A 54089-nucleotide genomic window follows, 5' to 3' on the forward strand; every position below is an offset into this window, starting at 1 on the left:
TCGCGCCCCTCTTTACCTTGGCCGAGGGGACGAACCAGCCTGAAAGACTGGCACGCAAGGAGTTATTCAGAGGTTCCCTAGCCAATATGCACTTCCCCCTCGGGGTAGCGCACCACCGGCTGGTGAGGACGGGTAAGCAGAAACGCCAGGGTCAGCGGCCCCACCCTGCCGAGAAACATGGTGAGCATGATAATGAGCTGCCCCGGCGTCGACAGCTCTGTAGTGATACCGCGAGACAACCCCACTGTGCCAAACGCCGACACCACCTCGAAAAGCAGGTTTTCCAGTCCAAGACGGCCGTCCGTGAAGGTTAACGCCATGAGCGCGACAAACACCAGCACACTGGCAATCAGTGCCACGGCTAACGCCTTGTAGACCAACTGGGCAGAAATCTGGCGCCCGAACAGACTAGGCAAAGGACGCCCACGCAGGAAAGCCCGGGTCGCCAGCACCAACACCATAAAGGTGGTCACCTTGATACCGCTGCCAGTGGAATTGGTTCCTGCACCGATAAACATCAACAACAGATACAACACCGTCACCGGCAAGGTCAGGCTTGCCACATCCACCACATTGAAGCCCGCGGTACGCGGTGTCACTGCCTGAAACCAGGCCACCGGCAAGCGTTCATACCAGGGCAGCCCGGCCAATGTCGCCGGGTTATTCCATTCCGCCAGCAGAAAAAACACCAGACTGAACAACAACAGCCCGCCAGTACCGACAAGCATCATCTTGCTGTGCAGGGTAAGCTGAGACCAGCGACGCTGCTTGCCGAGATCGGCCAGCACCGTAAAACCCAGCCCTCCCACGATGACCAACAGGGTAATGATCGCCACCACCCCCCAGTGGCCCCCCCACCCGGTCAAGCTGTCCGCACTCAGGGCAAAACCTGCGTTGTTGAATGACGACACTGCATAGAACAGGCTGTGAAACGCTCCTTGCCCCCACCCCAGTGCGGGCACCCAGATCAGCATCAACAACCCGGCCCCCAGCGCCTGGACAACCACCACCATGACCACAATACGGCGGATCAACCATCCCAGATCACTGAATCGGGTGTAATTCATGCTGTCTCGGATCAGCTGCTGTTCGCCCAGCCCGAGCCGGTGACCAATAGCCAGCAAGGTTGCTGCTGCAAACGTCATGATGCCAATCCCCCCAGCCTCAATCAGCAGCAACAGAATCCACTGGCCAGTCAAAGTGAAGTGACTGCCGGTGTCCACGACCGACAGGCCGGTAACCGTTACCGCAGAAGTGGCCGTAAACAACGCCTGTAACCAGTCAATGGGGACATGGGTAGAGACCGGCATCTTGAGCAACAAGGTACCGATAACAATCAGCCCCAGGAAACTGCCCAGCAAGGCAAGAGGGGGCGAGAGGCGAGCCTTGATCACCGACGGCGGACGTACCGGAAAACGGCGGCGCAGCCAGGTTCTCATTTTTCGCGGGCAAACCGCAGCAGGTCTTGCAACGTGCCGAGCAACACCATCTGGTCCCGGGCCTGCAGGGTGACCTCGTCAAAAGGAGGCTGCCAGACGTCGACACCACGCTTGACCAGCACCAGCCGCAAATTAAAAGAGGCCAACGGCAACGCGCTCACCGGCTGATCCGCAAAGCGCTCATCCACTTTGACTTCCACTACCAGCCAGTCATTACCCAGTGGTATGTAGTCGAGCATTTCCGGATGCACAATGGACTGCGCCACCCGCACCCCCATCTCATGCTCAGGATGAATAATCCGGTCAGCACCCAACCGGGACAAGATGCGATGGTGCGGCTCACTGATGGCCTTCACCCAGACCTGTTTTGCCTCGGCACTCTTCAGGGCCAGCGTGGAAAGAATGCTGCATTCCAGATTTTCACCAATGGCAACCACCACCGCGTCGTAATGGACCAGATCCAGATCCTTGACGACCTTGTCACTGGTGCCATCAGCAATCAGCGTCTGGGCAAGCTGGTCGGCATAATAGTCCACGCGTTCAGGATCGATATCCAAGCCAAGTACATCATGGCCAAGGCGTGTGAGTTCCAGCGCGATAGTAGACCCAAAGCTGCCCAGACCAATCACGGCATATTGACGTTTCACCTGCACTCCTTGTCAGCATTTGCAGTGTATTTCTCCGATACTGCCATGCAACCCTGCCTCGTGCTAACGGTTCGTCTTGCAGAAAAACCGGGGCAGCCCTCAGGACACTGAGCCTACCAGGAAAACCGGTTTTCACCGTGCTCTCTGAGTCCTATCTGATGAAACAGGAGCTTACCGCTCGCTGCCGTGGAGCAAACTGCGCCGGGCTGCCAGCAGCGAAAGCGATAAATTTTACTTCCAGGCTGCTGATGGCGGGGCCAGGTAGCGGTATGCTTGGCAACGGCATTTTCCTGTTGACGCCACGTCATGGAGCGACCTTAACTGTCATGAATAACCTGCTGAAATCTTTTACTGCAGTCTCCTTTCTGCTGCTTTCCCCTCTCGTCTTTGCCAACACCCAAAGCACCGAGATTGAGCTCAGCGAAGAAGACTTCCAACTCTGCCTTGGCGAACTGCGTGCCGAGGCCAACCAGCAGGACATTCCCGCCCAGACCATCAGCCAGTATCTCAAGGACATCCAGCTCAACCCCAAAGTCATTGAGCTTGATCGCAGCCAACCGGAATTCACCAGCAGCTTTGCCGATTACTACACCCGGCGAGTCAGTGACACACGCATTGAAACCGGGCGCAAGAAGTACCAGGCACTGCAGCCGCTGCTGCAACGGCTGACACGCGAGTACGGTATCCCCGGCCACTATCTGGTGGCGTTCTGGGGGCTGGAAACCAACTACGGCGGCTATCTGGGTTACATTCCCACTCTGGATGCCCTCGCCACCCTCGCCTGCGAAGGACGGCGGGGAGAGTACTTCAAGGGAGAGCTGTTCAATGCACTGCGTATCCTGCAAGCCGGCGATGTGGAACGGGACATCATGAAGGGGTCCTGGGCCGGCGCCATGGGACAGACCCAGTTCATGCCCGCGATCTTTCTCCAGTACGCCCTTGATGACGACGGCGATGGCCGCCGCAATCTGTGGGAAAGTGAGCGCGATGCGCTAGCCTCCGCCGCCAACTTCCTGCGCGGGCTCGGCTGGCAGCGCGAAGAGCGCTGGGGGCGCGAGGTCTCCCTGCCTGAGGAGTTCGACTTCCAGCTCACCGGCTTTGCCAACCAGCGGCCGCTGAGCGAATGGGCGCGTCTGGGTATCACCTTGCCGGGCGGCGCCGCCTTGCCAGTAGCCGACCTTGAGGCTGCGGTCATCGTGCCCTCGGGGCACAACGGCCCTGCCTTTCTCGCCTACGGAAACTTTCGCGTGATCATGGGCTGGAATCGTTCCGAATCCTACGCGATTGCGGTGGGCCGACTGGCCGACCGTATCGCCGGTGGCGGCGCCCTGCACCAGGCACCCGTGCCAGCACCACGCCTGAACCGTGAGCAGGTCAGCAAGCTACAGGAAACCCTCAATCAATTGGGACATGACGCGGGCGACGTGGACGGTCTGCTTGGTCCAGGGACACGCAAGGCGCTGGCCCGCTACCAGCAGGCCAACGGCATGGTTGCCGACGGCTTTCCGGATCAGGATGTGCTCACTCACCTTGGCATCCTGCCCTGAGAGGCCACGAAAACACACAAGGCAACCCCAGCGGACAAGGTCTCTCCTGCCCGGCATGATGATCGCGGGCCAAGGCGTGCTGAGGGCTGCCTTTCCGAGGTTTCATCTGTCACAGACGCATGGCATCCTTTGAATCACATTCGATCCGGAGTCTGCCATGCGCCTCACCCCCGCCCCGCTTCTCACCACCCTGCTGGCCAGTCTGGCCGTGACAGCCTGCGCCGACACGGCCGCCACTCTGGAAGCACAACGCGACGACAGCGTCACCGCCACCGAAATCAGCAATGGCCTCCATCATCCGTGGTCGCTTGGCTTTGTCTCCGATAGCGAGTGGCTCATTACCGAGCGGCGCGGCACATTACGTCGGGTGCTGTCCGGCACCTTGCAGGACGCCCACGTAGAAGGCGTGCCTGAGGTGGTCGCCGTGGGCCAGGGCGGACTGTTCGATGTGCTCCCGCACCCGGACTTTTCCGATAACCAGCGCCTGTACCTGAGCTATGCCAAACCCTGCGGCGATGGCGGTGGCACCACCGCCGTGGGTTACGGCATCTATGAAGCGGGCACCCTGAAAGAGTTTCAGGATATCTATGTGGCAGAAAAGTCCTGCACCAATACGGCCAAGCATTTTGGCGGCCGCATCCTGTTTGATAACGATGGCTACCTGTTTTTAACCATCGGTGATCGTGGTGAGCGCGAGCGTGCACAAGATACCCATGACCCCGCCGGCAGTCTTCTGCGCCTGCACGACGACGGCCGGATTCCTGCCGACAACCCGCTGGCAGGCCAAGACGGCAAGGCCACGGAAATCTGGAGTTGGGGGCACCGCAATCCACAAGGGCTAGCGCTCCACCCCTCCAGCGGCCAACCCTGGCTAAACGAGCACGGTCCCCGTGGCGGTGATGAGATCAACGCACCGGAACCCGGCGTCAATTACGGCTGGCCCGTGATCACCTACGGACGCGAATATTACGGCCCCGGCATCGGCGACACCGAAAAGAAAGGCATGGCCCAGCCACTATTGCACTGGACCCCATCCATTGCGCCGGCAGGGATGGCCTTTATCACCAGTGACCGCTACCCGGACTGGAAAGGCCACACCGCCAGCGGCGCACTCAAACTCACCCACCTGAACAAGGTCGCTTTCGACGGCAAAAAACCGCTCAACGAAATCCGCCTGCTGCAAGAACGTAACGAGCGGATCCGCGATGTGAGACAAGGACCTGACGGTTACCTTTACCTGCTCACCGACAGCAACAACGGCAAGCTGTTACGGCTGGAGCCGGCGGAATAGAAAATCAGAAGCGAGTTTCAATCTTGTAGCTTGTAGCTTGTAGCTTGTAGCTTGTAGCTTGTAGCTTGTAGCTTGTAGCTTGTAGCTTGTAGCTTGTAAGAGCGAACCCCACTCAAGCCAAAAGCCCAAGCCTTTACTTTTCCGCTTTGGATCTACGTAACCCGAAGCTTGTTACTCGCCCATTCAAAAGCCAACCGACGTCACCAGCTGGAAACTGTTCTCGCTGGTGATGGTATCGTCATCGGTGTAGGCGTATTCAACGGCAAAACGCAGCGGCGAGCGGTGGAACAGCAAGAGCTCGAAGTCCAGCCCCACAATGGCCTGATTCAACTCAATGTCAGCGAAACCAAAATCCAGATCGTAATGACGATAGCGCAGATGCAATGCCTCACGCCGCAATGACAACGGCACCTTGAACGAATACCAGGGCAGATTGATCACCTTGGACACACCCGCCTCAGCCGCCGTCACCTGCTCTGCGTAGTAGGTATCATCCAGGGCCGGAATCACGATACGAGAAGGATCATTGGCGATATAGTCCTGGGTCTCCGCCAACTCCACCCCCCGGCGGTCCACAAAGCTCAGAGAGGCATCACTGCGGGAAAACTGCCCACGGGCGCCAAGATAAAACTCGGCAGGCAGATCTGTCATCACACTCAGGGTACCGCCATAGCTGGTGTCATCCCGATCATCAACCTGGTAGGCCGTCAGCCCGACATGCTTGTTAGGCAGGTAGCTGTTACCAAACCGGGTGGTTCGACTCAGGCTCCATTGCGCCGCCAGCGGCTCTCGCTCACTGAGGTGATAATCCTGATACCAGGTGCCCGCCAGCTCACTGTACCAGTAGCCGGACTGCAAGAACGGCAGCCGCAGCTCTGCACTCAGCCCGTGATCTCGGGCTTCATCCGGAGGCGTTTCGCGATCCAGCTGATCATCCAGCACCCAGTATTGCTTGACGCCGCCGATCAGGAAAAACTGATTGTTGCTATACCCTGCCCCCGCCAGGGTTGTCAGATCACTATCTCGGTAACTGAACAGGCTCAACTCATTCTGCTCCAGTGGATCGGCAAAGCGGATCCGCACGTTATAGAGCGTATGCAAATCTTCTTCGTTCTGTGGCGTCGCCTCATCGTCCTCTTCCGCATACAGCGCCAGTGACAAGTCTGTGCCGCTGTATCGCATGGCGGTGAGAGAATGATAACGATGATCCAGCGCCACCGGGTGCGACTCACTGTCCACCGTCAGATTCTCTGTTTCACCTTCCGGCGTATCCCAGCGCAACGCCCGGACAAAAGGGGAGCCGGCCTGAGGATTCAGGGTTTTCAGATAATAGCCATACTGTTCCGCTTCAATCGCCACCGCCAGCACCCGGTCATCATCCAGCAAGCGAGCGGCAACGATATCGTCTTCGGGCAGAACCCGACTGACATCTCCTTCTCCTTCCACCCGATATAACGCAGAGCCGTACTCACTGTTGGCGACAAAAAGAACACGCCCCTGACTGTCCACATCGGCCACAACACCGTAATAACCCTGATAGCGATATAACGGCGTGCGGTTTCGATACAGGGTCCGCTCTGCCCCATCCTGTACAAAGTAATAAAGATCATCACCCTGTACGTCGACGCTGGAATTCACCTGACCATAGAAATCCTCACCCACATACAACTGTGGCTGATCATAGGAACTGGCCACATCGAAATACACCGGCACTTCAGCAGAGGTATAGCCCTGAATCACCCGCCCCCGACTATCGTCTTTCAGGAATACGCCCTCACTGTACAACCCCTGAGTGATACGCCAGGGCGAACTATAAGCACTGGCCATAGACCAGGTTTCACCCTCGTGTCGAAACAGCTCCCCCGCCCGATAGGTGGAACGGTTTTTTTCCAGCGTGCCGGTGTTGCGGTTCAGCACCACATGAAATGGCGCTCTCACATCCTGTGGGCTGGCCAGGAAAAAAATGTCATCGGCATCGCTGTTTAGCGCAGTGAAATGTTTTGAGGTAATCAGGGGCTCGCCCTCTGACATTACCGCCATACTGGCTTGCCGGGTCTCATGCTCTACCCAGTCTGAAAAGGTATTGTCAAAGTTGTTACCAATGGCGGCCCGCAAGGGGGCATTCGTCACAAACGGCAGATACCAGTAGCGCGAACGCATCTTGAAGTAACGGTTGGTAGCATCCATCCCGTAATGATCGGCAAGAAAATACTGATAGTGACTTCCCAGCGCATAGCTGTTTTCACCGTAGGGGAAATACAGGGTCTGGTTATAGGCTCGCTCCGGCGTCAACAACCCGGCCTTTGCCTTGGCATGTACCAGCGCATCAAAACGGCCGCTATAAAGCCGCCCACCGTTGCCATGACGGGACTCATTCAGCACCGCATTACCCTCCAGCATGAAGGACGACTCGAATGCGTTGGGCACAATGGCAGGAATAAACGGCATCATGAAAGTGCCGTTACCCAATACCGTATGCAAGGTGCTGGAAACCCGGTTGTCCTTGGCATTGATCTGGTAGTTGTGCGCCGTCTCGTGAAACAGCAGGGTGTCGAGCCAGGAGGTTGAGGCGAAATAGTCGATAGCCTCCGCCCCACCCACATAGTTTATCTGCCGGTTATGGGGAAACTGGGTAGAGAAGCCGTTGGCAATCTGGTTGTTGTCAGAGATCAGTCCGACATATAACGGCGAGTCCATCTGGTAACCGAAGGTGGCCTCGTAGTCCGGTTGCAAATCCTGCTCTACCCCGGCGGCATGCTCGGCGAAGGATTGGTTCTTTTCGGTGAAGATCAGCTCGGTGTTACGCACCGTCGTCTTGTAATAACTCTCATCATGAGGGACCACCGTCGGGTTACGCTGTACCAATGTCTCCCCGTGAACGATCATGGCAGAAAAGAGCAGAACGCCGCCCAAATACATTCTTTTTGTCATTTTCTCTCCCCGCCCAAACGGCTCTTACAGTCGCTCACATAACCTGCGGTTTTCTTAACCAATCCCCGGCCACCTACCAACAGAGTTGCATTATCCGGATGGTTACCCTGAAACCGGTTCACTCTTTATGCCTGTTCATTCCATAACAAGACGAGGCAACTTATGAACGCCCTTCACCCGCCCCGCCGGTTTCTCGCGACTGGAACCCTGGCCCTGGCCTTAATGCTCACTGCCTGCGGTGGCAGCGGCAGCAGCAATAATACCCCGACGGACACAACAACGGGGACCGCACCCGCGCCATCGCCAGCGGCAAATAACAGCGATGCAAACAGCCCTGATCCACAGGATATCAACCTTCAGTGGCCGCAGCCCTATGAACGCGAGGCAGAGTATCCGGCGACAGTTAATCTCCCCCAGCAACTGATTACCCTGCGCGATGGCATCCGCCTGTCGGCCACGGTCACGTTGCCGGCCGATGCCAGCGGCAACGCTATCGACGGCAGCTTCCCGGTCATCGCCACCTTTACCGGTTACAACCAGTTTTTGACTGCCGGGGTTTTCGCTGACAACGATCTGGTACGCAGGGGCTATGCCTATATCACCGTAGATCTACGTGGCACCGGCGCCTCTGAGGGCAGCTGGCAGGCGTTTGGCCAGACCGACCATGACGACATCGCTGAGCTGATCCAGTACATCAAGCAACAGCCCTGGAGTAACGGCAAAATCGGCATGAACGGTGCGTCCTACATGGGCATCACCGGGTTGCTGGCCGGGGCCCAGGAAGACCCCGCCGTGCAAGCTATCTTTGCCATCGTCCCCATGGGGGATGCCTACCGGGATATCGTGTTCAGTGGCGGCCAGGTCAACGCGGGGTTCATCCCCCTGTGGGTCACACTGGTGACCGGTCTCGGCATCATTCCCACCCCCGCTGGGCTGGACAACGACGAACCCGGCTACTTCCTCTCTACCCTGCTGCAACACCTGCAAGGCGCCCTGACCGAGTTTCAGGTGCCCGTTGTGGCCGGTGCACTGATCGGCGACGAAAACAAATACGACACCGAATTCTGGCGCATCCGTTCACCTCTGGAGAAACTCGACCGGATTACCGCCCCCACCTTTGTGGTCGGAGGCCTCAACGATATTTTCCAGCGTGGCGAGCCGCTGATTTATGAAGGTCTTAAAGATCACACCGATGCCAAACTGCTGATCGGCCCCTGGGAGCACCTGCAGGGTTCCTCCGCGGAGGGCCTGCCTGCCGATGGCGTGCCCGGCATTGGCAGTATCCGGCTTGCCTGGTTCGACCATTACCTGAAAGGCATCGACACCGGCGCCAACCAGTTTCCGCCGGTCACCCAGTATTACACCGGGGCCGAACGCTATGTTACCGCGGAAGACTGGCCACACCCGCAGGCACGCGCCGAAACCTTCTACCTGCATGGTCAGTTTGCGGCTCCTCTCATTGGCCACCTTGACCAGCAAGCCCCCACCGGCGACAACCGCACCAGCCTGCTGCAGACCCCGCTCAATGGCCTTTGCTCCGCCAGTGCCAGCCAATGGACCGCAGGCGTACTCGGCATGATTCTTCCGCCCTGTGCCAGTCAGGATAACGTCGTCAATCTGCTCGAAGCGGTCTACACCAGTGAGCCGCTGGAAGAAGACATGGCCATCAACGGTCCGATTACCGGTCAGATCTGGGCTTCCACAACCGCCCTGGATAGCAATGTCACGGTACGCGTCAGTGTCGTAGGCGAGAACGGCATTGCCCGCCCGCTGACCCACGGTATCCAGATGGCCTCCATGAGTGCCTTCGAGGCCAGCCGCTCTCGCTTCATGAATGGAAAATTGATTCAGCCCTGGCACCCATTCAGCGCAGAATCCCGCAAAACCCTGACGCCGCTGACACCGTTCCGGGCCGATGTTGAAGTATTCCCCACCAGTGCGGTAATCCAGGCCGGGGAAAAGCTGCGCATCAGCGTCGGCAGCAGTGACCTTCCCCATGGCCTGAGCCCGCTACCAGATCTTCTCGCCAGCGTGCTCGGCGCCATGACGATTTACAGCACTCCGGCCATGCCATCGCGGGTGAATATCCCGCTGGTACCGATCAGCGCCCTGTAACCCTCCTTCCTGGCCGGATACCCCGGCCGCCTCCTCCTGCGTGCCGGTGCGGCCTTCGAAACGGCCAGCACCGGCACCGGACGGACTGTTTGCCGTCCATCACGGCCTTTATTTTGCCTTATCCAGTGATAAAGCCTTCTCCCGTCGCCCAGCATCGCTACAATGAACCCCGTTCAAAATGCTGCCCCATTTGGAGATCTCATGACCCTTGGTAAAGGCCAGATGCTTCGCCTTTCTCTTGCTCTCGCTCTGGGCGGGTTTGGCATTGGCAGCGGCGAGTTTGTGATCATGGGGCTGATGAACCGCGTGGCCACCGACCTGCAGGTGGCCGTGCCCGATGTGGGCTATGCCATCAGCAGTTATGCGCTGGGCGTAGTCGTGGGCGCTCCGCTGATTTCCGCTTTTGCCGCGCGCGTTCCCCGTCGCGCCCTGCTTATCTCGCTGATGCTGGTATTTGCGGCAGGCAACATGGCCAGCGCGCTGGCCTCGGATTTCTGGACGTTTGTCTTTTTGCGATTTCTTGCCGGCCTGCCCCACGGCGCCTACTTCGGCGTAGCCGCCCTCGTCGCGGCGGCGGCCGTCCCTTATCACATGCGAGCCCGGGCGGTCGCCCGCGTCATGAGCGGATTGACGATCGCGATTGTGGTTGGGGCTCCCCTGGCCACCTGGGCCGGCAACCTTTTCGGATGGGAAGTGGCCTTCCTGGGCGTGGGAATCATTGCGCTGCTGACCGCCCTGCTGGTGTGGCTGTGGGTGCCCTGGCAGGCCCCGGACCCCAACGCCAGCCCGGCCAGAGAACTCTCCGCCCTGGTCAAGCAACGGGTGCTCTTCACACTGGGGGTAGCCAGTATCGGCTTCGGCGGCATGTTTGCCGTGTTCAGCTATGTCATGCCCACCCTCACCGAGCAGGCAGGCATGGCAGAACGCTGGGGGCCGCTGGTTCTGATGATCTTCGGCATTGGTACCATCGTGGGTAACTTTGCCGGCGCGCGCGCCGCCGACGGCAACCTGTTGCGCGCCATTGTGCTGATCCTGATCTGGTGTGCGCTGGTACAAGCGGGCTTCTTCATGGCGGCCGACTATGTGGTGGCCGGGGTCGTCTTTGTCGGTCTGGTCGGCACCAGCATGGCGCTTGGGCCGGCCCTGCAAACCCGATTGATGGATGTGGCCGAAGACGCACAGACCATGGCGGCGTCCATGAATCATGCTGCCTTTAACATGGCCAACGCACTGGGGGCTTGGCTGGCTGGCATCACGATCAAGAGTGGCGCCGAATGGTCCACCACCGGCCTGGTAGGAGCAGCGCTGGCCATTGGCGGGTTACTGATTTTCCTTGCGGGCCGGGCGCTGGAACAGCATGAAACAGCAGGCAGCCCAATACCCACTGGAGAAAACCGGTTTGTGGAGTAACAGCCCACCAGCAGGCAGACCAAAAAAAGGGCCGCACGAGGAGTGCGGCCCAACGACCTGTCGCCAAGTCCATTGGCAACAGGTTATCGGCATCTCAACACAGTGGTGCCATTGACACACACTCTTGAGAAGTCAGCGATGGGTCGTTAATGAAAATGCCGCACAGGCAACAGACAGGTCTTCATGATGGCGCTCTCCCAATTCCTTTTGTTGTTTGGCCTGCCGGTGTGTCCCGGCTAGGCCTGATCACTTTTATTGTCAGCGATTACCCGGTGTAGCATGCCGCCAGACAGCCTGCACACCCAGGAGGCGGCGTCCCTGCCTCCTCGTAAAATTTGTAAAACAGCATGCTCCTCGCAGCGCCCTGAAACTGTGCACCAGTCCACACTGGCACGCACAAAATGCAGTTTTTTGTAACCGCCTGCCGCAGCTAACGCACACCAGCCGACAGCGGCACCGGTTGCACAAATTTGCCGGTGACAGGAAAACGAATTTCCACCAACAAACCTCCATGCTCATGGTTCGCCAGACGAATCTCGCCGTGATGCATATCCACGATCCGTTTCACGATCGCCAGGCCCAGACCGCTGCCACTCAAGGTCCGGGCTTTTTCACCACGAGAGAAAGGCTGCAGCAGCAGGGGAATATCTTCCTCCCGGACCCCTTTGCCGTGATCCCGCACTGACAACACCACCACGTTATCATTGACTACCGTGCGAATATCCACCGGCGAGGCGCCGTACTTGAGCGCATTGCCGATCAGGTTGGCCAACATCCGTTTTACCGTCAGACGTTTCAGCATCAGCCTCGGCAGGTCGGCCAGTGCAAAACGGATTTGCTCGGCAGGGTATTTCCCCGCCACCTCGTGGATCAATGCATTGAGATTTTCAAAATCCGGCTGCTCGTCTGCACCATCACGAATGAAGGAAATAAACTGATCGAGGATGGCATCCATGTCTTCGATGTCTTCGATGATGCCTTTGGCCAGCTCTTCGTCCTGCATGAATTCCGCCGACAGGCGAAGACGGGTCAGCGGGGTGCGCAGATCATGTGACACCCCGGCGAGCAACAGGGCACGATCACGCTGGGCCTGTTGCAGATCGCTGGTCATCCGGTTGAACGCCGTATTCACCGTCTGGATTTCTTCCGGACCGATGCTGGTGTCCAGCACCGGCACCGCTTCTCCCCGACCTACTTTCAGCGCAACCCGGGCAAGACGCCGTAGCGGCAGGTTGAGCCCCCGCGCAATCAGCAAACCACCAATGATCGCCAGCAGCGGGACGGTCACCCCCCAGCCCAGTAACAGATAGCGGTCATAGTCACGGAAGAATTCCATCGGCACCCGTAGCCAGCGCCCTTCAAACGAGGGGGCACTGACCCACAATACCGGCTGGCGACTGTCTTCCAACCTGACGGTGACCGTTTCGTTGAGACGCTCTTCCAGCTCTTCGCGAAAGCGACTGACCACTGGCTGCGACAGCAGCATGGTTCCCTCATGCAGGTTCTGCGGTTGTGCCACTTCGATGCTGGTGGCATTGGCCAGGCGCCCTGCCAGACGATTGTCATCCTGCCCCTCGGCGCTGAATGCCAGCTCTGCCTGGAGCACCGTGAGCCGGGCATACTCACGGATTCCGGGCAGGTAGGCATTGCGGGCAAAGAACCACAACGTAAGCGCCTGACTGATACCGATCACCAGACCCACCACGATGGCAGAACGGACGAAGGCAGTGCGGGGGTAGAATTTCATAACGGCTCGCTGGCACGCAAAAAAGAAAAAACAGGAAAGGCCATCCTACGCTTTTCGCGTGAAAGCGTGCAGGCGTGTTGCGTGCAAGCGCCTTTTAATCCGGCACAAACACATAGCCCACACCCCACACCGTCTGGATATAACGGGGCTTGGAAGGATCGTCTTCCAACAGGCGACGCAAACGGGATACCTGGACGTCAATGGAGCGCTCCATGGCTGACCATTCGCGACCACGAGCCAGACTCATGAGCTTGTCACGGGTCAGTGGTTCGCGGGGATTTTGTACCAGCGCCTTGAGCACTGCGAATTCGCCGGTGGTCAGCCCCTGCGGATCCCCTTCCCGGGCCAGGGTACGGTTAGCCAGATCCAGCTCCCAGGGGCCGAAGGTCACTCGCCCCTCTTCCTTGCTCGGCGCCCCCGGCACTTCGCGGATATGCCGACGCAGTACCGCGCGGATACGGGCATCCAGTTCACGGGGATTGAATGGCTTGGGCAGATAATCATCCGCTCCCGCATCAAGCCCTTCGATGCGCTCGGCATCGTCACCCTTGGCGGTGAGCATGATGATCGGCATGGCGTTCTCCGCCTCCCGAAGGCGTCGACAAATCGACAGGCCGTCTTCGCCCGGCAACATCAAATCCAGTACCATCAGTGAATAGATTTCACGGGACAGGGCGCGATCCATTTGTTCGGCATCGCCCACCGCCTTGACGGCATAACCGGCTTCTTCAAGGAACCGTTGCAGCAGGCTGCGCAGGCGCGCATCGTCATCTACAACGAGGATCTTGTCTTGTTGGTCGCTCACTGGTCCTCCCGATAGCCCGTCCAACACTGGCGCAGGCAATGAAATCAGCTATTTTCAGGAAATTCAGGGTCTGATTTACGCATTATGCAGTGAACGTGCAAGAAAATGGCCTGACCAGATTGTATAAAAACATTGCCGTGGCGGGATGATGGATCATGGGCAAGCCGCGCAACACGCTCTAGGCGCCCCTTGAGAAAGTCGCTACAGTACGCCACCTGAGAATCATTATCGATAAGGGATTCACCTTGCGAGAGCGCCTCAAACAGATTCCACCGGTTGCCCGTGTCGTCCTGGGCACCGTCTTTGTCATTGTTTTGCTGTCGGTCTTCAAGCCCGCCGCAGAAACCCGCGATGTCACTGAACACCACGACCGGGTACGTTTTGTGTTGGCAGAACCTGCCTCCCGTTCACCCCAGATCCAGTTATTCGGCCGCGTCCAGTCCCCTCGCGCCGCCAGCCTGACCGCCGTGGTAACTGCCAATGTAGCCGACATCCCGGTGCGCTCGGGCAACCGGGTCAGCGAGGGCGACCTGCTGATCCAGCTGGACGACACCGAAACCGCCCTCGCCCGTGACCGTGCCAAAGCCAGCCGCGACGAGGCCAAGGCCCAATTGCAGACCACCCGATTACGCTTCGATAGCGACAAGGAAAACCTGGCGCTGGAACAAAAGCTGGCGCAACTGGCTGCCAACAATCTGGAGCGACTGGAATCGCTGCGCGGCAAGAAACTGGTCTCCCAAACCCAGCTGGACGAAGCAGAAGAAGCCAAGGCCCGCGCGGACCTGTCTCTTGCCCAGCGTCAGCTCAGCGTCAGCGATTACCGCAATGAACTGGTCCGAATGGAAGCCCGCCTTGCCAGTGCCGAGGCTCAACTCAAGCAAGCGGAAATTGATCTGGCTCGCACCCGTGTGATGGCGCCCTTTGATGGCACCATTACCAATGTGGCCGTGGCCCCCGGCGAGCGGGTGCGCCCCGGTGAACCCCTGATCAGCCTGTTTGCCGATACCGAACTGGAAGTGCGCGCGCAGATTCCCGAGCGCCACCTTCCCGCCGTTCGCGACGGGTTGCTGCAGGGCGCATTGACCGCCAGCACCACACTGGAAGGCCGCACCCTGTCACTCAACCTGAAACGCCTCGCCGGTGACGCCGCTGACGCCCGGGGCGGCATCGATGGCTTGTTTGAATTTGCCGGTGGCGTCCCGTCTGCGGCACTGGGCAGACCCATTACCATTACTCTCACCTTGCCAGCCAGAGAGAATTTGCTGGCCCTGCCCGCGACGGCGCTCTATGGGCTGAACCGGCTTTACCTCATCGACAACGACAATCGTCTACAACGCACCCCGGCCAGCATTGTCGGTGAAGCCATGGACGGTGAGACATCCTTGTTGCTACTCAAGGCGCCCGAACTCCAGGGGGGAGAGCGCGTGTTGGTGACCCAGCTTCCCCAGGCCATTGTGGGGCTGCCTGTGGACCCGCAGCCGGCTCCCGGCAGCAATGCGGACAAACCCACCCAGGCTCCTGCAGCCAGTGACGCAGCAGGAGAGGCACCGTGAGCGAATCTCGCGGTCTGATCGCCAGCTTCACCGAACACAAGGTTGCCGCCAACCTGTTAATGATCCTGATGCTGCTGCTCGGCGGGCTGGGATTGATGCGGCTGAATACCCAGCTGTTCCCGAACTTCGAATTCGATTTCATCTCGGTATCCATTCCCTGGCGAGGGGCCAGCCCGGAGGATATTCAACGCTCCATCACCATCCCGGTTGAGCAGGCCATTCGCACCCTGCCCAACACCAAGAAATTGATCGCCCGCTCCCAGCAAGGCATGTCACTGCTGTTCATCGAGCTGGAGGATGGCACCGACCTTGGACTGGCACTGGATGATGTGCGCCAGCGCATCGACTCAGTACGCAACCTGCCGCAGGATGCCGAGCGGCCGGTGATCCAGAAAATCACCAACTATTCGCTGGTCACCTCGATTCTCGTTTCCACTCAAAACGGCACTCTGGAAGAACTGCGTCCCCTGGTGCGCAAGATGGAAGACGAGCTGCTGGCGCTGGGGATCGGCAAGGTCGAATTCATTGGCCTTCCCGAAGAAGAAATGGCGATCCAGATCCCTGCCGGCACCCTCCACGATCTGCGCATGACGCTGGGCGAGATCAGCAACAAGGTTCGCAATTTCAGTCAGGATACGCCCGCTGGCACCGTTGGCCGGGACGATGCGGCCAAACAGCTACGAGCACTGGGCCAGCGGCGCGACGAAAAAACCTTTGCCGAGCTGCCCCTGCTCACCACAGCCGACGGTCAGCAGCTATCACTGGGGGACGTGGCCATTATCGAGCGCCGCCCCCGGGATGATCAGGCCACCCTGACCTATCAGGGTAGCCCGGCTATTGAACTGCAGGTCATGCGCGGCGAAGACGGCGACATGCTGGGCCTGGCAGAAAAGGTGCACGCGTGGGGCGATCAGTACCAGCACACCCTCCCGGAGGGGGTGAAAATGACGTTCTATTTCGAGGCTTGGAAGCTGGTGGAAGAACGGATTTCCACCCTTCTCTGGAACGGCATTTCGGGTCTGCTACTGGTGGTTGCGACCCTCTACTTTTTCCTTAATGCCCGGGTTGCCTGGTGGGTGATGCTGGGCATTCCCGTTTCGTTCATGGCAACACTGGGTCTGGTCTGGCTGTTTGGCGGCACCATCAACATGATCAGTCTGTTCGGTCTGATCCTGGCCCTGGGGATTATTGTCGACGATGCCATTGTGGTCGGCGAAGACACCCTCACGCACTTACAGCAAGGCGAATCCGCCACCCGTGCCGCCCTGGGCGGTGCCCGGCGCATGTTCTGGCCCGTGGTGGCCTCCAGCACCACCACCATCGCCGCCTTCCTGCCTCTGGGAATGATGAGTGGCGCCATGGGCAAGATTGCCTTTGACGTACCCTTCGTGATGATCTGCGTGATTCTGGCCTCGTTGCTGGAATGTTTTCTGGTCCTGCCCGGTCACTTGCACCACAGTTTCCGAGGCGTGCAGATCAAGGCCAGCGGCATGCGCAAGCGCATCGACGACGGCTTCGACCAGTTACGTGAGGAGCGCTTCCGCCCGCTGGTGGAATGGGCCATCCGCCACCGCCATCTGGTGACGGTGTCAGCAGTGTGTGCCTTTGTGCTTGCGCTGGCCATGGTCTCCACCGGCTGGCTCAAGTTCACCTTCTTCCCCAATGTGGACGGTGATCAACTGCGAGCCGTGGTGGAGTTCTCCTCTGGCACCGATCGCAGACAGGTAGACCAGTTTCTCAAGCAACTGGAAGACAAGCTCAACGAAGCCAACGAAGAACTGGGCGGAAACCTGGTGCAAACCGTCATCAGCCACCATGGCGCCGCCGCCGGCTTCCCCAACCCCGGTGGCAGGCAGGACAAATTCGGCGACGAATACGGCACCCTGGTCGTGGAAGTGTATGTCGGCGCCGATCGAGACATCAGCAACGAGACCCTGATCAAGACCTGGCGTGACAAGCTCACCCTGCCGCCGGGCCTGGACCAGCTCAGCATCGCCCAACCAGAAGCCGGCCCCCCGGGCAAGCCCATCGAAGTCAAACTGACCGGCTCCGATGCTCCCACACTCAAGGAAGCCTCACTGCAACTGCAGGAACGGCTTCTGCAGTTTTCCGGGGTCAGCAACGTGGACGACGACCTGCCCTACGGCAAGGAGCAGCTGACCTTCCAACTCACCCCTCAAGGGCGCGCACTGGGGCTGACACTCAATGATGTGGCCGGCCAGCTGCGGGCCGCCTTTGATGGCAGCCTGGCGCAGCTCTATAACGAAGAGGACGACGAGATCGAGGTGCGGGTCATGCTGCCCGACAGCGAACGCCGTCACTTCAGCGCCATTGAACGACTGCCCATCATCACCCCCCAGGGCGAAGCGATCCCACTTCGCGACGTGGTGCACTTCGAGGCCCGCCAGGGGGTAGACCTGTTGCGCCGGGTCAATGGCGAACTGGCGGTGACCATCTACGCCGACCTGGACCCGGAACAGGGCAACGCCAACGAAATCATTGCCACCCTGAACAACGGCATCCTGCCTGAGCTGCAGGCAAAATACGGTATTGGCATCGGCTACGAAGGCAAGCTGCAGGAACAGGCCGACAACCTGCGGGATCTGGCTACCGGCGCCCTGCTTGGCCTGGCCATTATCTACATCGTGCTGGCTTGGGTATTCAGCTCCTATTCCTGGCCGCTGGCAATCATGACCGCCATTTTCTTCGGGCTCACCGGAGCCGTGATTGGCCACCTGTTCGCTGCCCCCTTTGGTATCCATTTCTCCATGTTCTCGGCCATGGGTCTGTTCGGGCTATCGGGCATTATCGTCAACGACTCCATCGTACTGGTGAGTTTTTACCAGCAACTGGTGGCCGAAGGCATGGAGCGTTTTCAGGCTATTGTGGAGGCCTGCGTGCGGCGTCTTCGGGCGGTGCTGCTGACCTCCATCACTACCGTAGCCGGTCTGACCCCGATGCTGTTCGAGACCTCCCTGCAGGCCCAGTTCCTCAAACCCATGGCCATCAGCATCGTGTTCGGGCTGTTTTTCGGCACCGCCCTGATCTTGCTGGTGGTTCCGGCCATGCTGATGATCATCGAAGAACAGCGAGACCACTTCCGCGGCATGGGCCAGCGACTGGCTCCGGCTAACTGGGGGCAACTGGCCCGGCAGGTGTGGCGTTTCGACCCTGTCCACTACCGCCAGCAACCCGGTCCGGAAGGTCTGGGCGGGCACCTGTGGTGGGTCATGATCCTCGGCCCGTGGCTGCTGTTGATGGTACTGGGCAAGTTGCCCCTGATCCTGGCGGCGGGCCAGGCCGGGCATCTGGCGCTGGCCATTCCCGGCGGCATACTGTGGGGGCTGATGGCCGGGCTGGGTGCGTTTTTCCTGTGGCAGTTGTTCCGCCGCCGCCGCCAGGCCCCCCATAGCGCTGCCCGCTGGCTACTTGCGGTAGTGATGGGCGGCCTGCTGATGGCCATCTTTGCCCCGCTGGCCGGGCCTGAAGGGAACCCTCTGGCTCTGGCTTTCTGGGAGCAGGCCAAAACCACGGTGTGGATTGCCCTGGTGTTGCTGCCACTGCTGTTCTGGACCCGGCGCAGTGCTCATACCCTGACAAGATAGGGGCAAGCTACAAGCTGCAACGCAGGCCGGGCTGGCGCGGAATTATCTGCCCTGCCCGCGTTCAGGGCCTGGCGGCCCTGCCCCCGTAAAAGAAGGGGGTTACCACAACGGGCACGGAGACAATCCCGCCTGCGCTGCACTCTCTGTGGTAAAAAATGCCTTTAGTCCAGACTTGGTACGCGGGTATGGAGCCAAACGAATGGCACCGACCTCCCCCGTGTTGCAGCTTGAGGCTTGTGGCTTGTAGCTGCTATTGGCGACACTCTGCGTCACCTGGGTGCCGGAATTCGACAGCTTACCTTTGCCCCGCTGGCTGCTATCATGCGGGATTGATTGAACCGCACACATAAAAAAACAGAATTGGGCCGACCGGGACCGTAAAATACGTCGGCATTGAGGAGAGCAAGAGATGGCAAAAATTCTTGTGGTGGACGACTCCCCGACCCAACTGACCAACCTGGTCAAGATTGTCCAGGGCCAGGGCCATGAAGTCGTCACCGCCAGCAACGGCATGGAAGGGGTCGAGATGGCCCGGCAGGAACAACCTGACCTGATCCTGATGGATGTGGTCATGCCCGAGCTTAATGGCTTCCAGGCCACCCGAAAGATTACCCGCGATCCCAGCACCGAGAGCATTCCCGTGATTCTGGTCACCACCAAGGATCAGGAGACCGACAAGGTCTGGGGCGAACGCCAGGGCGCCTTTGGCTATGTGGTCAAACCCCCGGTGGAAGCCGAGCTGGTGGCCATGATCAACAAGGCTCTGGGCTAACCCCCGTGAGCCGCTGAATCCAAGCCACAGCCACTTTTACAAGTCAATCTATCAACGACCGGAATCATTCCCTATGATTCCGGTCGTTTTGTTTTAAAAGCGTGCCTGCCCCAGCGTGACCGGCCAGGCCATCAAGGAATAGTCCATGCGTAGTATTGAACAGATCATTGCTGAAGAACTCTCCTGTCAGGAGCGGCAAGTCCACGCTGCCGTCGCCCTGCTCGACGAAGGTGCCACCGTCCCCTTTATTGCCCGTTACCGGAAAGAAGTCACCGGCGGCCTGGACGACACCCAGCTGCGGAATCTGGAAGAACGACTGCGCTACCTGCGAGAGATGGAAGAGCGCCGCGACGCCATCCTCAAGAGCATCGCCGAGCAGGACAAGCTCACCCCGGAACTGGAAAAGGCCATCAAGGCGGCCGACACCAAGACCCGCCTGGAAGACCTTTACCTGCCCTACAAGCCCAAGCGCCGCACCCGCGCCCAGATTGCCCGCGAAGCCGGCCTGGAACCCCTGGCCGACACCCTGCTGGACGATCCCACCCAAGAGCCCGAGGCGCTGGCCGCTGGCTACCTCAACGAAGAGCACAAGATCGCCACCGCCAAAGACGCCCTGGACGGCGCCAAGCAGATTCTCATGGAGCGTTTCGCCGAAAACGCCGAGCTGCTGACCCGCCTGCGCACCTACCTCTGGGACAAGGCACAGATTCAGTCCAAGCTGGCAGATGGCAAAGAGAAGGACGGCGCCAAATTCAGCGATTACTTCGATCACAGCGAAGCCCTGAAGGATATCCCCAGCCACCGGGCCCTGGCCCTGTTCCGTGGCCGCAACGAGAGCATCCTGCATGTCTCCATGGTGCTGCCGGAAGAGCTGGAAACAGCCATCCCCCATCCCTGTGAAGCCATGGTCACCGCCGTATCTGGCTGGAGCCATCAAGGCCGCGCCGCCGATGACTGGCTCAAGGAAGTGATGCGCTGGACCTGGAAGATCAAGCTCAACACCCACCTGGAAACCGAACTGTTGGGCCGCGTACGCGAGCTCGGTGAAGAAGAAGCCATTCAGGTCTTCGCCCGAAACCTGAAGAGCCTGCTGATGGCCTCCCCCGCCGGCCCCAAATGCACCATGGGTCTCGATCCCGGCCTGCGTACCGGGGTCAAAGTCGTGGTTGTCGACGCCACCGGCAAACTGCTGGAACACACCACCATCTTCCCGCACCAGCCCAAGAACCAGTGGGACCAGTCCCTGTCGGTACTCGCGGCCCTGTGCCTGAAGCACAAGGTGGAACTGATCGCAGTGGGCAACGGCACCGCCAGCCGGGAAACCGACAAGCTGGCCGGTGAAGTGGTCAAGGCCAGCAAGGGCAACATCCAGAAGATCATGGTCTCCGAAGCGGGCGCATCGGTGTACTCCGCATCGGAAACCGCTGCCCGCGAATTCCCCGATCTGGACGTTTCCTTCCGTGGCGCGGTCTCCATCGCCCGCCGTCTGCAAGACCCACTGGCCGAGCTGGTGAAAATCGACCCGAAAGCCATCGGGGTGGGCCAGTACCAGCACGACGTCAGCCAGGTCAAACTGTCCCGCTCGCTGGACGCCGTGGTGGAAGACTGTGTGAACTCGGTGGGGGTAGACGTGAACACTGCCAGCGCCCCGCTGCTGGCACGCATTGCCGGCCTGAATGCCACCATTGCCGGCAACATCGTCTCCTACCGGGAAAAGAACGGCGCCTTTGGCTCCCGTATCGATCTCAAACAGGTACCGCGCCTGGGCGACAAGACCTTTGAACAAGCCGCCGGTTTCCTGCGCATCATGGACGGCGCAAACCCGCTGGATAGCTCTTCCGTTCACCCGGAAGCCTACCCGGTGGTCGAAAAGATCGCCGAGAAACACGGCCGCCCGCTGAAGGAACTGATCGGCGATGCACCCTTCCTGAAAAAGGTCAACGCAGTGGATTTCACCGATGACAATTTCGGTCTGCCCACCGTGACCGACATCCTCAGCGAGCTGGAAAAACCCGGCCGCGACCCACGCCCGGAATTCAAGGCGGCGGTCTTCAAGGAAGGGATCGAAACCCTCAAGGACCTGAAGCCGTCCATGATCCTGGAAGGCACAGTGACCAACGTGACCAACTTTGGCGCCTTCGTGGACATCGGCGTTCACCAGGATGGCCTGGTGCACGTGTCGGCCCTGTCTGACAAGTTCGTGGAAGACCCGCACGATGTGGCCAAGCCGGGCGACATCGTCAAGGTAAAAGTGTTGGATGTGGACCTGGACCGTAAGCGTATCAGTCTGACCATGCGCATGGACGACCAGCCCGCCGAGAAAGGGGCAGCCCCTGCCCGCAATGGCGGCGGCCCCCGCAAGGGCAACAATGGCCCCCGTGGCCAGCGTCAGGGCGGCAACCGCGGCCAGGGCAACCAGCAAGGCAACAAGGGCACCGGCTCCTTTGGTCAGCTACTCGCCAATGCCATGGCTGAAAAGAAGGGAAAATAGTCCCGCCAACCGCTGGTGATTGCAGCCCTGACCATGCAAGGTAGGGCGACAATCCCGTAGGCAGGGGGCCCAATGTGCCCCCTGCCACCCGGATATCGAGAACGGAACTGCCTGTTATGGCCAAACTTGAACAACGTATCCGTGCCCTGCTGGATTCCGATGCCGCCGCCACCCTGGCCGGCATTCGTCGCGGCATCGAAAAGGAAAGTCTGCGCATTACCACCGATGGCACCCTCGCCCAGACCCCTCACCCGCAGGCACTGGGTTCAGCCCTGACCCACCCCTACATCACCACCGACTATTCGGAAGCCCTGCTGGAGTTCATCACCCCAGCCACCACCGAGCTGCACAAACCGCTGGAGTTCCTGGAACAACTCCACCGCTATGTGTACAGCCACATCGGTGACGAAGTGCTGTGGGTCAATTCCATGCCTTGCATGATCAGCAAGGACAATGATGTGCCGGTGGCGCAATACGGCAGCTCCAATGTGGGCCGTATGAAGACCGTCTACCGCGAAGGGCTTGGTCACCGTTATGGCCGCAAAATGCAGACCATCGCCGGCATCCACTACAACTTTTCCTACCCGGAAGAGTTCTGGAAACTGAACCAGGTACTGGAAGGCGACAGCGCACCATTGCAGGACTACATCTCGCGACGCTACTTCGATCTGACCCGCAATTTCCAGCGTTACTCCTGGCTACTGGTCTACCTGTTCGGCGCCTCACCGGCACTGTGCAAGTCGTTCCTGGCCGGTCGCGAGCACCAGCTCGACACCTTTGACCACACCCTGTTCAAGCCCCATGCCACCAGCCTGCGCATGAGCGATCTGGGCTACCAGAACAATGCCCAGTCCTCCCTGGCCATCAGCTACAACAACCTCGATGAGTATGTGGAATCACTGACCCATGCCATCAAGACGCCGGAACCTGCTTACGAGAAAATCGGCGTGCTGGATGCCGCGGGCCAGTACCAGCAACTCAATGCCAACATCCTGCAGATCGAGAACGAGTACTACTCCTCGATTCGCCCCAAGCGCACCATCAACAAGGGCGAGCGCCCTACCACTGCCTTGCAGAAACGCGGCGTTGAATACATTGAAATCCGTGCGCTGGATCTGAACCCGTTCGAGCCGGTGGGCATCAATCAGCAGGAAATCCGTTTTCTTGATCTGTTCGCCACCTACTGCCTGTTGCGCGAATCGCCCCTTCTGGAGAAGTGCGACCTCAACGCCAGCAAGGACAACCTTCGCCAGGTGGTCTACAACGGCCGCGATACCTCTATTGCCCTGAACAACTGGGGCAAATCCATCTCCTTCGGGGAATGGGCCAGCGAAAAGCTGGAACAGATGCAGCCTATCGCTGAGCTGTTTGATCGCGCCCACGGCGGCAACAACTACGCCAATGCGCTGGCCCGCCAGCAGGAAAAAGTCCGCACCCCGGATGCCACGCCGTCTGCCCAGATCATGGAAAAACTGGAATCCCGTGAGCAAACCTTCTTCCAGTTCGCCATGAATCAGGCCCTGGCCCACCGCGACCACTTCCTGTCCCGCCAGCGTTGTGACGACACCAACACTCGCCTGGAAACCCTGGCCGCGCAAAGTCTCACCGAACAGAAGGCATGGGAAGCGGTGAACGAACCGCCTTTCGCCGACTATCTGGCGGATTACTTCCGCTAAATCATCCTGGCCCGTTTACCACAGAGGGCACAGCGATCACCGAGGAAAACCTGTTTCAGGTCGCCTCTGCGGACTCTGTGCCCCCCCTGTGGTGAAACGCCTTTCCCCCAAGGAAGCGGCAAGCTGACAAAAGGTACAAACCGTTGCACGACTGCGCACTTTTTCAACAAAAATGCGCACTCTATCCCTATGCAATTTGCACCACAGTGCTAGGGTACTTCTGAATAACGCCTTGCACGCTTCAGGCCGCGCCCCTTGGGTTTTCCAGACTGAGCACGCAAGGCGTTATGCAGAGGCACCCCTGTCTCACAGGAATCAACCGGGAGAATGGCATGACCCCGAATCGGGAGCAGTGCGAGAAAGCCTATAATCAGGGCTGCATGTGGGGCATGGGCGGCGGCGACAGTAATCGTTGCCCCTATAGTGCAGACGAACCACTGGCCGAATGGTGGTTTCAGGGCTGGGAAGCCGGCATTGATGCCTGGCACGACCGCAACCTGAAAAACCAGCAGGCACAACAGGCCTGATCCAGACCGACCTCCCCTTTTCTTACCCGGCTTCAGGCTGGCAGACACCCGACGCTGACGCCCGGGAGGAACCTTACCCTCTGCCACCGGTCTGACCTCTGTTGTCGCTCCACCCTTGCCGCCACAGGTGCTTTTGCCTACCCTTCCGCCACCCCTGTTCGATAGAGCTTGCCATGTCTGCTGTGATTCCTGCTCCTCGTCTGCTGAATTTCCTTGCCCTTCTGGGCTGTATTGCCGCCATGGCAGGTGCCTTGTACCTGCAGCATGTGGATGGCCTCGAACCCTGCCCGCTGTGCATTTTCCAGCGTGTTGGCGTCATGGCCGCCGCCCTGGTGTTGCTGGTTGCCTCGCTGCATGGCCCCAAGCGGATCGGGGTGCGCCTTTACGGACTGCTGACCGCCCTGGCAGCCATTGGCGGTGGCGCAGTGGCCATTCGCCACATCTGGCTGCAGAATCTGCCACCGGACCAGGTTCCCGCCTGTGGCCCCGGGCTGGAATACATGATGGATGTGTTCCCGATGCAGAACGTAATCCAGCAAGTGCTGGCCGGGTCCGGAGAATGTGCCGACATGGACTGGTCCTTCCTGGGACTGAGCCTGCCGAGCTGGTCGCTGGTGGTGTTTGCCGGGCTGCTGGTGCTCGCCCTGATCCAGATGTTCCGTCCGCTGCCGCGTTGATCCCCCAATGATCGATGGCCTGCTGATCCTGCTGTTCTTCCAGTTTCTGGGGGAGATCCTGATTCGCCTGACCGGCATCCCCCTGCCCGCCTCCGTCGTGGGCATGGTGCTGTTGCTGGTCGCATTGCTGCTCAATACCCCCTTCACCCAGCGGGTCGCCCCGGCGGCCGGCGCCCTGATCAAGCACATCAGTCTGCTGATTTTCCCTCTGGGGGTAGGCATTGTGCTGCAGTGGCACCGCTACGAAGACTATGCATTGGCACTGGCCGTGGCCGTAGTGATCGGCACCATCCTCAGCATGCTGCTGGTGACCCTGATGCTGAAAAAGCTCATGGGCAAGCCCGGAGATCCCCATGAGCACTGAACTGGATAACCTGGCGGCACTGGCCCATACCCCGCTGTTCGGGATCCTGCTGACGCTGGCCAGCTACCGGTTCGCCTTGTGGGTCTATGGCAAGAGCAACAGCCTGCCAGTGTTTCACCCGTTCCTGGTGGCCTCTATCCCGGTCATTATCGTTCTCCCTCTGGTAGGGGTGAACTATGACGAATACCGCGATCAAACCCGCCTTATCGCTTTCCTGCTGGGCCCGGCCACCGTGGCACTGGCCTGGCCCCTGTACCGTCAGCTGCACGCCGTACGCAGCGTGCTGACCCCCATCGTGGTGGCCACCCTGATAGGTGCCGCCATTTCCGCTGCCATTGCCGTCGGTCTGGCCTGGTGGCTGGGCGCACCGGCAGAAGTGGTGGGCTCGCTGGCGCCGAAGTCGATCACCACCCCCATCGCCGTAGAAGTGGTCAAATCCACCGGAGGATATGTCTCACTGGCAGCCGGCGCGGTGGCCATCACCGGGATTGTGGGCGCGCTGACCGCCGGCCCCATCTTCCGACTGCTGAAGGTAAACGACCAACGCATCAAGGGCTTCGCCCTCGGGCTGGTGGCGCATGCCATCGGTACCGCCCGCGCCTTTGAATACGGCGAAAAAGCCGGCGCCTTTGCCGGCCTGGCCCTGGGCCTGTGCGGACTGGTCACCGCCATGGCATTGCCCTGGATATGGCCCTGGGTCGCCCAGTGGCTGGGCCAGTAATCTCCCAATCCGCCCCTGCCCGGGCAACACAAAGTGTGATGCCGGCGGCACAAAAAGGGCCGCCGTTATGACAAATCCGTCTTTATCAGCAAGCCATTGAGCCCGCACAGCTTTTACCACTCATCTTGGCACCGAGCCCGGCACGACCCATTCTGACCATTGCACCGGGCTTTGCCTCCGTCCTAGTCTCGATAGCCCCACGACAAAATTCGCGCAGCCATTCACTAAGGAGGGAACACAATGGCGAGCTCATCTTCTTCTGCCGCAATGGCCCAATGGCACCGTATCGAAGCACTGGTTCAAGCCTGGCTGGACGAACGCCAACAATTGATCGTGTTGCTTTGTGCCCTGCAGGGTATCCGTGGTCTATCCCGTTCCGACATGCCACGACAACAGCAATTACAGCACTTTTGTGAGTTGCTGATGGACTACATCAGCGCAGGCTATTTCGAGGTATATCGCGAGCTGGTCAACGAAGCCCGCCATTTCCATCGCGAGAACCCGGGGCTGACCCACCAGATTCTTCGCCAGCTGGACAGCTCCACCGACGAAGCCCTGGCCTTTAACGCGGATTTTGAAAACCCGGACACCTGTGCCACGCTGAAAGCAGAGCTACCGCAGCGCATCAGCCGCCTGATGGAAACCCTGGAGGAACGTTTCTCTCTGGAAGACCAGCTGATACTGAGCATCCATCAGCAGGAACCCCCTCTCAAGCAGGCAATGCACTAGACGCGCGCAAGAATAATCCGGGCATTAAAAAGGGCGCCCGAAGGCGCCCTTTTTCAGCGAAAAACCTGCAGCGCTTATTCGCCAGCAGCGTCTTCACCGCCTTTCACGTCCAGCAGCTCGATCTCGAAGATCAGCACCTGGTTCGGACCAATGTCTCCACCGGCACCTTGCTCACCGTAACCCAGCGCCGGCGGCACAACGATCTTCCACTTGTCGCCTTCCTTCATCATCGGCAGCGCTTCCTGCCAGCCCTTGATGATGTGCTGCAGACCAAAGGTGGCCGGCTGGCCGCGATCAACAGAACTGTCGAACACCGTGCCATCGGGCAGGGTACCGTGGTAGTGCACTTCCACGGTGTCTTCCAGGGTCGGGGACGCGGCACCTTCTTCACCGGAGGCCAGCACTTCATACTGCAGGCCACTGTCGGTGGTCGTCACACCTTCACGGGCACCGTTCTCTTTCAGGAAGGTCTCGCTGGCTGCCTGGTTAGCGCCCGCTTTCTCTTCCATCTTCTTCTGCTCGGCGGCAATCATGCGGCCCTGGAAGTCACGAATCAGCTGATCCAGATCCTCTTCCCCCAGACGGGACTCACCACTTTCTTCAAAACCATCACGCAGGCCAGCGACCATGGCATCCAGGTCCAGATTGTCCAGGCTACGCATCTGTTCCGCGCTGCGGAAACCCAGTGCATAGGACGCTTTCTGGTCGTCAGTCTTGAGTTCCACCTTGTCCTGACCACAGGCGACCAGCAGTACAGAGCCTGCCAGTACGATTCCCAATTTCTTCATTCTGCCTCCAATTGGCCTACTGTTGTTGTGTCTGTTGCGATCCCTCACCACCACGCATTTCTTCAGCGCTGATGGTCTTGGGATCTTTTACGGTAACCGCTTCGGCATGCACCCCCGGCGGCGGAATCTGGCCATACTGCCAGTTTCCTTCCGGGTCGCGCCAGCGATACAGCTCGGTTTCGCCGGATTGTCTGACCCAGGGCGACAACCCCTTATCAAACAACCGCTCTGGTTGTTGCCAGTTTTCCTTCACGTGCTGCCAGTTAAGCAGCGGCTTGTCACCCCCAAGCGGAATGGTGAACAAGGCTGCCAGCAGCGCGGCGATCAATGCAACAATGATAAGAAAATAACGCATCCCGATTTCCTTCCCCTTTTATGACAGCGAAATCGCTCAGGGTTCCCTGCCGCCATTGCCCAAAGCACAACAATTTACACCACTTTTCAGTCAGATGCGGTAGTGTGACAAGTGTGAGGGGATTCACTGTTTTCCGGGATGTCAGTCGCCCGGAACGCAAGGATGGGTACAATCATACGAAAATCTTGGCACTCAACCGCATGAATAGCGCACATAACAGCCCGGCAACCACGGTCAAACGCACCGTTATACTGGTTGCCAACAGCAAGGGCGGCTGCGGAAAAACCACCATTGCCACCAATCTTGTCAGTTATTACGAGGCACTGGGCCGTCCGGTGACCCTGCTGGATCTCGATCCCCAGCAGTCGGCGACCCAATGGCTGAAGCTGCGCAAGAGCACCCATATTCATGGCCTGGCGTGGCCGGTGTCGGAGCCGCTCTCTCTGGGCCGCCTGCAACAAAAGCTGGATCAGGCCGGCGAGCTGGTAGTGATCGATTCTCCCGCGGGGCTAGACCCCCATGAGCTCGACCACTTGCTGCGCTTGTCACAGATCGTGCTGGTGCCGGTATTGCCCAGTCCCATCGACATCCGCGCCACCACCCGCTTTCTACAGGCGGTCATGCTCACCCCGACCTATCGTCGCCGGCCACGGCGCCTGGCGGTGGTGGCAAACCGGGCCCGTACCCGCACAAAGATGTATGCGGCTCTGCGTCAGTTCCTGACTAGCCTGAAGATTCCGTATCTGGTCACCCTGCGCGATACCCAGCTTTATGTGCAAGCCATGAGCCATGGTGAAGGCATCATGGATGCTGCGGTGTCCCGCAATCTGGATGATCGCCAGCACTGGCGTTTAATTGGCGAATGGCTGGAGGTTCAGCGCCATCTTATTCAGGCCATGCCGGGGTTTCGGTGATGGGTTGGGATTCTGTTTTTTTGCGAGGCGTTGTTTAGGGGGGAATATGTTTCCGGGATCCCTTCCTCGCTTGGGCTCGGTTCGCCATGCAAGCATAGTTATTCGCTTCGCTCACCCCTTCGGGGCCGCACTACGTGCGTTACTCCGCTGCGCTACGTTCCTACGGAGTGCTCAGGTTATTTATTGGCGCCGAACTCAACGATCTGGAAGGCGTTTCCGTTCTTCTAAAAGCCCCGGAACTATTTTAGGTTTTCCATTCCAACCAAGCGTAGCTTGTAGCTTGTAGCTTGTAGCTTGTAGCTTGTAGCTTGTAGCTTGTAGCTTGTAGCCATCAGCTTCGCTCTGCCAGATCCCGCATGGCACCGGTCAGTTTGCTCAGGTCTGCCGGTTCGATCACGAACGGGGGCATGACGTAGACCAGTTTGCCGAACGGGCGAATCCATACCCCCTGCTCCACAAACTGTTGCTGCACCTGTTCCATGGCCACCGGCTCTTGCATCTCCATCACGCCGATGGCCCCCAGCACCCGCGTATCTGCCACACTGTCCAGCGCCTTCAGGGGCAGCAACTCCTGTTTTAGCTGCTGCTCAATGGCGGCCACCTTCTGCTGCCAGCCGGAATCCAGCAGCAACTGGATGCTGGCGTTGGCCACCGCACAGGCCAGGGGGTTGCCCATGAAAGTAGGGCCATGCATCAACACGCCCGCCTCACCATCGCAAATGCCCGCGGCCACGCGGTCGGTGCACAGCGTCGCGGCCAGGGTCATGTAGCCCCCGGTGATCGCCTTGCCCAGGCAGAGGATATCGGGGCACACATCCGCGTGTTCCATGGCAAACAGCTTGCCGGTACGGCCAAACCCGGTGGCGATTTCATCGAAAATCAGCAGCACTCCGAATTCATCACACAGTGCACGCACGGCCTTCAGATAACCGGGGTGGTAAATGCGCATGCCGCCGGCACCCTGTACCACCGGTTCCAAAATAATGGCTGCAATCTCACCACTGTGTTGTTCCAGCACGGAGCGCACTGCGGCCACATCCTCTTCCTGCAACGGGCCCTCGAACGCGCTCTGTGGGGCGGGGGCAAAGTGATGTTTTGCCAGCACACCACTGAACAGGGAATGCATGCCATTGACCGGATCACAGGTAGCCATGGCCCCAAAGGTATCGCCGTGATAGCCGTTACGCAGCGCCAGCAACTTGTCCTTGCCGGTGTGCCCCTGGCTCAGCCAGAACTGCAGCGCCATCTTGATGGCAACCTCAACCGACACAGAACCACTGTCTGCCAGAAAGACCTTTTGCAGAGGCGCAGGGGTGAGCGCCACCAAGGTCTTGCCGAGCTCGACGGCAGGCTCATGGGTCAGACCACCAAACATGACATGGGCCATGCGATCGATCTGGTCTTTGGCAGCCTGGTTAAGCACCGGGTGGTTGTAGCCATGCACCGCCGCCCACCAGGACGACATGCCATCCACCAGCTCACGACCATCTTCCAGCGTCAGCCGTACCCCGCGAGCACTGGCCACCGGAAAGGTGGGCAGCGGTTTGGAGGTAGAGGTGTAGGGGTGCCAGAGATGATCGCGGTCAAAGTCGAGGTCGATGGTCATGATGCGGTCCGGTGAAACTCAAGGGAAAAGAAGGATGGCAGGGGCCAGTTCAAAGTTCAAAGTTCAAAAGCGCGGTCGGGATTGGGTGCCATCCGGGGTTGGCCAGAGCCGCGCCCATAGGGTTGTTGCCGACTGTTTTTAACAGGAGCGGCGTCGCGGTGCCAGCGGCCAATGGGTGGCGCTGCCCTTTGTCGCGCTTTTGAACTTTCAACTTTGAACTTTCAACTCAACCAGCGCGTTCAACGCACCCTGTAGCCCCTCACACTGCGCTAGCTCCGGTACCAGCACCAACATCCACCCCATCGGGTCGACCTGCTCCCCCGCCGGCAGCAGGTTATCGCACAGGGACGGCAAGGTAGTGAGCAGCCAGCGCTCGCCTTCCAGTTCTACCTGCTGCAGCTGGCGTTTGAATTCAGGCAGACGGACATCCTCACCGGCCTTTCGCCGCACCGCGCGCAACGGCCGTAGATAGTCGACTTCGAACTGCTCCGCCACCTCAGCCACGCGCCGCCCTACCAGCGCATCCGGCTGCTTGCCGGAGGCCGCCAGCCACAGCCCGCACAATAACAACGACACCGGCACCTGGTAGGTATCCTGCAACGTCAGGCAAGCCTGCTCAAACGCCTTGTCCTGCCACCGTCCCAGCGCGTAGCGCCAAAGATCCTGTTTCACGGTATCGTCCACGGTTCCCCCATCCGATTGGCTGGCTTACACTGCGCCGGTTTCTCATTATTGACGGACCCACCATGCTTTCTCTGGAACAGATCAACCTGCGCCGCGGCCCGGACCTCCTGCTGGAGGAGGCCAGTTTTGTGCTGCACAAAGGCTGGCGCGTGGGGCTGGTGGGCCGCAACGGTACCGGCAAGAGTTCGCTGTTCAAGCTTATCATGGGCGAACTGGAGAGCGACGGCGGCAACCTGAATTGTCCCAATGACTGGCGTCTGGCCATGATGGCCCAGGAAGTGCCGGCCCTGGCACAGCCTGCCGTGGACTATGTGCTGGACGGACACAAGGCCCTGCGCCGCGCAGAGCGCAAACTGGCCGACGCAGAAAGCGCCGGTGACAATCACGCCATTGCCGTAGCCCATGGCGAACTGGAAGCTCTGCACGCCTGGCAACAACCCGCCCGCGCGGCCACCTTGTTAGCCGGCCTGGGATTCAGCGAAACCCAGCAGCGCCAGCCTGTCTCCAGCTTTTCCGGTGGCTGGCGCATGCGCCTGAATCTGGCCCAGGTGCTGATGAGCGACGCCGACCTGCTGCTGCTGGATGAGCCCACCAACCACCTGGATCTGGATGCCATCCTGTGGCTGCAAAGCTACTTGATCCAGCAACCCGGGGCGTTGCTGGTGATCTCCCACGACCGAGCCTTTCTGGATGCCACGGTAAACCAGATCCTGCATATCGAACGGCAAAAACTGCATCACTACAGTGGCGGCTACTCCGACTTCGAACGCCAGCGCGCCGAGCAACTGGCGCTGCAACAAAAAATGCATGACAAGCAGCAGGCCCAGGTGGCCCACCTGCAAACCTTCATCCGCCGTTTCAAGGCCAAGGCCAGCAAGGCCAAGCAGGCCCAGAGCCGGGTAAAGGCGCTGGAAAAGCTCGAACTGATCGCCCCGGCCCATGTGGATTCCGGTTTCAGCTTTGACTTCCATATGCCGGAAAAGCTGCCTAACCCCATGGAAAACCTGGAACAGGTGCAATGCGGTTACCGCAACAATGAGGGTGACGTGGCCATCCTCAGCCAGGTCAGCCTGAGCCTGCGTCCCGAGTCCCGGCTGGGACTGCTGGGCCCCAACGGCGCGGGCAAATCCACCCTCATCCGCACGCTCGTCGGCGAGCTGCCGCCCTTGGCCGGGCGCTTTGAAAAAGACCGGGACCTTGCCGTAGGCTACTTTCACCAACAACAGGTCGACCGGCTGGATCACAGCGACACGCCCTACCAGATGCTGTCCCGTTTTTATCCCAAATGGAGCGAATCGCAACTGCGTAGCGAACTGGGCCGCTTCGGATTCCATGGCGATGATGTCTTTGCCCCGGTGGGCCGCTTCTCGGGTGGGGAAAAGTCCCGCCTGGCACTGGCCATGATCGTGCAGGAAAAACCCGCCCTGCTGGTACTGGACGAACCGGCCAACCATCTTGATCTGGACATGCGCGAGGCACTCACCCTCGCCTTGCAGGCCTTCGAAGGTGCTGTGGTCATGGTGTCCCACGATCGCCACTTGCTGGAAACCACTGTGGACGAATTCTGGCTGGTGGCCAACGGTGAGGTTCGCCGCTTCGATGGCGACCTGGACGATTACGCTCGCTGGTTGCAGCAAAACCGTAAGGACGGCAAACCGGTTCGTGAAGAAAAAACCGACGATGGCCTGGATGCCAAAGCCCGCCGCCAACAGGCCGCGCAAAAACGCGAACAGTTGCGGCCGCTGAAAAAACAGGTGGAACAACAGGAAAAACAGCTGGCGGAATGCGACAAACAACTGGCACAAGTCGAGCAGGCTCTCAGCGACGACTCGCTCTATACCGATGACGCCCGTCGGAACGAAATGAACGGCTTGCTCGGTGATCAGGCGCGCCTGAAAAAGCAGCACGATGAACTGGAAGGCGCCCTGCTTGACGCCATGGAAGCGCTGGAAGAAGCCGAAGCCAAACTGGACTGACGCTACCCGGTTTGCACCGCTTGAGTGGCATAGCGGCAAGGGACTCACTGGTGAACAGGACGAGACCATTTCTGCCTTTCGCGTCAGACATCTGACCAACCTGTTTTCCCACCAATCCGTGACGCACAAAAAAGCCGGCCCGGTTTTCACCGGGCCGGCTTTTTTTCGGTTCATCACGGATTGACGGGAAAAGTCCGATTTGATCCTCCCACCTATACGTAGGAGCGTCGCTCGCGGCGCGATAGCCCAAGCCTGGACAAACCACAGAGGGCACAGAGACCGCTGAGAAAAGACGGTCCTAAGCTCTGTACCCTCTATTGCTTTTAACGGTTCTGGTTATCGCGCCGCGAGCGACGCTCCTACAGCATGGGGCGTACCCTCAAACCTTTTTCGCCTTCGAGAAAAGCCTTACAGCACTTCCACGATAGTGGCATTGGCGGTACCGAGACCTTCACAGATCGCCAGAAGGCCGTACTTGCCACCACGACGCTTCAGTTCGTAGATCAGGGTACCCATCAGCTTGGTACCGGTGCCACCCAGCGGGTGACCCAGTGCCTGGGCACCACCATTCACGTTCAGTTTGTCGTAATCGGCACCCACCGCTTTCATCCAGGCCAGCGGCACAGAACCAAATGCTTCGTTCACTTCATACAGATCGATGTCACCGATGGTCATGCCCGCTGCAGCCAGCACTTTCTCGGTGGCCGGGATCGGGCCTTCCAGCACCATGGTCGGATCAGAGCCGACTACCGACATGGCGTGAATACGGGCCAGCGGCGTCAGGCCAAATTCTTTCAGGGCTTTCTCGCTGACGATCATCAGCGCAGACGCGCCATCGGTGATCTGGCTGGCATTGGCCGCGCTGATGTAGCCGCCGTCAACCAGCGGATTCAGTGCCTTGATGGCGGCCAGATCCGCTTCCCAACGAATCCCTTCATCTACCACGTGCTCTTCCTGGGAGCCGTCTTCCAGGGTCACGGTGATCGGAATGATCTCGTCCTTGAAACGGCCCGCTTCGGTGGCCGCTGCCCCACGCTTGTGGGAGTCATAGGCGAACTGGTCCAGCTCTTCCTTGCTCACGCCGTATTTCTCGGCCATGCGCTCGGCACCGTTGAACTGGCTGAAATGCTCACCCGGGTAACGTTTACTGATTTCCACGCCATCGAACGGAGACCCCATTTCCTTCACGGCCACCGCCGGAGAACCGATCGGCACCTGGCTCATGGATTCCACACCACCGGCGATGATCACATCCTGAGTGCCACTCATGACCGCCTGGGCCGCAAAGTGAATGGCTTGCTGGGAAGAACCGCACTGGCGATCGATAGACACGCCCGGTACGGATTCCGGCAGGCAGGAGCTGAGGATAGAGGTGCGAGCCACATTGAAGGTCTGCGGACCGATCTGGCTGACACAACCGTAGATCACGTCATCTACCTTGTCCGCCGGCAGGCCGGTGCGCTCGATCAGGGCATCGATAACCTTGCCACCCATGTCCGCCGGGTGAGTCTTGCTCAAACGGCCGTTCTTCTTGCCACCTGCGGTGCGAACCGCCGCTACGATATATGCTTCTGCCACCTGGGGCCTCCTCAATCTCTTGACTGATTACCACGGGAAATATGGGGTGCAGGCTACGATGGGGCTGCTCGCGGCTCAATGACACATTCGCCACCGGCGATGAGAATCCGGTCAGGAAATGGCCGCGTCCCGAGTGTTTTCCACCTCTTGTAAAATCTATAAAGTTCGAAAAAATCGATTAAAAGGCTCATCCCTTCGCGCTTTGTTATCGAACAGTCTGCCACCATTCTTGTCATCTCATTGCATGTACCACGGTACGACGCTGGCAGAACAACAATGCGCTCCACCCACAATCGCCCAGCAGTACGTCACGGCAACACGCCGCTTAATGACAGAGAACGGGTGATAACAAACCATGAGGAAAAAACGAAAAAAACCGGCTTTACCCCAAACCTGCGCAGCCCTGCTGACCACTGGGGCCCTGCTGTTAGCCGTCACGGCATACGCCGGGGAGCAGCAGCCACCACTGAGATTGGCCATGGTCGGCAACCCCGCCCACGCCCCCTATCGTCAACCCGTCTCCCAGACCGCGACTGAAAGCGAAGAAGACACCGGAAGCTGGTCCTTCACGCTGGATAACGATGCTCTGGTCCCCGGCAGCCGCGACCAGGACTACACCTACGGTTTAAGCGTCGCCGCCACCGGCACCAAGGCCCGGGATTTTGTGCTTTCTCTGGATACCCCGCTGGGCTGGATAGACCGCGCCATTGGCGTCGATGGCATTGGTAACACCAGTGAGCTTGGCCACAGTTTCGAAGCTGGCCTGTTCGGCTTTACGCCCGAAGACAAGGGCATCGCCGCTCCACAATATGACGACCGTCCGTATGCCAGCCTGTTATATGCTTCCAGCAGCCGCATTCAGGTCAATCCGCAAGACAAGGTCGCCTGGCACAGCACCCTGACCGTCGGTGCCCTGGGGCTGGATCTGGCCGGCAATCTGCAAAACAGTTTCCACAAGGCCATCGGCAGTGAACATGCTGAAGGCTGGAACCACCAGATCAGTGACGGCGGCGAACCCACCGCCCGCTACTCACTGGCGCGTCAGAAAACGCTGCCTTTCTCCACTGATAACCTGGAAGTCAAAAGCACCGTTGAAGGGTCTGTCGGCTATATCACCGAAGCGCGCTGGAGCCTCAGCTTTCGCGCCGGAAAATTGCGGGCCCCATGGTGGCAAAGCAACCCGGAGCTGGCCCGCTATGGCGAGCGCAACAGCACCAATTCCATGGAACAAGGCAGCGAGCATTATCTGTCGGGTGGTATTTCCCTGGTGGGTCGCGCCTACAATGTATTTCTGCAAGGACAATTCCGCGACAGTGACGTGAGCTACGATAGCGACGAGATCAACCACGCCATTGCCGAAGCCTGGCTGGGTTACACTTGGGGTTTTGGCGATGGCTATCGCCTGAGCTATGTCTTGCGCGGCCACACTTCAGAACTGAAGGAAGGGATGGGCGACCGCAACGTTCTGTGGGGCGGGCTGGTCTTCGCCAAGTCGTTCTAGCAACGGTTACGCCGCCCCGTTCAACACCGCGAAGGGGTCTGAGGCCAGCCCCACCTCGCGTTCACACAGGTTCAAAATTTTACCGCATCACCATAGGGCACTGCGTCCGATGATTCACCGTAGATATCCCGTACCGGGCGCACCTCGATACTGCCGTATCGGGCGGGCGGAATCTTGCTGGCCACACGAATCGCATCATTCAGATCACGGGCCTCGATCAGGTAAAAGCCGGCCAGCTGTTCCTTGGTTTCTGCAAAAGGACCATCCGTCACACTGACCTGACCGTCACGCACCCGCACGGTTAAGCGCGACTACCGGTGTGGGCATGTGTTGCAACAACACATCATAGAGCCCGACGATTTCGTGCCAGTCGGTCGCATCGCTGGACGGTGAGAGGGCATGCACGGCCGCAATGGCCGCCTGCAAGGTATACGGGCCGAAACGCTGACTCCGCAGGGCATGACGAATCAACTGATCCGCCCGCTGAATTTCTTCCTGATCCCACTGGCTGCGATCCTGCTCTTCCAGCAACACCAGCTCCCCATCGACACTCAGACGAGTATGGCGCCGTGCATGGTGCAGCAGCATCAGCGCCAATAATCCCATGGCCTCCGGCTGCGGTTCCGGCAACAACGCATTGAGCAATTCTGCCAGCCGAATGGCCTCTTCACTCAGATCCTGTCGCAGGGTGCTGTCGCCACGGGCCGACAGGTAACCCTCGTTGAACACCAGATAGATGACCTGAAGCACGGTCTTCAACCGTTCCAGCAACGCGTCACCTTACGGGACTTCATAGGGGGATGCGGGCATCACGAATCTTGCCCTTGGCCCGCACAATACGCTGGGCCACAGTGGGGGTCTTTTGCAGGAACGCGCTGGCAATATCTTCTGTGCTCAAACCGCACACTTCACGCAAGGTCAGCGCCACCTGCGCATCCTCTGCCAGGCCGGGATGACAGCAGGTAAAGATCAACCGCAGCCGGTCATCCTCGATGGCGGCATGCTCCTCTTCCATGGCCACCCTGGCCTGGGTTTCCAGCTGTTCGGCCTGCTCTTGCAAGAGCGCATTGTAGCGCGCCCGTCGCCGCAACTGATCAATTGCCTTGAAACGCCCGGTGGACACCAGCCAGGCTCTCGGCTTTTCAGGCAGGCCTTCCTGGGGCCATTGTTTCAGCGCCGCAATGAAGGCGTCCTGCAAGGCATCTTCCGCCAGATCGAAATCGCCGAGAAGACGAATCAAGGTAGCCAGCACCCGCCGCGATTCGGCCTGAAAAATCCGTTGAATTTGTGCATGGATGTCGTCCCTGACCGCCATGTCTTTACCCCTGTTCGGCAATATGGCGGAGCACCAGCGGCGCCAACCCCCTGGCGTTGCCGAAGTAATCCAGCAACTCGATGGAGAGGTCCGGGAACCGCGCCCGGGCATCCTCGATCTGGGCGGGAATGTCCCGGCCTACGTGTTTGCCCTTGTTGAAGAACAACGGGTACAACTGCACCGTGGTCACCGGCTGGTGCTCCAGTTGCTGGATCGCCTCGATCAGGGAAGGAAACGCCAGTTCAAGAAAACAGGGCAAAACGGCCACATATTCCTCGCCGGCGGCGTGGGCGGATTCTGCCACTGTCTCCACCAACGCGCGAAATTCGTCGTTGGCAGTATCACTGCGGCTGCCATGGGCCATGATCAACAGTGCTTTGGACATGGGAACTCCTTGAGTGGCGACTACGGGGACGAGGCCGCTATTGTGGCCGCTTCCTCAATCACGATGGCGTGACGGCGCGCCAGCGCATCACGGTCATCATCGTAGCCGCCACCTATCACCGTCGCCACCGGAATATGCCGGCGACGACAACGCTCGATAACACCGCGGTCCCGGTCAGCGATGCCCTGTTCGGAAACAGCCAGACGCCCCAGCGGATCCTGCGCATAAATATCCACCCCGGCATCATAGAACACCAGATCCGGCTGCAGCTGATCCAGCAAGCGCTCCAGGGTATCGAACACCACATCAAGATAATCACCATCGGTCATTCCCGGCGGCAACCCCACATCCAGATCACTGTGCATTTTTCTGACCGGAAAATTTTTCTCGCAATGAATCGAGCAGGTAAATGCCCGCGGCTCTTGCGCCAGCATGGCTGCCGTGCCGTCGCCCTGATGCACATCGCAATCAAACAGCAACACGGTTTCCACAGCCCCCCGGGCGAGCAATTGCTGCACCGCAAAGGCTTGGTCATTGAAGATGCAGAAACCGGAACCGAAATCGTAATGGGCATGGTGAGTGCCTCCGGCCAGGTGACACGCGAGGCCATGCTGGAGGGCCAGCTGCGCCGTCATCAGGGTGCCCATGGGCGCAATGCAGGTGCGCTTCATCAACCCCTCGCTCCACGGCAAGCCCATGCGCCGTAATGCCTTGCTCTCCAGCGTGCCATTCACCATCGCAGACACATACTGTGGACAATGGGCCTGACTTAACAACGCAGGCTTTGCCCGGCTGGGACGAAATTCATTGTCGCCACGGGCAATCCCCTTGCTGCGCAGATACCCCTGCAGCAGGGAAAATTTTTCCATGGGAAAACGGTGTTTGCCGGGAAAAGGGAAACTGTAGTCGGGGTGATACACCAGAGGAAGCACGGGCTATCCGGGAACGCAGAAAGATTCCCATATTCTGTCGATTCGAGCTGCCACCGGCAAACCGTATCAAAGAAAGACAGAGGGCACAGAATTTCACCTTCCCCGGTGATCTCTGTGCCCTCTTGGGTCAAGGAATCGCGAAATAACCCCTCAGGATTCCTCCGCTGCCCGGCCCCCTTCTAGGGAGCCTCTGAATAACTCCTTGCATGCTCAGTCTTCCAGGCTGATTCACAATCTAGGCGCACTTTTGAAGGCATGCTGATTGCCTGTCGAGAAAGTGCAACAACGAGTGTGGATCAGCCTGGAAGACCCGGAGGGCGACGCCTGAAGCGCCCATCAGCTGCGCCTTGCCTCTTGAAAAGGGAGCCACCCTTCCCTTCGAGACAAGACACAACTGCTGCACGCTTCAGGCCACGCTGAGTACGCAAGGAGTTATTCAGAGGCTCCCAGCACCCGGTACAGCGTGACGCGGGACTGGTACTGGTTATAAATCAGCTCCAGGCTGTTCTGGCGGGCATTGTTGAAACTGCTTTGCGCACTGAGCACATCGGTGAGTTCGGTTTCACCTTCCTGATAGCGCACCTGCGCCACCCGGTAGGCTTCCTCCGCCTGGGTGTAGGCTTCCTCGCGATACTGCTGCTGATCGGCCAGCGCCTGCACATTGCTCAGTGACTGCTCCACTTCCTGCAGAGCCACCAACAAGGTACCGGTGTAGCTTGCCACCTGTTCCTCCCAGGCGGCCTTGCTCTGGTCGATCCGGGCACCGCGGGCGCCACCGTCGAACAGGGTCTGGGCCAGCGAGACACCCAGGCTGTACACCGCATCACCGTTGAACAGTGACGACAGGGCACTGCTGGCATAACCGCCGCTACCGGTCAGGGTAATGGAGGGCCAGTAATCAGCCCGGGCCGCAGCCACGGAATAATCCGCGGCCATCAACCGCGCCTGGGCCTGAGCGATGTCCGGCCGCTGGGCGAGCACCTGATCCGGCAAGCCGGCCTGAATCTCTGGCAGCTGCAAACCGTCCAGGGTGCCTCCCCCCACCTGAAATACCTGAGGCATTTCCCCCACCAGCACGGCCAGGGCATACCGACTCTGCCGTAACTGGTGACGCAGGGACGGCAGCTGCGCCTTGGCGTTGGCCACCACGGTTTTCTGTTGGGCCAGATCCTGCGGCGAGACCGCACCGTTTTCGACTTTGGACTCGACCACATCGAGCACCTGCTGGGCGAGTTTCAGGTTTTCTTCAGACAGGGCCAGGTTGTCTTGCAGGTACAACACCTGCAGATAGGTATTCACCACGCTGGCGATCACCGTGAGTTGCACCGTATCGCGACTGAACTGGCTAGCCAGCAAAGAGGCTCGCGCCGCATCCCGGCTGTTGCGAATCTGTCCCCACAGGTCCAGCTCGTAACTGGCATTCAGCGACGCACTGTAATTGTCCGTGCTGCCGCTTTCGCCGAACACGCCACTGCGGCTGCCACCGGCGCGTAACCCCAAGGTGGGAAACAGGGCTGAGCCTGCCTGGGTCAGTTGCGCATCGGCCTGCTCCACCCGTGCGGCCGCGGCCAGCAAATCAGTATTGGCGGCCAGCGCCTGATCCACCAGCTGGTTCAGTTCCTGGCTGTTGAACTGCTGCCACCACTGCGGATGGTTGATCATCGCCTCACTGGCTTGCTGCTGGTTGAGCCATTGCTCCGGCATGGCTTGCTCCGGTGCGTCAAGACCGGATGTCATGGCACAGCCGGACAGCACCGCCACACACATCACACATATCATTTTCTTAATCATTACTGAGCGCCTCCACAGGATTCAGGCGCGCGGCCTTCAGGGCAGGTGCAAAACCGAACAGCAGACCAATGCCCGCTGCACACACAAAGGACGCAACCATCACCGGGACGGAAAACACAATCGCCATGCCTAGCAGTTCCAGCAACAGGCCGACAAGGACACCGATCACCACACCGACCACGCCTCCCAGCGCGGATACCACGACGGACTCGGTGAGAAATTGCTGGAGAATATTTCGCTGTCGTGCGCCCGTCGCCATGCGAATACCGATTTCATGAATCCGCTCGGTGACGCTGACCAGCATGATATTCATCACCCCGATCCCGCCGACCAACAGGGAGATGGCGGCAATCGAGCCGAGCAACATGGTCAGGGTGTTCTGGGTTTCCGACACCATGTCCAGCAACGAGGCCATGTTGAATACACGTACATCCTCGCGACCGTGACGGGCGGTCAGCAATGCCACCGCAGCCTTTTCGGTGGCATCAATTTGCGAGACATCCTCCACCGCCAACGTGATGGAACGCAGATAGCTTTGACCGAATAACCGGAGGGTCCCGGTCGAGAGCGGCACGATGACCACATCGTCCTGATCATCACCCCAGTCCGTCGCGCCCTGGCTGCCCATCACCCCGATAACCTGAAACGGAATGCTGTTAAGCATCAAGAACTGGCCGATCGGATCGCTATCGGGAAACAGGTTGGTCTTTACCGTTTGCCCGATCACCGCCACCGGGGCATAACTGTTCATGTCCTGCTGACCAAAGAAAATGCCCGACACGGGCTGCCAGTCACGCAGGGAAGGAAAATCTTCACTGACGGCCTGCACACTGGTAGACACATCCTTGCCGTTGGCGCGGGCAGTCACGTTACCGGAAATCTCCGGCACCGCAGTGCGAATATTGGGTAACTTTTTCAGCGCCTCGGCATCCTCCGGCACCAGTGTCGCAATCACGCCGTCAGCGACCCGTTGCTGGCCCCGGTCCGGACGGATCACCAACAGGTTGGTGCCACGGTCATTGATGCGGGCGACCACGTCCTGCTTGGCGCCTTCGCCGATGGCCAGCATCACCACCACCGCGCCAACACCAATCACGATACCGAGCAAGGTCAGCACGGTTCGCATCCAGTTGGCACGCAACGAACGCAACGCCATGATCACCGCCTCCAGCACTTCGCCAAGGTCAGGCAATGCCGACTCGCGCGGCGGGCTGGACACCGGCTGGGCACGTTCCTGCTGATGGGGTTGATGACGGGTGTCGTTGATCACATCACCATCATGAATTTCCACCACCCGGTCAGCGTGGGACGCCACTTTGGCATCGTGGGTAATCACGATCACCGTATGGCCCTGCTCGGCCAGGCTGCGCAGCTGTGCCATCACGGCTTCACCGCTGACACTGTCCAGTGCCCCGGTGGGCTCGTCGGCCAGAATCACCTTGCCGCCATTCATCAAGGCACGGGCAATGGAGACCCGTTGCTGCTGACCACCGGACAACTCGTTCGGGCGATTTTCCAGACGCTCTTCCAGTCCCAGACTGGTCAGCAATGCCTGTGCACGCTGCTTGCGCTCTTCGCGGGACACCCCGGCATAAATGGCAGGCAGTGCCACGTTCTCCCAGGCACTGGCCGTCCCGATCAGGTGATAACTCTGGAACACGAAGCCGAACATTTCCCGGCGCAACCAGGCCAGCTGTTCGTGGTCCATGGCCGTGACCGCCTGGCCGGCAAAACGGTACTCGCCGTCACTGGGCTGATCCAGGCAACCCAGAATGTGCATCAGGGTCGACTTGCCCGACCCGGAGCTACCCATGATGGCAACGAATTCACCGGCTTCGATGGCCAGGTCAATGCCGTGCAGTACCTCCACATCCTGCTCCCCGGCGGGGTAGCGCTTGCGGATATTGCGCAGTTCAATCAACGCCATCAGAACAGTCCCCGACGGCGCGGGCGATCATTATCCTGCGACGGCCCCATGGCCGGACCAGCGGCCCCCAGCACCACGGTGTCACCCTCTTCCAGTCCCTCGTTGATGACGATGCGCACGCGGTTATTGATACCCGCCTGTACCGGTTGATCCTGTGGCTCACCCTTGCCATCGAGCACCTGGACTTTCCACTGCCCGCGCCCGGCACGTTTCACCGCCGCCACCGGCAGGTTCAACACATTTTCCGCCGCATTCACCACAAAGAAGACCTGGGCCGTCATACCGGACATGAGCCGACCCTGATCATTGCCCACATCAAACTCTGCGGTGTACAGCACCACATTGTTGACCACTTCCGGGGTCGGCAATACCTGCCGCAAATCGCTGTCATAGCGCTCCCGGCTATTGCCCAGGGTATTGAAATACACCGGCATGCCCGCCCGCAGGCGATGCACATCGGCCTCTGACACCTGGGTGGAAATGGTCATGGTGGACAGATCCGCGATACGCATCAGCGTGGGCGTGGTCTGGTTGGCGTTCAGGGTCTGGCCTTCGCGGGCCTCCATGCTCACCACCGTACCGCTGCGCGGGGCATAGATTCTGGCGTACCCCAGGTTCGCCTGATCCCCTTCCACACTTGCCTGTTTCTGTCGCAGCTGGGCTTTGAGCACCTTGATTTGGGCCTGGGTAACCGTCAGCGTCGAGCGGGCACTCTGGAAAGCATCCTCACTGGTGGCATCAGCACCACGCAGGCGCTCCTGACGCTGATACTGCAATCGCGCCAGCTCCAGTTCCGCCTGACGCTGCTCCAGCTGTGCCTGCAGGGATTCCAGCTCGGCCAGTCCGGCATCCACCTTGGTCTGTTGCACCGAGGCGTCCAGCTCCGCCAGCAATTGCCCTTCTTCTACGGTATCGCCCACATCCACATGCAGGCGAGTCAGCTGGCCAGACACCTGGGCACCCACATCCACGTAATCTTTAGGCTCGAGAGTTCCCAGTGCCGTCACCAACTCTTCCACATCGCCCCGCTCCACAGTAGCGGTCTGCCACTGTATTTCAGGAGACGACGCGAACCCCCATCGCCATCCCATAACCAGCAACAACACAATCAGAACCAGCGACGTAACAGACGTTTTCGGGTAACGGCGAATCCAGGCAGCCATGACATTTCCACACACCATTAATGACGGTGGGAAATATAGCCGAAAAAGGTGCAAACAATGTGGAGAGAGCGTGCAAGCCAGAGGCCGGCAAGAAGGACAGGACAAGCGACCGCGCCTGACGGCAGTCGCTGTGCGTCAGGGTCGGCTACAACAGCCAGCGTAAACCCAGATACAGCGCGTTGCGGGCATGCTCGGTGATCACCTCACCGTGAGACAGACACAACCGCTCCGTCGGCCAGTCCAGAATGCGAGTGACACTGGCCCGCGCCTTTTTGCGATTCAGATACACCAGCCGCAGTAGCGGGTGCCAGCCCGGCTTTTTCCACAACCCACCCAGTTTCAGGTACCAGCGCGTCACGCCATGATCACATTGCTGGAAGTTTTCGATCAGGTCCGCCGCGATCAGGGTCTGGCTGGCCACATGGAAAAACACCGTCTCGTGAATCATGGAGCCGTCGATAAAAACCAGTTCAAAATCCTGGCCCCAGTCCGGGTGCGGGGTTTCAGACAGGGTCGCATCAAAGGTCAGGTCCTTGCGCTTGCTGACCAGCTTCGCCGGGCCATGCAACAGCGCCTGCGGGTAACGGGCTTTTACCTCACCCGCATAAACATGATGGAACAGGTTAGGGCAAACGATGTGGGTCACGTCGCCCTGTGCCGCCAGCTCCTCTGCCAGGGCATCATCCACCGGAATGGGAGAATGCAGCAGCAAACCGCCAGAGGACAGTTTCACCACCGTCATGCGCGCGCCGACATGAAGCCCCATGAAGGCATGAGGAACCGCAACGTGCCAGACGGACTCGGTAAGCGGTTGCAATCGGGACATGCTCTGTTTCCTTTTTAACGGTGTGAAAGCCCAGGAGCTAACGCCTCACCGGGGCTCGGCATTGCCATGCAAGCATGGCTCCAGCAGTCTCTCAGGCACGCAGCGGATCCAGCAGTTTTTCCGTGCCATCCATTTTCAGCATCAAGGCCAACGCCATGTAACGCCCCAGTTCGCCCTTCGGAAAACCCTTGTCGGCAAACCACAGCAGGTAAGGCTCTGGCAGGTCGATCAGTACCCGCCCCTGATATTTGCCGAATGGCATGGTGCGCTCGACCAAGGCTTTCAGGTCTTCGTGTTTTAAATCCATGGAATCAGCATTGACGATAACGGCGACGTAACCGGCGATGACGATGCCGGAAGAATAGCTGCACCATAACGCGACTCAATCGCGGACACCAGCGAGGTGTAAACGTCAATTGATCGTGTACTACACAGCCCTGCTGGTCACGTTCAAGCCAACGCTCGTGGCGCCACAGCACCATGCCCGTCATGGGCGAAGCTTCGACAAACCCCTTGCCTGTCATCAGCCGCTCCAGCGTCAGCATCGATACCCCCACAGGAATACAACAAAACGCCTTGAGCGAGCTGCCAAACAGTGGCTTGCCCGGCTGCCACGCCCTATCTTCCAGACTCCTCACCCCGTCCGGGGCCCCCATGGACAGCCATGGCCACATCTCTGCATTGATCGCGTCCATGTGGGTAATATCCGACCACAGGCGCTCGGCCAGCACCGGTAGCCGGGACGAAAACCGCAGCTCCATGTTCATTAATGACATGCCCCATGAGACACATCTTCGCGATTTGCCTGCCGCAAGATCGACACCGCACTGTGGGTAAACAGGGCCGCAATCACCCCTGCCACCAACAGGTCCGGCCAGCGACTGTCTGCCCAAATCACCAGGCTGCCAGACGCCAGCACCGCCAGATTGGCGATGGCATCATTGCGTGAGCACAGCCAGGCCGAGCGGATATTGGCATCCCCCTGCCGGTGACGCAGCAGCAACACCGCGCTGACCACATTGGCCACCAGCGCCAGCGCCGCAACGCCCATCATGGTTTCGCCCACTGGCTCACTGCCCTGCACCAGCGCCCAACCACTGTTGGCCAGCACCAGTACGCCCATTACCAGCAGGGACCAGCCCTTGATCCGCGCCGCCCGTAACCGCCAGGTGAGCGACTGGCCCAATGCCCACAGGGTCAGGCCATAGGTGCTGGCATCACCGAGAAAGTCCAGGGCATCGGCCTGCAAAGCCCGGGAATCCGCCAATACCCCGGTGGTGGCTTCCACCCCGAACATTACCGCATTGATCCATAGCACAACCCACAACACCCGACGGTATGCGGGGGCCTGGGGGGCGCTCAGATCGGTATCGCAACATGCCATGCCTGTCTCCTTGTTCTGATTCACTCTGCCCCCATTAAAAAAGCTATAGTGACTACAGGTTCAAGGCTTTTCTTTGGTTCATCGCGGGCGAGAAGAAAGGAAAGTGGCCAGCTTGAAAGTCTGACGTCTGACAACCAGCTTTTCCTAATCCGCGACGCACCTTTTCATTGTCCTGCTGGAGGCAGCATGAGCACCCTGTTTTCCATTGGCACCCTGAGCAAGGTCACCGGCTGCAAGGTGGAAACCATTCGCTATTACGAGAAGATCGGGCTGATGCCAGAGCCGGCACGCAGCGAAGGGGGGCAGCGACGCTATCAACCGCGTCACCGGGAACGGCTGGGCTTTATCCGCCACAGCCGGGAGCTCGGCTTTACCCTGGACGATATTCGCGAACTACTGGCACTGCGCGAACAGCATGGCCATGCCGATGCCATTGCCCGCCGCCACCGCCAGGCCGTGGAGCAACGCATTCGCGCCCTCTGCGCCCTGCGCGATGAACTGGACCGAATGATTGAAGCATGCGCCCACGGCCATCAGGGGGAATGCCGCGTGATTGAAGTCTTGAGCGATCACAACGAGTGTGCGGGCGAACACTGACTCCGCCAGTCCCACCACAAAAAGGCGGCGACGTCAGCTAAGCCACAGGTGGTTGTCCCACCAGCCGCTGGGCAAGTCCAGCCATTCACTGGTCACGGTGGCCCCCCGGCAATCAAAGTGCCGGCAGCGCCCCTGCCCGGAGGTCACGGCAAAGCCGCTGGGCACCACCCCAACCCCGGCACAATCCGACATGGGGGTATCCACCACCGTCTCTGCGGTATCCAGATCCCAGACAAAGAACCGGTTCGCCCGGGGGGCCGTCATGGCCACCAACCGTTGTTCGCTGTGGATGGCAATACTCGCGGTGTACTGATTCATCATGGCCAACTGTTCTGTTGCCACCGGGAAGGTCTGGTAGGGCTGTCCCGGACGCTTGATCGCCAGTAAGGGCACACTGTCCCAGGCCGGGCCCTGGTACTGCTGGCCGGAGACCACCGTGCCATCATCGGCCACAGCCAGGTGACGAATGCTGTTTTGGCGATGTTCGGGGGTTTCCTTGCTGAACCGTTCGCCGTGGCGATCCATGATCACCAGGCTGGGCGCCATGGCATCCAGGTTCATTTTCTCGCGGCTGTCGCTTTCGGTACGGATACCGCCGTTGGCAATGACCAGCGACTCCCCATCCGGCATCCATTTCAACTGGTGCGGCCCCACCCCATGGGTGGGCACCTCGCCATCACGGACCAGCCGCAGAGCGTCCAGATCCAGCCGGTAGCGGCCCAGCACTCCGCGGCCGGGGTCGCTCAGATCATTCTCGGTGGCATACAGCCACTCGCCTTGCCGGTGAAACACTGCATGGCCATAAAAGTGCCGCTGCGGTTCGCTGTGCAGGGTCTGCACCAGAGTCCCGTCACGCAGGTCGATCAGATAACTTTCCCGAGAGGGACGGCGACCCACAAACAGGGCCAGCGGCAAAAACGGATGGCGGGTAATGTCATGGCAACGCTCGCGCACCGGCGTGGCGAACGCTTGCTTGCCATCGAGAAAATAGCCCGCGCAATAATGCTGACCGGCATCATCATTGCGTGCCGACAGCAGCAACGGCGACTGCCCTCGACCCTGCCAGAACGACCAGCCCCCCACGGCAGCCACCCCGGCCAGCGCCGCCCCGGCGCTCAATAATGTTCGTCGTGTCAGTGGCATGACTCTCTCCCGCCTGGCCCATGGAACCGCACCGAAAAACGTGGCGCGGAATCAATCTCCGTCGTTGGCGTTAAAGCCGATCTGGATACCCAGATCACTGGCCAGCTCGGCCTGTTGCAGGGTTTCCAGGGTATCCAGACTGCGATACAGGTCCTGGAGTAACGGCTGATTGGCCGGATCCTGTACCAGCTCGAACAACGGCGCCGGCAATGCCTCCAACTTGTCGCGGGTCTCGGCATAGGCTTGATCGATCTTGCCTGCCAGCTCGCCATCACTAACCAGTGAGCGCACCCGCTCCCACACGGCCTGGGCTCCTGCCAAAGAGGCCTGCAGGCTGGCCACCGATTGCCGGCTGCGCCAGGCCTCCGCCTGATACGGCTGGGCCACCCCCTGATTCAGGCGCCCCATGGGGGTGCCCAGTTTTTTCTTGAGCACATCCACACCGGTGATCTGCACGCGTAACACACCGCCCAGGGCTTCTTCAGCGCTGGCGTATCGGTCATTGGGGAAATCCGTTAGCTGGGCCAGCATGCCACCGGCCTCCTCCCACAGTGCCATCACCTCGCCTGACAAGCCCTGCTGGTGATGGGCAATGCCCATCAGCATCGGGCAATAGCGTGCCTTGTCCGCCTGCAGATCCACGCTGTCATCAAACAGCACGTATTCAAATGCGGTGAGCCCTTGCACCACCACACTGGCGCCATCAAGCGCCTGCTGGGTGAGCGGATCATGACTGTCGAGCAAGGCCTCGGCCTGCTGCGCAACCATGTTGCGTTTGTCCGGGTAGAACTGCACCTGCCAGCTACGGTTGCCTTCTGACAGCGGCCCCACCATCAGCGGCTGCAGGTAAGACCAGCCCTGCTGGCTGGCCATAAACGCCTGCGCCACTGAGGCACGCTCAGCGTCGCCCTCACAGAATCCCTTTACCGCCTGAACCAGTGCAGCATTACGGTCATGCCACTGCTGATGGGCAGGTAACAATACTTGCTGCGCCAGCTGGCTGGTCACTTCCTGTCGGGGGTTGCTGCACGCCGCCAGCAGGACGACACAGCCAAGCACAATCGCACTACGCATGATCCACTCCTTACAACGAATTCAGGAACGCCAGCAGCGCGGCACGCTGCTCGGCATCAAAGGTCAGCACCTGATCCCGGGACGCGGCCGCTTCTCCGTCATGCCACAGAATCGCTTCCATCAGGTTACGGGCACGGCCGTCATGCAGCAGCTGGGTATGCCCGTTGACCGCCTCGGTAAGGCCGATCCCCCACAGCGGCGGGGTGCGCCATTCCTGGCCATTGGCCAGGAACTCCGGGCGACCATCCGCCAGCCCCGGCCCCATGTCATGAAGCAGCAGGTCGGTGTAGGGGCGAATGGTCTGATTGGCCAGCTCCGGCTCGGCGGCCTCTGCGGCGGTGGTGTAGCTGGGCACGTGACAGCCCTGGCAGTTGGCCTGGAAGAACAGGGTCTTGCCCGCCAGCACCTGCGGATCCCCCACATTACGGCGGGCAGGCACGGCCAGGTTACGGGTATAGAAGGTCACGTTGTCGAGAATGCTGTCGCTCACCTCTGGCACGCCGCCATGAGGCAGCGCCAGACATTCGGTCTGGCTGGGAGCGCAGGAATCCGTGGGCACCAGATGGCTGGTCAGCCCCATGTCGTTGGCAAAGGCTTCCGCATTCTGCTGGCGCAGGCTGGGCTGGCCGGCCTTCCAGCCAAAGCGGCCGATGCGGGTAGTTTCAGTGGCCCGATCCCAGACCAGATTGGCGCGGCCACTGATGCCATCGCCATCGTCATCTTCAGGATCGGCATGGGCCAGCAGGTCTTTGTCACTGATCGATTCCAGCAGCCCCAGTCCAATCACCGGTGGCGCGATACGGGCGGAAAACAAGGTAGCGGGATGCATCTCGCCGTAGGCCAGATTGCTGAACGTCAGCTTCGGCTTGCGCAGCGATACTTCATGGCCGTCCGCAAACGTCATCACCACCGGCTCATAGTCCACCCGCACCCGACCTTCCGGTTCGATACCGGGAATCGCCGCATCCTGGAACTGGCCGCCATAGTGAGGCTCGGGCAGCAACCCACTCTGAGTCAGATCATCTGCCTCTCCGGCCGGCACCGACAAGCGCACCAGCATCGACACCGCCTGCTTCGCGTCCGGCCCCGGCGGGTGGCCGCGGCCATCCTTGATATGGCAGTTCTGGCAGGCGTTGGTGTTAAACAGCGGACCCAGGCCATCACGGGCATCGGTGGAGGCCGGTGCGATCACCCAGGGGTTACGGAAGAAGCTGTTGCCCACACTGAAATCCAGCCGGCGGGACGGAGACAGGTTCGCCAGCGGCAACGAAAAGGCGTTGTGGTCGGTCTTGGTGACCGTGGCCTCCCCCGCTGACAGGTGTTCGCCTGGTTCAGCCTCGGTAAAGGTGGGGCCGGAATCGCAGGCGGCCAACAGGGCGATCAGGGGCAAGGTGGGCAGCAGATAACGCAAGACACTCTTCCTTCAGGAACCAGGGGATCAGGCGGCCACAGCAAAGCGCCGCCCAAAGGGCGGCGCCATCTTACCAGATCTTAAAGAGAATCGTTTTCAGAACTCGTGATCGGCCGTGTCCGGGTTCAACGCCTGAATGTTTAACACCAGCGCGGCCTTTTCAATGCCCGTGGTCTGGGTTACCAGGGAATCAATAGCCGCGTTCACAGTGGCGGCGCCTTGCGCATTACCCGGTGCAATCAGCTGATCGAAGTGAACGCCATTGTTGGCACTGTCCACCAGAGCCTGCAGGGCCGCTTCACTGGCCTCAAAAGCCTGCTTCAGCTGACTGTCCACCGCCGGGTCATTGGCGGCGACCAGATCACTCAGAGAGGGCCCGCTGAGGGTCTCCCCATTGACCTGCTGATACTCCCCCAGATACACGTTCTGGATGCCCTTGCCATTATAGAAGTGCGAAAAGTGGGTGTTGTCACTAAAACAATCGTGCTCGTCTTCCGGGGAGTGTGCCGCCAGCGCCACCTTCATGCGCTCACCCGCCAGCTCACCCAGAGACAGGCTACCCATGCCGAACAGCATTTTGCGCAGGCCATTTTCCGGGGTGTCCGCCAGCAATTCGGCGCGATAGTTTTCCTGTTCCGGCTGCCATACGGCCACCATGGTTTCCAGGTCACTGATTAGCAGATCCGTCACCACCTGAAGGTAGGCACGGCGACGCTCGTTATTGCCACCGGTCGCTTCCTCGCCCAGCGCGAAGTCCGTGGCCGGACGCTCGCCCGCCCCTGCCTCGGTACCGTTAAGGTCCTGGCCCCAGAGCAAAAACTCGATGGCGTGGTAGCCGGTGGCCACATTGGCCTCGGAACCGCCCAGCTCATTCAGGCTGGCCAGCAGGTCCGCATTCAGGTCGGTCAGGTCCAGGCGCTCCTCACCAATGGTCAGCGACTCACTGGCAATGATATTGGCGCGGGCACCAGGGTTGCCCATCACCGCCTGATAGCTGTCGTCCACATAATCAATCAGCCCTTCATCCAGCGGCCAGGCATTCACCTGCCCTTCCCACTCATCCACCACGCTATTGCCGAAACGGAAGACCTCGGTCTGCATGTAGGGGACCCGGGCATCACGCCAGGCGGCACGGGCCGCCGCCAGATTCTCTTCGTCCGGAGAGTCCAGCAGGGTGTTGATGGTCGTCTGCAATTCGCGGGCTTGCGCCAGTGCATCGCTGTAACCGGCCAGCGCCAGGTCCGCATAATGGCTGATCACGTCCCGAGCCTGGGCCGCTTCATACGGGGCGGCCTTTTCTTCCACCTTGGGCTCATCGCTACAGGCAGACAGGAACAGGGAGGACAGCATCAGCCCCCCGGCGGCAACACGGGTCAACATAGGAATTCCTCAATATGCGTGAACAGCAAAACGGGCCTTGGCCCCCAACAGGGGCACATAATGCGAATTATTCTCATTTTTTTAAAGGGGCAGCGACGAAAAAATGCGCACTGGCACGCAACCAGGGGCCACTTTCATGGCAGGATTCGGGCCTATACAGGGAGTATTATAGTGAACTGCATTCACAAACACCCTAGAATGGCGCCGCGCTCCCCCTGCTGCCCTGCAGCCCATTACCTTGCGAGACGCCCCTCATGACCACCATTCTGCTGATCCTGGTGGCGCTGGGCTTTGTGTCCATCGTCATCGAAGATATCGTCCATATCGACAAGGCCAAAACCACACTGTTCTTTGGCTCCTTTGCCTGGCTGCTGTTTTTTATCGCCCCGCCCGGCCACCTGAGCCACGAAGCACTGATGGAGAGCCTCAACGAAAACCTGCTGGATATCGCCACCTTGTGGCTGTTCCTGATGGCCGCCATGACCTTTGTGGCCTACCTGTCCGGCAAGGGCATCATCGACAGTATCGTCAACAAACTGCTGCCCTCGCGCATCAGTGAACGCAAACTGATGCTGCTCACCGGTCTGTTTGCGTTCCTGTTCTCGTCCATGGCCGACAACATTACCGCCACGCTGGTGTGTATCGCCGTGCTCATGAACCTGAACCTGCCGGCCAAAAAACTGCTGCGCTACATCGTGCTGGTGGTGTTCTCGGTGAATGCCGGCGGTACCGCACTGATCACCGGCGACGTCACCACCCTGATGATTTTCCTGGCCGGCAAGGTGGAAATTCCCGACCTGCTGATGCTGAGCCTGCCCGCCGCCGGTGCCGTGGCGGTCCTGGCGGTGATGCTGTCCTTTGGTCTCAGCGGTGACGTGCAGATCGAAAAGCAGAATACCGTCATCGATCGCGGCGACAAGGTCATCGCCCTGCTGTTTTTCGCCACCATTCTTGGCACCATTGCCGCCAATGTGGCCTTCGGTATTCCACCGGTTCTGTGCTTCCTGTTCGGCCTGTCACTGATGTTCATGGTGGTGCAGTTCATGAACAAGGATGAGCCGATCCTGGAATACATCCGCAAGATCGAATTCGACACCCTGCTGTTCTTCCTCGGGGTACTGCTGCTGGTGGGGATGCTCAAGGAACTCGGCATGCTGGCCTACTTCCCGGCACTGTACGACGCGATGCCACCGGTGGCGGCCAACTTTATAGTGGGCATGGCATCAGCCCTGTTCGACAACGTGCCGCTCACCGCCGCCCTGCTCAACTCCGGTATCGAAATGAGCCTGGCGGAATGGCTGTCGCTGACGTATTCGGTGGGAGTGGGTGGCGCCCTGCTGGTGATCGGCTCCGCCGCCGGGGTGATCGCCATGAGCAAGGTGGAAGCCCTCACCTTTGGCTCCTACCTGAAATACTTCGGTTATCTGCTGGTGGCATACAGTGTGGGATATGTGGCGGTGTTGGGGCTTGGGACGTTGCTATAAAAATCAGCAGCGAGCTTCAAGCTACAACGCGAGCCGGTGCAACAGATGTGGAAATGAAATGCCCGCGCTCAAATGCTTCGGCGCGGGCAAAGAGATGGATAACACACATGACTCTTTCGCGTTGAAGCTTGTAGCTTGCGCCTCAAACCTGAAACGCCGGATGGTAATGCACGTCTGCATCCGGCCAGGTACCGTTCAGCAATAACGCCTGAAAGTATTCCGCCGGCACACCGGCCAGGCGCAGCAACGGTGTAGCGACAAAGCCGAACCGCTTGTACCAGTTGGGGTCACCCAACAGCACACAGCCATGGGCACCCTGTGCTTTCAGGGCATCCAGCCCCGCCAGCACCAGCTGGCTGCCAACGCCTTTGCCCTGCCATTCCGGTAAAACCGACACCGGCCCCAACCCGTACCAATGACTGGCACCACTGGAAAGCGTCACCGGGGAAAAGGCAACGTGCCCCACCAGCTCACCATCCATCTCCGCAACCAGCGACAGGGACAACACCCCCTCGTCACGCAGGGCATCGACGATAAAAGGTTCGCGCTGGTCACTGTGGGAAACGTTGACGAACGCCTCTGCAATCAGTGCATGAATCGCCGGGATATCGTCGGGGATTTCGTCACGCAGGTGAAAGGCTGTCATGGGCACTCCAATTTTTCGCGGTCAGCTTCCCGCCTTGACCACCCCTTTGCGACGGTTAGCGAAGCAAGCTGCGGAGGGCTATGCCTGCATGGCGAATCGAGCGACAGCGAGGCCCTTTATTACAGGCGCTCTGGAATCTCTACCTCGCCCAGGCGAGGATCGCCATGCAAGCATAGCTCCCA

General features: G+C 59.6%; 45 protein-coding genes and 1 pseudogene. 19 read left to right on the plus strand and 27 right to left on the minus strand.

From position 1 onward, the window contains the following. Nucleotides 1-77: 77 nt before the first annotated feature. Together A15D_RS12135 and A15D_RS12140 are read right to left on the minus strand one after the other, a co-directional pair. The gene (locus tag A15D_RS12135) at nt 78-1439 is read right to left on the minus strand and encodes a TrkH family potassium uptake protein (RefSeq protein WP_102792165.1); all 1362 of its coding nucleotides are present in this window, start codon (nt 1437-1439) and stop codon (nt 78-80) included. After that, nucleotides 1436-2086, minus strand: coding sequence for a TrkA family potassium uptake protein (locus A15D_RS12140; RefSeq protein ID WP_102792166.1), 651 nt, complete (start codon nt 2084-2086; stop codon nt 1436-1438). The genes A15D_RS12135 and A15D_RS12140 overlap by 4 nt, the downstream gene beginning before the upstream one ends. 326 nt (nt 2087-2412) lie before the next feature. Here A15D_RS12140 and A15D_RS12145 point away from each other — a divergent pair, with 326 nt between their 5' ends. Both A15D_RS12145 and A15D_RS12150 read left to right on the plus strand, forming a co-directional pair. Then, nucleotides 2413-3633 carry a lytic murein transglycosylase gene (locus tag A15D_RS12145; protein WP_102792167.1) on the plus strand — a complete coding sequence of 407 codons (1221 nt, stop codon included), beginning with the start codon at nt 2413-2415 and terminating at the stop codon, nt 3631-3633. Between the two features lie 157 nt (nt 3634-3790). Then, a complete protein-coding gene (locus tag A15D_RS12150) occupies nt 3791-4924 on the plus strand; it encodes a PQQ-dependent sugar dehydrogenase (RefSeq protein ID WP_102792168.1) in 1134 nt (377 codons plus the stop codon). A gap of 183 nt (nt 4925-5107) precedes the next feature. Here the strand turns inward: A15D_RS12150 and A15D_RS12155 are convergent, their stop codons facing one another. Next, on the minus strand, nt 5108-7855 hold the full coding sequence (locus A15D_RS12155) for a hypothetical protein (protein ID WP_102792169.1): 2748 nt from the start codon (nt 7853-7855) through the stop codon (nt 5108-5110). A gap of 162 nt (nt 7856-8017) precedes the next feature. Here A15D_RS12155 and A15D_RS12160 point away from each other — a divergent pair, with 162 nt between their 5' ends. Both A15D_RS12160 and A15D_RS12165 read left to right on the plus strand, forming a co-directional pair. Continuing rightward, nucleotides 8018-9970, plus strand: a complete 1953-nt coding sequence (locus tag A15D_RS12160; protein ID WP_102792170.1) for a CocE/NonD family hydrolase — start codon at nt 8018-8020, stop codon at nt 9968-9970. A gap of 201 nt (nt 9971-10171) precedes the next feature. Continuing rightward, nucleotides 10172-11380, plus strand: a complete 1209-nt coding sequence (locus tag A15D_RS12165) for an MFS transporter (RefSeq protein ID WP_102792171.1) — start codon at nt 10172-10174, stop codon at nt 11378-11380. Nucleotides 11381-11810: 430 nt separating this feature from the next. Here the strand turns inward: A15D_RS12165 and A15D_RS12170 are convergent, their stop codons facing one another. Beyond that, nucleotides 11811-13127 carry an ATP-binding protein gene (locus A15D_RS12170; RefSeq protein ID WP_102792172.1) on the minus strand — a complete coding sequence of 439 codons (1317 nt, stop codon included), beginning with the start codon at nt 13125-13127 and terminating at the stop codon, nt 11811-11813. Between the two features lie 94 nt (nt 13128-13221). Further along, entirely contained in the window at nt 13222-13932 is a 711-nt protein-coding gene (ompR, locus tag A15D_RS12175) for a two-component system response regulator OmpR (protein WP_102792173.1), read from the minus strand. A gap of 245 nt (nt 13933-14177) precedes the next feature. Here ompR and A15D_RS12180 point away from each other — a divergent pair, with 245 nt between their 5' ends. From A15D_RS12180 to rsd, 10 genes are all read left to right on the plus strand, one after another. Beyond that, entirely contained in the window at nt 14178-15485 is a 1308-nt protein-coding gene (locus tag A15D_RS12180) for an efflux RND transporter periplasmic adaptor subunit (RefSeq protein WP_102792174.1), read from the plus strand. Continuing rightward, the gene (locus tag A15D_RS12185; protein ID WP_102792175.1) at nt 15482-19090 is read left to right on the plus strand and encodes an efflux RND transporter permease subunit; all 3609 of its coding nucleotides are present in this window, start codon (nt 15482-15484) and stop codon (nt 19088-19090) included. The genes A15D_RS12180 and A15D_RS12185 overlap by 4 nt, the downstream gene beginning before the upstream one ends. Before the next feature lie 409 nt (nt 19091-19499). Continuing rightward, complete coding sequence (locus A15D_RS12190) at nt 19500-19862, plus strand: PleD family two-component system response regulator (RefSeq protein ID WP_102792176.1); 363 nt, start codon at nt 19500-19502, stop codon at nt 19860-19862. 145 nt (nt 19863-20007) lie between these two features. Continuing rightward, the gene (locus A15D_RS12195) at nt 20008-22353 is read left to right on the plus strand and encodes a Tex family protein (protein WP_102792177.1); all 2346 of its coding nucleotides are present in this window, start codon (nt 20008-20010) and stop codon (nt 22351-22353) included. A 116-nt stretch (nt 22354-22469) separates the two neighbouring features. Then, a complete protein-coding gene (gene gshA / locus A15D_RS12200) occupies nt 22470-24029 on the plus strand; it encodes a glutamate--cysteine ligase (protein ID WP_102792178.1) in 1560 nt (519 codons plus the stop codon). A 332-nt stretch (nt 24030-24361) separates the two neighbouring features. Next, on the plus strand, nt 24362-24556 hold the full coding sequence (gene rmf / locus A15D_RS12205; RefSeq protein ID WP_022985390.1) for a ribosome modulation factor: 195 nt from the start codon (nt 24362-24364) through the stop codon (nt 24554-24556). Nucleotides 24557-24729: 173 nt separating this feature from the next. After that, nucleotides 24730-25233 carry a disulfide bond formation protein B gene (locus tag A15D_RS12210; RefSeq protein ID WP_102792179.1) on the plus strand — a complete coding sequence of 168 codons (504 nt, stop codon included), beginning with the start codon at nt 24730-24732 and terminating at the stop codon, nt 25231-25233. 7 nt (nt 25234-25240) lie between these two features. Beyond that, a complete protein-coding gene (locus tag A15D_RS12215; protein WP_102792180.1) occupies nt 25241-25597 on the plus strand; it encodes a CidA/LrgA family protein in 357 nt (118 codons plus the stop codon). Further along, a complete protein-coding gene (locus tag A15D_RS12220) occupies nt 25587-26318 on the plus strand; it encodes an LrgB family protein (RefSeq protein ID WP_102792181.1) in 732 nt (243 codons plus the stop codon). The genes A15D_RS12215 and A15D_RS12220 overlap by 11 nt, the downstream gene beginning before the upstream one ends. Nucleotides 26319-26558: 240 nt before the next feature. After that, nucleotides 26559-27047, plus strand: a complete 489-nt coding sequence (gene rsd, locus A15D_RS12225) for a sigma D regulator (RefSeq protein WP_102792182.1) — start codon at nt 26559-26561, stop codon at nt 27045-27047. A 74-nt stretch (nt 27048-27121) separates the two neighbouring features. On the opposite strand, the gene A15D_RS12230 is transcribed toward rsd, so the two are convergent. Next, nucleotides 27122-27835 (minus strand): FKBP-type peptidyl-prolyl cis-trans isomerase, encoded by a 714-nt coding sequence (locus tag A15D_RS12230; protein ID WP_102792183.1) that lies wholly within the window; start codon nt 27833-27835, stop codon nt 27122-27124. 16 nt (nt 27836-27851) lie between these two features. Further along, nucleotides 27852-28190 (minus strand): DUF4124 domain-containing protein, encoded by a 339-nt coding sequence (locus A15D_RS12235; protein ID WP_102792184.1) that lies wholly within the window; start codon nt 28188-28190, stop codon nt 27852-27854. Between the two features lie 200 nt (nt 28191-28390). On the opposite strand from A15D_RS12235, the gene A15D_RS12240 reads away from it, so the two are divergent. Next, a complete protein-coding gene (locus A15D_RS12240; RefSeq protein ID WP_102792203.1) occupies nt 28391-29104 on the plus strand; it encodes a ParA family protein in 714 nt (237 codons plus the stop codon). A gap of 331 nt (nt 29105-29435) precedes the next feature. Here the strand turns inward: A15D_RS12240 and bioA are convergent, their stop codons facing one another. Together bioA and A15D_RS12250 are read right to left on the minus strand one after the other, a co-directional pair. Further along, on the minus strand, nt 29436-30710 hold the full coding sequence (bioA, locus tag A15D_RS12245) for an adenosylmethionine--8-amino-7-oxononanoate transaminase (RefSeq protein ID WP_102792185.1): 1275 nt from the start codon (nt 30708-30710) through the stop codon (nt 29436-29438). Between the two features lie 207 nt (nt 30711-30917). Continuing rightward, complete coding sequence (locus A15D_RS12250) at nt 30918-31382, minus strand: TIGR02444 family protein (RefSeq protein WP_233192222.1); 465 nt, start codon at nt 31380-31382, stop codon at nt 30918-30920. Between the two features lie 74 nt (nt 31383-31456). On the opposite strand from A15D_RS12250, the gene A15D_RS12255 reads away from it, so the two are divergent. Then, entirely contained in the window at nt 31457-33370 is a 1914-nt protein-coding gene (locus A15D_RS12255) for an ATP-binding cassette domain-containing protein (protein WP_102792187.1), read from the plus strand. Nucleotides 33371-33778: 408 nt separating this feature from the next. Here A15D_RS12255 and A15D_RS12260 read toward each other — a convergent pair whose 3' ends face one another. Next, nucleotides 33779-34948 (minus strand): acetyl-CoA C-acetyltransferase, encoded by a 1170-nt coding sequence (locus A15D_RS12260; RefSeq protein ID WP_102792188.1) that lies wholly within the window; start codon nt 34946-34948, stop codon nt 33779-33781. 478 nt (nt 34949-35426) lie between these two features. Between A15D_RS12260 and A15D_RS12265 the strand changes: the two genes are divergently transcribed. Then, complete coding sequence (locus A15D_RS12265) at nt 35427-36449, plus strand: lipid A deacylase LpxR family protein (protein ID WP_233192223.1); 1023 nt, start codon at nt 35427-35429, stop codon at nt 36447-36449. A 71-nt stretch (nt 36450-36520) separates the two neighbouring features. Here the strand turns inward: A15D_RS12265 and A15D_RS12270 are convergent. The 12 genes and pseudogenes from A15D_RS12270 to A15D_RS12320 all read right to left on the minus strand — a co-directional run. After that, nucleotides 36521-36751, minus strand: a pseudogene (locus tag A15D_RS12270) (YciI family protein); the annotation flags it as partial. Beyond that, nucleotides 36735-37199, minus strand: a complete 465-nt coding sequence (locus A15D_RS17360) for a DUF6596 domain-containing protein (protein WP_369825839.1) — start codon at nt 37197-37199, stop codon at nt 36735-36737. The pseudogene A15D_RS12270 and the gene A15D_RS17360, both read right to left, overlap by 17 nt. Before the next feature lie 40 nt (nt 37200-37239). Next, nucleotides 37240-37764 carry a sigma-70 family RNA polymerase sigma factor gene (locus tag A15D_RS17365; RefSeq protein WP_233192225.1) on the minus strand — a complete coding sequence of 175 codons (525 nt, stop codon included), beginning with the start codon at nt 37762-37764 and terminating at the stop codon, nt 37240-37242. Between the two features lie 4 nt (nt 37765-37768). Next, on the minus strand, nt 37769-38149 hold the full coding sequence (locus A15D_RS12280) for a sirohydrochlorin chelatase (protein ID WP_102792190.1): 381 nt from the start codon (nt 38147-38149) through the stop codon (nt 37769-37771). Between the two features lie 20 nt (nt 38150-38169). Then, nucleotides 38170-39081 carry a histone deacetylase gene (locus tag A15D_RS12285; protein ID WP_102792191.1) on the minus strand — a complete coding sequence of 304 codons (912 nt, stop codon included), beginning with the start codon at nt 39079-39081 and terminating at the stop codon, nt 38170-38172. Between the two features lie 432 nt (nt 39082-39513). Next, nucleotides 39514-40872 carry an efflux transporter outer membrane subunit gene (locus A15D_RS12290; protein ID WP_102792192.1) on the minus strand — a complete coding sequence of 453 codons (1359 nt, stop codon included), beginning with the start codon at nt 40870-40872 and terminating at the stop codon, nt 39514-39516. Next, nucleotides 40865-42799: a MacB family efflux pump subunit gene (locus A15D_RS12295; protein WP_102792193.1), complete on the minus strand. Its 1935-nt coding sequence runs from the start codon at nt 42797-42799 to the stop codon at nt 40865-40867. The genes A15D_RS12290 and A15D_RS12295 overlap by 8 nt, the downstream gene beginning before the upstream one ends. Continuing rightward, on the minus strand, nt 42799-43962 hold the full coding sequence (locus A15D_RS12300; RefSeq protein WP_102792194.1) for an efflux RND transporter periplasmic adaptor subunit: 1164 nt from the start codon (nt 43960-43962) through the stop codon (nt 42799-42801). The genes A15D_RS12295 and A15D_RS12300 overlap by 1 nt, the downstream gene beginning before the upstream one ends. A 145-nt stretch (nt 43963-44107) precedes the next feature. Then, nucleotides 44108-44788, minus strand: a complete 681-nt coding sequence (locus A15D_RS12305; RefSeq protein WP_102792195.1) for a DUF4336 domain-containing protein — start codon at nt 44786-44788, stop codon at nt 44108-44110. Between the two features lie 91 nt (nt 44789-44879). Beyond that, nucleotides 44880-45095, minus strand: coding sequence for a DUF3820 family protein (locus tag A15D_RS12310; RefSeq protein ID WP_031226472.1), 216 nt, complete (start codon nt 45093-45095; stop codon nt 44880-44882). A gap of 4 nt (nt 45096-45099) precedes the next feature. Further along, the gene (locus A15D_RS12315) at nt 45100-45564 is read right to left on the minus strand and encodes a hypothetical protein (protein ID WP_146026876.1); all 465 of its coding nucleotides are present in this window, start codon (nt 45562-45564) and stop codon (nt 45100-45102) included. Further along, the gene (locus A15D_RS12320) at nt 45555-46196 is read right to left on the minus strand and encodes a cation transporter (protein ID WP_233192226.1); all 642 of its coding nucleotides are present in this window, start codon (nt 46194-46196) and stop codon (nt 45555-45557) included. The genes A15D_RS12315 and A15D_RS12320 overlap by 10 nt, the downstream gene beginning before the upstream one ends. Before the next feature lie 171 nt (nt 46197-46367). Between A15D_RS12320 and A15D_RS12325 the strand changes: the two genes are divergently transcribed. Next, nucleotides 46368-46769 (plus strand): helix-turn-helix domain-containing protein, encoded by a 402-nt coding sequence (locus tag A15D_RS12325; protein ID WP_102792204.1) that lies wholly within the window; start codon nt 46368-46370, stop codon nt 46767-46769. A gap of 33 nt (nt 46770-46802) precedes the next feature. Here A15D_RS12325 and A15D_RS12330 read toward each other — a convergent pair whose 3' ends face one another. The 4 genes from A15D_RS12330 to A15D_RS12345 all read right to left on the minus strand — a co-directional run bounded on the left by A15D_RS12330 (nt 46803) and on the right by A15D_RS12345 (nt 51777). Further along, nucleotides 46803-47912, minus strand: coding sequence for a DUF1513 domain-containing protein (locus tag A15D_RS12330; RefSeq protein WP_199175905.1), 1110 nt, complete (start codon nt 47910-47912; stop codon nt 46803-46805). Nucleotides 47913-47963: 51 nt separating this feature from the next. Continuing rightward, nucleotides 47964-48986 carry an imelysin family protein gene (locus A15D_RS12335; protein ID WP_102792198.1) on the minus strand — a complete coding sequence of 341 codons (1023 nt, stop codon included), beginning with the start codon at nt 48984-48986 and terminating at the stop codon, nt 47964-47966. A gap of 10 nt (nt 48987-48996) precedes the next feature. Then, on the minus strand, nt 48997-50397 hold the full coding sequence (locus A15D_RS12340; RefSeq protein ID WP_102792199.1) for a di-heme oxidoredictase family protein: 1401 nt from the start codon (nt 50395-50397) through the stop codon (nt 48997-48999). A 96-nt stretch (nt 50398-50493) separates the two neighbouring features. Next, on the minus strand, nt 50494-51777 hold the full coding sequence (locus A15D_RS12345; protein ID WP_102792200.1) for an imelysin family protein: 1284 nt from the start codon (nt 51775-51777) through the stop codon (nt 50494-50496). Between the two features lie 254 nt (nt 51778-52031). Between A15D_RS12345 and nhaD the strand changes: the two genes are divergently transcribed. After that, nucleotides 52032-53261, plus strand: a complete 1230-nt coding sequence (gene nhaD / locus A15D_RS12350; protein ID WP_102792201.1) for a sodium:proton antiporter NhaD — start codon at nt 52032-52034, stop codon at nt 53259-53261. A 142-nt stretch (nt 53262-53403) separates the two neighbouring features. On the opposite strand, the gene A15D_RS12355 is transcribed toward nhaD, so the two are convergent. Beyond that, nucleotides 53404-53907 (minus strand): GNAT family N-acetyltransferase, encoded by a 504-nt coding sequence (locus tag A15D_RS12355; protein WP_102792202.1) that lies wholly within the window; start codon nt 53905-53907, stop codon nt 53404-53406. Nucleotides 53908-54089 lie beyond the last annotated feature (182 nt).

It is taken from the genome of Alcanivorax sp. MD8A (assembly GCF_002888555.1).
Classification (GTDB): Bacteria; Pseudomonadota; Gammaproteobacteria; order Pseudomonadales; family Alcanivoracaceae; genus Alcanivorax.

Bases quoted from the DNA above. Each gene is read 5' to 3' on its own strand.
- A15D_RS12215 (WP_102792180.1), top strand. From the start codon at position 25,241: ATGATCGATGGCCTGCTGATCCTGCTGTTCTTCCAGTTTCTGGGGGAG.
- gshA (WP_102792178.1), top strand. From the start codon at position 22,470: ATGGCCAAACTTGAACAACGTATCCGTGCCCTGCTGGATTCCGATGCC.
- A15D_RS12210 (WP_102792179.1), top strand. From the start codon at position 24,730: ATGTCTGCTGTGATTCCTGCTCCTCGTCTGCTGAATTTCCTTGCCCTT.
- A15D_RS12155 (WP_102792169.1), bottom strand. From the start codon at position 7,855: ATGACAAAAAGAATGTATTTGGGCGGCGTTCTGCTCTTTTCTGCCATG.
- rsd (WP_102792182.1), top strand. From the start codon at position 26,559: ATGGCGAGCTCATCTTCTTCTGCCGCAATGGCCCAATGGCACCGTATC.
- A15D_RS12240 (WP_102792203.1), top strand. From the start codon at position 28,391: ATGAATAGCGCACATAACAGCCCGGCAACCACGGTCAAACGCACCGTT.
- A15D_RS12330 (WP_199175905.1), bottom strand. From the start codon at position 47,912: ATGCCACTGACACGACGAACATTATTGAGCGCCGGGGCGGCGCTGGCC.
- A15D_RS12290 (WP_102792192.1), bottom strand. From the start codon at position 40,872: ATGATTAAGAAAATGATATGTGTGATGTGTGTGGCGGTGCTGTCCGGC.
- A15D_RS12265 (WP_233192223.1), top strand. From the start codon at position 35,427: ATGGTCGGCAACCCCGCCCACGCCCCCTATCGTCAACCCGTCTCCCAG.
- A15D_RS12255 (WP_102792187.1), top strand. From the start codon at position 31,457: ATGCTTTCTCTGGAACAGATCAACCTGCGCCGCGGCCCGGACCTCCTG.
- bioA (WP_102792185.1), bottom strand. From the start codon at position 30,710: ATGACCATCGACCTCGACTTTGACCGCGATCATCTCTGGCACCCCTAC.
- A15D_RS12165 (WP_102792171.1), top strand. From the start codon at position 10,172: ATGACCCTTGGTAAAGGCCAGATGCTTCGCCTTTCTCTTGCTCTCGCT.
- A15D_RS12315 (WP_146026876.1), bottom strand. From the start codon at position 45,564: ATGTCATTAATGAACATGGAGCTGCGGTTTTCGTCCCGGCTACCGGTG.
- A15D_RS17365 (WP_233192225.1), bottom strand. From the start codon at position 37,764: ATGGCGGTCAGGGACGACATCCATGCACAAATTCAACGGATTTTTCAG.
- A15D_RS12305 (WP_102792195.1), bottom strand. From the start codon at position 44,788: ATGTCCCGATTGCAACCGCTTACCGAGTCCGTCTGGCACGTTGCGGTT.
- nhaD (WP_102792201.1), top strand. From the start codon at position 52,032: ATGACCACCATTCTGCTGATCCTGGTGGCGCTGGGCTTTGTGTCCATC.
- A15D_RS12170 (WP_102792172.1), bottom strand. From the start codon at position 13,127: ATGAAATTCTACCCCCGCACTGCCTTCGTCCGTTCTGCCATCGTGGTG.
- A15D_RS12145 (WP_102792167.1), top strand. From the start codon at position 2,413: ATGAATAACCTGCTGAAATCTTTTACTGCAGTCTCCTTTCTGCTGCTT.
- A15D_RS12355 (WP_102792202.1), bottom strand. From the start codon at position 53,907: ATGACAGCCTTTCACCTGCGTGACGAAATCCCCGACGATATCCCGGCG.
- A15D_RS12280 (WP_102792190.1), bottom strand. From the start codon at position 38,149: ATGTCCAAAGCACTGTTGATCATGGCCCATGGCAGCCGCAGTGATACT.
- A15D_RS12300 (WP_102792194.1), bottom strand. From the start codon at position 43,962: ATGGCTGCCTGGATTCGCCGTTACCCGAAAACGTCTGTTACGTCGCTG.
- A15D_RS12195 (WP_102792177.1), top strand. From the start codon at position 20,008: ATGCGTAGTATTGAACAGATCATTGCTGAAGAACTCTCCTGTCAGGAG.
- A15D_RS12230 (WP_102792183.1), bottom strand. From the start codon at position 27,835: ATGAAGAAATTGGGAATCGTACTGGCAGGCTCTGTACTGCTGGTCGCC.
- A15D_RS12190 (WP_102792176.1), top strand. From the start codon at position 19,500: ATGGCAAAAATTCTTGTGGTGGACGACTCCCCGACCCAACTGACCAAC.
- A15D_RS12345 (WP_102792200.1), bottom strand. From the start codon at position 51,777: ATGTTGACCCGTGTTGCCGCCGGGGGGCTGATGCTGTCCTCCCTGTTC.
- rmf (WP_022985390.1), top strand. From the start codon at position 24,362: ATGACCCCGAATCGGGAGCAGTGCGAGAAAGCCTATAATCAGGGCTGC.
- A15D_RS12150 (WP_102792168.1), top strand. From the start codon at position 3,791: ATGCGCCTCACCCCCGCCCCGCTTCTCACCACCCTGCTGGCCAGTCTG.
- A15D_RS12235 (WP_102792184.1), bottom strand. From the start codon at position 28,190: ATGCGTTATTTTCTTATCATTGTTGCATTGATCGCCGCGCTGCTGGCA.
- A15D_RS12295 (WP_102792193.1), bottom strand. From the start codon at position 42,799: ATGGCGTTGATTGAACTGCGCAATATCCGCAAGCGCTACCCCGCCGGG.
- A15D_RS12310 (WP_031226472.1), bottom strand. From the start codon at position 45,095: ATGGATTTAAAACACGAAGACCTGAAAGCCTTGGTCGAGCGCACCATG.
- A15D_RS12220 (WP_102792181.1), top strand. From the start codon at position 25,587: ATGAGCACTGAACTGGATAACCTGGCGGCACTGGCCCATACCCCGCTG.
- A15D_RS12335 (WP_102792198.1), bottom strand. From the start codon at position 48,986: ATGCGTAGTGCGATTGTGCTTGGCTGTGTCGTCCTGCTGGCGGCGTGC.
- A15D_RS12160 (WP_102792170.1), top strand. From the start codon at position 8,018: ATGAACGCCCTTCACCCGCCCCGCCGGTTTCTCGCGACTGGAACCCTG.
- A15D_RS12135 (WP_102792165.1), bottom strand. From the start codon at position 1,439: ATGAGAACCTGGCTGCGCCGCCGTTTTCCGGTACGTCCGCCGTCGGTG.